General features: G+C 43.3%; 37 protein-coding genes, 2 rRNA genes and 1 other RNA gene (2 of these 40 only partly in view). 10 read left to right on the top strand and 30 right to left on the bottom strand.

Annotation, left to right across the window (positions count from 1 at the left end; all coding sequences use genetic code 11):
* The 4 genes from IGI84_RS03145 to IGI84_RS03130 all read right to left on the bottom strand — a co-directional run.
* Positions 1 to 1024, bottom strand: a 23S ribosomal RNA gene (locus tag IGI84_RS03145) (it extends 1891 nt beyond the left edge of the window).
* Positions 1025 to 1253: 229 nt separating this feature from the next.
* A 16S ribosomal RNA gene (locus tag IGI84_RS03140) occupies positions 1254 to 2813 on the bottom strand.
* The 16S and 23S rRNA genes sit together here, the layout of an rRNA operon.
* Before the next feature lie 565 nt (positions 2814 to 3378).
* Entirely contained in the window at positions 3379 to 3741 is a 363-nt protein-coding gene (locus tag IGI84_RS03135; protein WP_034871858.1) for a hypothetical protein, read from the bottom strand.
* A 67-nt stretch (positions 3742 to 3808) separates the two neighbouring features.
* On the bottom strand, positions 3809 to 4189 hold the full coding sequence (locus IGI84_RS03130; RefSeq protein ID WP_005231980.1) for a CvfD/Ygs/GSP13 family RNA-binding post-transcriptional regulator: 381 nt from the start codon (positions 4187 to 4189) through the stop codon (positions 3809 to 3811).
* 93 nt (positions 4190 to 4282) lie between these two features.
* On the opposite strand from IGI84_RS03130, the gene IGI84_RS03125 reads away from it, so the two are divergent.
* Positions 4283 to 5464 (top strand): MalY/PatB family protein, encoded by a 1182-nt coding sequence (locus IGI84_RS03125; protein ID WP_194194856.1) that lies wholly within the window; start codon positions 4283 to 4285, stop codon positions 5462 to 5464.
* A 90-nt stretch (positions 5465 to 5554) separates the two neighbouring features.
* Here the strand turns inward: IGI84_RS03125 and IGI84_RS03120 are convergent, their stop codons facing one another.
* Positions 5555 to 6142, bottom strand: coding sequence for a peptidylprolyl isomerase (locus IGI84_RS03120; protein ID WP_005227659.1), 588 nt, complete (start codon positions 6140 to 6142; stop codon positions 5555 to 5557).
* A gap of 140 nt (positions 6143 to 6282) precedes the next feature.
* Here IGI84_RS03120 and IGI84_RS03115 point away from each other — a divergent pair, with 140 nt between their 5' ends.
* The 3 genes from IGI84_RS03115 to IGI84_RS03105 all read left to right on the top strand — a co-directional run bounded on the left by IGI84_RS03115 (position 6283) and on the right by IGI84_RS03105 (position 8514).
* Complete coding sequence (locus IGI84_RS03115) at positions 6283 to 7260, top strand: NAD(P)/FAD-dependent oxidoreductase (protein ID WP_430600752.1); 978 nt, start codon at positions 6283 to 6285, stop codon at positions 7258 to 7260.
* A 5-nt stretch (positions 7261 to 7265) separates the two neighbouring features.
* Positions 7266 to 7880, top strand: a complete 615-nt coding sequence (yqeK, locus tag IGI84_RS03110; protein ID WP_430600751.1) for a bis(5'-nucleosyl)-tetraphosphatase (symmetrical) YqeK — start codon at positions 7266 to 7268, stop codon at positions 7878 to 7880.
* A gap of 124 nt (positions 7881 to 8004) precedes the next feature.
* Complete coding sequence (locus IGI84_RS03105) at positions 8005 to 8514, top strand: phosphatidylglycerophosphatase A family protein (protein WP_005227653.1); 510 nt, start codon at positions 8005 to 8007, stop codon at positions 8512 to 8514.
* A gap of 55 nt (positions 8515 to 8569) precedes the next feature.
* Here IGI84_RS03105 and IGI84_RS03100 read toward each other — a convergent pair whose 3' ends face one another.
* The 4 genes from IGI84_RS03100 to IGI84_RS03085 form a co-directional block, all read right to left on the bottom strand.
* Positions 8570 to 9208: a TIGR01906 family membrane protein gene (locus IGI84_RS03100; RefSeq protein ID WP_074536563.1), complete on the bottom strand. Its 639-nt coding sequence runs from the start codon at positions 9206 to 9208 to the stop codon at positions 8570 to 8572.
* Complete coding sequence (locus tag IGI84_RS03095) at positions 9205 to 9975, bottom strand: TIGR01457 family HAD-type hydrolase (RefSeq protein ID WP_077453612.1); 771 nt, start codon at positions 9973 to 9975, stop codon at positions 9205 to 9207. The genes IGI84_RS03100 and IGI84_RS03095 overlap by 4 nt, the downstream gene beginning before the upstream one ends.
* A 1-nt stretch (position 9976) precedes the next feature.
* Complete coding sequence (locus tag IGI84_RS03090) at positions 9977 to 10597, bottom strand: YutD family protein (protein ID WP_015509029.1); 621 nt, start codon at positions 10595 to 10597, stop codon at positions 9977 to 9979.
* Positions 10598 to 10687: 90 nt separating this feature from the next.
* Positions 10688 to 12070 (bottom strand): bifunctional metallophosphatase/5'-nucleotidase, encoded by a 1383-nt coding sequence (locus tag IGI84_RS03085; protein WP_430600747.1) that lies wholly within the window; start codon positions 12068 to 12070, stop codon positions 10688 to 10690.
* A gap of 326 nt (positions 12071 to 12396) precedes the next feature.
* Here IGI84_RS03085 and IGI84_RS03080 point away from each other — a divergent pair, with 326 nt between their 5' ends.
* Together IGI84_RS03080 and IGI84_RS03075 are read left to right on the top strand one after the other, a co-directional pair.
* On the top strand, positions 12397 to 12639 hold the full coding sequence (locus tag IGI84_RS03080) for an addiction module antitoxin (RefSeq protein ID WP_005227642.1): 243 nt from the start codon (positions 12397 to 12399) through the stop codon (positions 12637 to 12639).
* Complete coding sequence (locus tag IGI84_RS03075) at positions 12636 to 13043, top strand: type II toxin-antitoxin system death-on-curing family toxin (RefSeq protein ID WP_142425529.1); 408 nt, start codon at positions 12636 to 12638, stop codon at positions 13041 to 13043. Before IGI84_RS03080 ends, IGI84_RS03075 begins: the two co-directional genes overlap by 4 nt.
* A 213-nt stretch (positions 13044 to 13256) precedes the next feature.
* Here the strand turns inward: IGI84_RS03075 and ffs are convergent.
* The 6 genes from ffs to IGI84_RS03045 form a co-directional block, all read right to left on the bottom strand.
* Positions 13257 to 13343, bottom strand: an RNA gene (ffs, locus tag IGI84_RS03070) — signal recognition particle sRNA small type.
* Between the two features lie 29 nt (positions 13344 to 13372).
* Positions 13373 to 13879, bottom strand: a complete 507-nt coding sequence (gene tadA / locus IGI84_RS03065; RefSeq protein WP_194194859.1) for a tRNA adenosine(34) deaminase TadA — start codon at positions 13877 to 13879, stop codon at positions 13373 to 13375.
* Positions 13880 to 14010: 131 nt separating this feature from the next.
* Positions 14011 to 14346 (bottom strand): hypothetical protein, encoded by a 336-nt coding sequence (locus tag IGI84_RS03060; RefSeq protein WP_005227636.1) that lies wholly within the window; start codon positions 14344 to 14346, stop codon positions 14011 to 14013.
* A 68-nt stretch (positions 14347 to 14414) separates the two neighbouring features.
* Positions 14415 to 15782 carry an RsmB/NOP family class I SAM-dependent RNA methyltransferase gene (locus IGI84_RS03055; protein WP_430600744.1) on the bottom strand — a complete coding sequence of 456 codons (1368 nt, stop codon included), beginning with the start codon at positions 15780 to 15782 and terminating at the stop codon, positions 14415 to 14417.
* A 139-nt stretch (positions 15783 to 15921) separates the two neighbouring features.
* A complete protein-coding gene (locus IGI84_RS03050) occupies positions 15922 to 16557 on the bottom strand; it encodes a YczE/YyaS/YitT family protein (protein ID WP_010748831.1) in 636 nt (211 codons plus the stop codon).
* 205 nt (positions 16558 to 16762) lie between these two features.
* Positions 16763 to 17566, bottom strand: coding sequence for a MerR family transcriptional regulator (locus IGI84_RS03045; RefSeq protein WP_430600954.1), 804 nt, complete (start codon positions 17564 to 17566; stop codon positions 16763 to 16765).
* Positions 17567 to 17674: 108 nt separating this feature from the next.
* On the opposite strand from IGI84_RS03045, the gene IGI84_RS03040 reads away from it, so the two are divergent.
* Complete coding sequence (locus IGI84_RS03040; RefSeq protein ID WP_081119048.1) at positions 17675 to 19408, top strand: ABC transporter ATP-binding protein; 1734 nt, start codon at positions 17675 to 17677, stop codon at positions 19406 to 19408.
* The gene (locus IGI84_RS03035) at positions 19401 to 21185 is read left to right on the top strand and encodes an ABC transporter ATP-binding protein (RefSeq protein WP_081119047.1); all 1785 of its coding nucleotides are present in this window, start codon (positions 19401 to 19403) and stop codon (positions 21183 to 21185) included. The genes IGI84_RS03040 and IGI84_RS03035 overlap by 8 nt, the downstream gene beginning before the upstream one ends.
* 239 nt (positions 21186 to 21424) lie before the next feature.
* On the opposite strand, the gene IGI84_RS03030 is transcribed toward IGI84_RS03035, so the two are convergent.
* Positions 21425 to 23929: a VWA domain-containing protein gene (locus IGI84_RS03030; protein ID WP_430600953.1), complete on the bottom strand. Its 2505-nt coding sequence runs from the start codon at positions 23927 to 23929 to the stop codon at positions 21425 to 21427.
* A gap of 271 nt (positions 23930 to 24200) precedes the next feature.
* Here IGI84_RS03030 and IGI84_RS03025 point away from each other — a divergent pair, with 271 nt between their 5' ends.
* On the top strand, positions 24201 to 25709 hold the full coding sequence (locus IGI84_RS03025; RefSeq protein WP_430600741.1) for a helix-turn-helix domain-containing protein: 1509 nt from the start codon (positions 24201 to 24203) through the stop codon (positions 25707 to 25709).
* A gap of 137 nt (positions 25710 to 25846) precedes the next feature.
* Here IGI84_RS03025 and IGI84_RS03020 read toward each other — a convergent pair whose 3' ends face one another.
* Complete coding sequence (locus IGI84_RS03020; protein ID WP_430600739.1) at positions 25847 to 26230, bottom strand: DUF7006 family protein; 384 nt, start codon at positions 26228 to 26230, stop codon at positions 25847 to 25849.
* 398 nt (positions 26231 to 26628) lie between these two features.
* Here IGI84_RS03020 and IGI84_RS03015 point away from each other — a divergent pair, with 398 nt between their 5' ends.
* Positions 26629 to 28116 (top strand): helix-turn-helix domain-containing protein, encoded by a 1488-nt coding sequence (locus IGI84_RS03015; protein ID WP_430600738.1) that lies wholly within the window; start codon positions 26629 to 26631, stop codon positions 28114 to 28116.
* A gap of 156 nt (positions 28117 to 28272) precedes the next feature.
* Here IGI84_RS03015 and IGI84_RS03010 read toward each other — a convergent pair whose 3' ends face one another.
* The 13 genes from IGI84_RS03010 to IGI84_RS02950 form a co-directional block, all read right to left on the bottom strand.
* Entirely contained in the window at positions 28273 to 28635 is a 363-nt protein-coding gene (locus IGI84_RS03010) for a DUF7006 family protein (protein WP_077453629.1), read from the bottom strand.
* 53 nt (positions 28636 to 28688) lie between these two features.
* Complete coding sequence (locus IGI84_RS03005) at positions 28689 to 30149, bottom strand: helix-turn-helix domain-containing protein (protein ID WP_420698753.1); 1461 nt, start codon at positions 30147 to 30149, stop codon at positions 28689 to 28691.
* 14 nt (positions 30150 to 30163) lie between these two features.
* Positions 30164 to 31261 (bottom strand): non-hydrolyzing UDP-N-acetylglucosamine 2-epimerase, encoded by a 1098-nt coding sequence (wecB, locus tag IGI84_RS03000; RefSeq protein ID WP_430600735.1) that lies wholly within the window; start codon positions 31259 to 31261, stop codon positions 30164 to 30166.
* Between the two features lie 31 nt (positions 31262 to 31292).
* Positions 31293 to 32324, bottom strand: coding sequence for a glycosyltransferase family 4 protein (locus IGI84_RS02995; protein ID WP_430600733.1), 1032 nt, complete (start codon positions 32322 to 32324; stop codon positions 31293 to 31295).
* Complete coding sequence (locus tag IGI84_RS02990) at positions 32321 to 33736, bottom strand: lipopolysaccharide biosynthesis protein (protein ID WP_430600732.1); 1416 nt, start codon at positions 33734 to 33736, stop codon at positions 32321 to 32323. Before IGI84_RS02990 ends, IGI84_RS02995 begins: the two co-directional genes overlap by 4 nt.
* An 8-nt stretch (positions 33737 to 33744) precedes the next feature.
* Positions 33745 to 34998, bottom strand: coding sequence for an O-antigen ligase family protein (locus IGI84_RS02985; RefSeq protein WP_325811120.1), 1254 nt, complete (start codon positions 34996 to 34998; stop codon positions 33745 to 33747).
* Positions 34995 to 35741, bottom strand: a complete 747-nt coding sequence (locus IGI84_RS02980; protein ID WP_156237224.1) for a WecB/TagA/CpsF family glycosyltransferase — start codon at positions 35739 to 35741, stop codon at positions 34995 to 34997. Before IGI84_RS02980 ends, IGI84_RS02985 begins: the two co-directional genes overlap by 4 nt.
* A complete protein-coding gene (locus IGI84_RS02975) occupies positions 35741 to 36388 on the bottom strand; it encodes a sugar transferase (RefSeq protein ID WP_325811121.1) in 648 nt (215 codons plus the stop codon). Before IGI84_RS02975 ends, IGI84_RS02980 begins: the two co-directional genes overlap by 1 nt.
* Before the next feature lie 13 nt (positions 36389 to 36401).
* Positions 36402 to 37043 carry a CpsD/CapB family tyrosine-protein kinase gene (locus IGI84_RS02970; RefSeq protein WP_081119035.1) on the bottom strand — a complete coding sequence of 214 codons (642 nt, stop codon included), beginning with the start codon at positions 37041 to 37043 and terminating at the stop codon, positions 36402 to 36404.
* On the bottom strand, positions 37043 to 37777 hold the full coding sequence (locus IGI84_RS02965; RefSeq protein ID WP_077453638.1) for a YveK family protein: 735 nt from the start codon (positions 37775 to 37777) through the stop codon (positions 37043 to 37045). Before IGI84_RS02965 ends, IGI84_RS02970 begins: the two co-directional genes overlap by 1 nt.
* Positions 37778 to 37817: 40 nt before the next feature.
* Positions 37818 to 39071, bottom strand: a complete 1254-nt coding sequence (locus IGI84_RS02960; protein ID WP_325907411.1) for a nucleotide sugar dehydrogenase — start codon at positions 39069 to 39071, stop codon at positions 37818 to 37820.
* Entirely contained in the window at positions 39068 to 39562 is a 495-nt protein-coding gene (locus IGI84_RS02955) for a DUF4352 domain-containing protein (protein WP_074932533.1), read from the bottom strand. Before IGI84_RS02955 ends, IGI84_RS02960 begins: the two co-directional genes overlap by 4 nt.
* Before the next feature lie 76 nt (positions 39563 to 39638).
* Positions 39639 to 43113: the 3' portion of an immunoglobulin-like domain-containing protein gene (locus IGI84_RS02950; protein WP_430600729.1), read on the bottom strand. Its footprint extends 134 nt past the window's final position; the window shows 3475 of its 3609 coding nt (coding positions 135–3609); the start codon falls outside the window, past its right edge — the gene reads right to left on this strand; its stop codon occupies positions 39639 to 39641.

Below are 43113 nucleotides of genomic sequence, written 5' to 3'. Positions count from 1 at the left end.
GCTGTTTCCCTTTCGACTATGGATCTTATCACTCACAGTCTGACTCCCGGATATGAATGAATGGCATTCGGAGTTTATCTGAATTCGGTAACCCGAGATGGGCCCCTAGTCCAAACAGTGCTCTACCTCCATCATTCTCAATTCCGAGGCTAGCCCTAAAGCTATTTCGGAGAGAACCAGCTATCTCCAAGTTCGTTTGGAATTTCTCCGCTACCCACACCTCATCCCCGCACTTTTCAACGTACGTGGGTTCGGTCCTCCAGTGCGTTTTACCGCACCTTCAACCTGGACATGGGTAGATCACATGGTTTCGGGTCTACGACAACATACTCATTCGCCCTATTCAGACTCGCTTTCGCTGCGGCTCCGTCTCTTCAACTTAACCTCGCATGCTATCGTAACTCGCCGGTTCATTCTACAAAAGGCACGCTATCACCCATTAACGGGCTCTAACTTGTTGTAGGCACACGGTTTCAGGATCTATTTCACTCCCCTTCCGGGGTGCTTTTCACCTTTCCCTCACGGTACTGGTTCACTATCGGTCACTAGGGAGTATTTAGCCTTGGGAGATGGTCCTCCCGGATTCCGACGGAATTCCTCGTGTTCCGCCGTACTCAGGATCCTCCTAGGTGTTATCCAAATTTCGCCTACGGGGTTTTTACCCTCTTTGACATACTTTTCCAAGTATTTCGACTATCTGAATAGACTACCATATCGGAGTCCTACAACCCCAACAAGCAAGCTTGTTGGTTTGGGCTTTTCCCGTTTCGCTCGCCGCTACTCAGGGAATCGAATTTTCTTTCTCTTCCTGCAGGTACTTAGATGTTTCAGTTCTCTGCGTCTACCCCGACTGCGCTATGTATTCACGCAGACGTAACATCCTATAAAAGATGCTGGGTTCCCCCATTCGGAAATCTCTGGATCATAGCTTACTTACAGCTCCCCAAAGCATATCGGTGTTAGTCCCGTCCTTCATCGGCTCCTAGTGCCAAGGCATCCACCGTGCGCCCTTATTCACTTAACCTTTGACCTTACGGTCGGTTTTGAGTACTTCTTCTAGCGATAGAAGGTTGCTCAAGAAAATAAGCGTTGAACTTATTAAAAAACTCTTTTAACATTTCAACTCGGTGTGTGTTACTTGTTTTGATTTTTTCTTCGATATCCAGTTTTCAATGAACAAATTTTGTTTGAGAGTAAACCTCTCAAAACTGAACAAAGTCAAACGATGTGTAGTCTTCCGAAATATTCCTTAGAAAGGAGGTGATCCAGCCGCACCTTCCGATACGGCTACCTTGTTACGACTTCACCCCAATCATCTATCCCACCTTAGGCGGCTGGCTCCAAAAAGGTTACCTCACCGACTTCGGGTGTTACAAACTCTCGTGGTGTGACGGGCGGTGTGTACAAGGCCCGGGAACGTATTCACCGCGGCGTGCTGATCCGCGATTACTAGCGATTCCGGCTTCATGTAGGCGAGTTGCAGCCTACAATCCGAACTGAGAGAAGCTTTAAGAGATTAGCTTAGCCTCGCGACTTCGCAACTCGTTGTACTTCCCATTGTAGCACGTGTGTAGCCCAGGTCATAAGGGGCATGATGATTTGACGTCATCCCCACCTTCCTCCGGTTTGTCACCGGCAGTCTCGCTAGAGTGCCCAACTAAATGATGGCAACTAACAATAAGGGTTGCGCTCGTTGCGGGACTTAACCCAACATCTCACGACACGAGCTGACGACAACCATGCACCACCTGTCACTTTGCCCCCGAAGGGGAAGCTCTATCTCTAGAGTGGTCAAAGGATGTCAAGACCTGGTAAGGTTCTTCGCGTTGCTTCGAATTAAACCACATGCTCCACCGCTTGTGCGGGCCCCCGTCAATTCCTTTGAGTTTTAACCTTGCGGTCGTACTCCCCAGGCGGAGTGCTTAATGCGTTTGCTGCAGCACTGAAGGGCGGAAACCCTCCAACACTTAGCACTCATCGTTTACGGCGTGGACTACCAGGGTATCTAATCCTGTTCGCTCCCCACGCTTTCGAGCCTCAGCGTCAGTTACAGACCAGAGAGCCGCCTTCGCCACTGGTGTTCCTCCATATATCTACGCATTTCACCGCTACACATGGAATTCCACTCTCCTCTTCTGCACTCAAGTCTCCCAGTTTCCAATGACCCTCCCCGGTTGAGCCGGGGGCTTTCACATCAGACTTAAGAAACCGCCTGCGCTCGCTTTACGCCCAATAAATCCGGACAACGCTTGCCACCTACGTATTACCGCGGCTGCTGGCACGTAGTTAGCCGTGGCTTTCTGGTTAGATACCGTCAAGGGATGAACATTTTACTCTCATCCTTGTTCTTCTCTAACAACAGAGTTTTACGATCCGAAAACCTTCTTCACTCACGCGGCGTTGCTCGGTCAGACTTTCGTCCATTGCCGAAGATTCCCTACTGCTGCCTCCCGTAGGAGTCTGGGCCGTGTCTCAGTCCCAGTGTGGCCGATCACCCTCTCAGGTCGGCTATGCATCGTTGCCTTGGTGAGCCGTTACCTCACCAACTAGCTAATGCACCGCGGGTCCATCCATCAGTGACGCAAAAGCGCCTTTCAACTTTCTTCCATGCGGAAAATAGTGTTATACGGTATTAGCACCTGTTTCCAAGTGTTATCCCCTTCTGATGGGCAGGTTACCCACGTGTTACTCACCCGTTCGCCACTCTTTTTCTTTCGGTGGAGCAAGCTCCGGTGAAAGAAAAAGCGTTCGACTTGCATGTATTAGGCACGCCGCCAGCGTTCGTCCTGAGCCAGGATCAAACTCTCATAATGATTTGTTTGAATGACCATACGGTCATTAAGCTCATAAAAATTAACTTTGCTAGCTATTGCTTGCATGTATTTGTTTCAATAAATTGAAACGTCCTACACATTGGTTCGTTTGCTTGCTTTGTTCAGTTTTCAAAGGTCTACCGTGCTGTGTTAGCAACTTTTATATCGTATCAGAGCGACGTTTGATTGTCAACTCTTTTTTAAAAGTTTTTTTCGCTCGTTGTTTTTCAACTTCGTAGCGGCTGTCTCAGCGACTTTATTAGAATAACAAATGATTTGTTATTTGTCAACAACTTTTTTCAATTAATTTTGTTGATGTATCAACATTGATTAACTGTTTTAAAATTGCGACTTCGTTATAATATCATCTGTTTCATTTTTGGTCAAGTCTTTTTTTGAAGTTTTTTCAAAAGCATTTTTGACCCGCTGACTCATTTGCCAACGTTGACTAATTTACCATTCTTCTTGACTCAGGTCAAGGAAATATTTCATTTTATTTACAAAAATTTTTCAATAAAAAAAGACCGTCATAACGGTCTTCAGTCTTTCCACTAGTATACAGGTGCTAAAAGAACGGAACGCCTTCAATCTTATAGTCTTCGATGATCTTACGAAAGATATTGGGCTCTTCCCACGCATACCCTTCTGGCAGCTGTTGCGTTTGTCCTGCTTCTTGTGTTTCAAAAACAAATAAAGGAATGTTTTGCGTATCAATGTTGCCATTTGTGAGTTCAACGAGTTCGATCGCTGTCACATCAAGGTGGATACGGTCTTTAAACAATTGTAAGATCGTAGCCAAGCCGGTTTTATCTTCAGAAAAATCCGTTGACGCTAATTCCGCAGTGCCTTCGTGTATTTGCATCAAAAATCGTTTCGAACCATTTGCTAAGTGCATCATAACTGTACCCGCTACTTTTTTGGATCCCAAAATACCCACCTCAGTTATTCATCTGTTTGTAAACTAATTTTAGCACATTTTCAGAAAATATGCACGATTATCTGTTGCTGTTTTCTTTTTCTAACATTTCTTTGGCTTCTTTCACCCACACTGGTAAAGCTTCCCCAATCGTACGGAAACCAATCCGCTTATTCTTATTTGTAAAGTAGCGTTTACGCTTAAAGGGTGGCTGAACAAAACTTGATTCCAATGTACGGCGGGACAAACTGATCTTTTGGCTGTATTCGTCAATATCAATGATTTGTACACGGATCTTTTGCCCGATCTGTAAGACTTCATGGATATTTTTGGTAAACCCGGATTGGATCTCTGAAACATGGATCAATCCCTGTGTTTCCTTATCTAACGAAACAAATGCACCATAGGGTTGAATCCCAGTGACTGTTCCTTCTATAATGTTCCCGATTTGATAATTCATAGTCTTTCCTCTCTTTTCCACTTTCATTATACTTGAACTAGTGGTAGATTTGAAGCATCAGAAACAACGTTACACAATATAGGAGGGAAACGCATGATCAATTTTGACAAAGTTCATCCGCGCTTAAACACCAATAGCGTCAAATGGGATACCATTGCAAAAACCTATAAGGAAGAAAACTTATTGCCGCTTTGGGTAGCCGACATGGATTTTCTGGCACCAGAACCTGTGAAAAAAGCTTTAGAAAAAGCAGTTGCCCAAGGGATCTATGGGTATTCCACCATCCCTGATTCGCTGCTTGAATCCATCATCGATTGGCAGCAAAGACGTCATGGTTATACCATCAATAAAGAAGCGATTCTTTTTAATAGCGGTGTCGTCCCTAGTATTGCACTGGCGATCCAAAGTTACACCCAAGAAGGAGATGCCGTACTGATCCACGATCCGGTCTACCATCCCTTTGCCCAGGTTGTCAAAAACAATCAGCGGACCTTAATTCAAGAACCGTTACTGGAAAAAGATGGCCACTTCGTCATCGATTTTGAGGCGATGGAACAAACCATCATCGAAAAGAAAGTAAAATTGTTTCTTCTATGTAATCCTCATAATCCTGGAGGACGCGTGTGGTCAAAAGAAGAACTGCTGATGATCGGCCGGATTTGTCAAAAGCACCAGGTGATCGTTGTCAGTGATGAGATTCATCAAGACATCGTTTTTGCGCCAAATCACTTTGTCTCTTTCCAAACAGTCGAGCCAAGCTTTGCCGATTTTTCGATCATTTTGACTTCAGCAACCAAGACTTTTAATTTAGCTGGGATCAAAAATTCGATGGTATTTATCAAAGACCAAACCTTGCGCAGCCAATTTGCAAAAACACAGGAACGTAACGTTCAAGGGGAAATCAATACGTTTGGGTTGGTCGCTACTGAAGCAGCGTATCGTGAATCTGAAGCATGGTTAGAAGAACTATTGACCTACTTAGAAGCAAATCGCGCCTTTGTCTGCGACTTTTTGACTGAGCAACTCCCAGCAGTGACGTTTCAAAAGCCCGAAGGTACTTATTTGATCTGGCTGGATTTTTCTGCCTATGGCCTAACGGATAATCAGCTACAAAGAAAACTGATTAAAGAAGCCAATGTCGTATTGAATCAAGGAAATATCTTTGGTCCCCACGGCAGTCACCATATGCGGCTGAACTTTGCCTGTCCTAAAGAGCTATTAGAAAAAGCACTCAATCAAATCGCCGCTGCGTTTAAAGACCAACCGATCGGTTAACTCTTTCTTATGAAAAAAAAGAACCCTAAAGCTTCCATTTCAACGATCTCCTTGAGGATGGCCGTTGAAACTGCTTTGGGTTCTTTTGTTTTATTCGCTGATTTCGATCGTTTCGATCACTACATCATGCACTGGACGATCTTGTGGGCCCCGTTGCACGCCAGCGATTTCATCAACGACTGACATTCCTTCGATCACATGACCAAAGACTGTGTGACGGAAATCTAACCAAGGAGTACCACCTGCTTGATACGCTTCGATGATTTCAGCTGGATAACCAGCACCTTCTAATTGACCTAACATGTTGCTAGGAACATTTTGGTTGTTTACGATGAAAAACTGGCTGCCGTTAGTATTCGGACCAGCGTTTGCCATGGATAAAGCGCCACGAAGATTGAACAATTCTTTTGAAAATTCATCTTCAAAGCTGCCGCCATAGATGCTTTCGCCGCCCATTCCTGTACCAGTTGGATCGCCACCTTGAATCATAAAATCAGGAATGACACGGTGGAAGATGATCCCATCGTAATACCCTTTTTTCGCTAATTCAACGAAGTTTTTGACTGTTTTTGGTGCCAATTCTGGGAACAATTGTACAACTACATCCCCACGATTGGTTTTGATGACTGCTTTATGGCCAGTTTGTTTTTCTAATGCTAACTGTGGAAATTCAGACACATTAACTCCTCCTTCTCTCTCATAAATCAATGATAGCAGAAAATTGAAAAAATGCTAGTTTGGATAATTTTTGCTATAATGAAGCTATTCGTACAACACGAACATGCTTCACCCCAACGTGGTTAGAAAAGAGGAATAACATGGATATTTTTGATATAACGATTATCGGCGCCGGACCTAGCGGGATGTTTTCTGCTTTCTATGCCGGTATGCGTAACGCCAAAACCAAGATCATCGACAGCTTGCCGCAATTAGGCGGTCAGCTTGCTACTTTATACCCAGAAAAATACATCTACGATATCCCAGGTTATCCGAAAATCAAAGCGGGCGATCTTGTCCAAAACCTGGAAAAACAGTTGACGACCTTCAATCACCAATATTGTTTAGAAGAAACCGTCTTGTCGGTCGAAAAACAAGAAGACTATATCGAAGTCACCACCGACAAAGGAATCCATTACTCGAAAGCCGTGATTTTGGCTTTAGGAAACGGCTCCTTCCAGCCGCGCAAACTGACTTTGCCAGAAAGCGAGCGGTTTGAAGGATACGGCTTAGACTATTTTGTCACCGATTTGATGAAGTATGCCGGACGCAAAGTAGCGATCGCCGGTGGCGGCGATTCTGCTATCGATTGGGCATTGATGCTGGAGCCGATCGCTAGTGAAGTCTACTTGATCCATCGACGTTCTGAATTTCGTGCTCATGAACATAGCGTCAGCAAATTACAATCTTCTGCCGTCAACATTTTGACTCCTTATGTGATCCAAGAAATCCAAGGAGAGCAACGTTTGACTGGTGTCTCGTTGCAGCAAGTCAAGGGTGATGAAACGGTCAGCCTTTCATTGGATGCTTTGATCGTCAATTACGGTTTTTCTTCCACATTGAACATCAAGGATTGGGGCATGAAAAGCAGCCGCCAAGGAGTCTTCGTCTCTTCGGATATGAGCACGTCTGTTCCTGGGATCTATGGCTGTGGGGATGTCGTTTTATACGATGGAAAAGTCGACCTGATCGCTACTGGTTTTGGGGAAGCCCCAACCGCGGTGAACAATGCGCTCCACTACATTGATCCCAAAACGCGGACACAACCTGCCCATAGTACAAGTCTTTTTAAGGAGTAGCTGAGATGAAACAAGTTGGTCAACGTCAACTTGCCGCCTATACTCTCTCTTTACAGGGGGAGACCCTCACTGAGCAAATGGTTCAGTATCTGGAAGCCTTCGATCATGCCGAAACGGCAGTCCACAATCTAGCCGTTGCCCAAGAAGCCAAAGGATTGGCAGAACGGTTTCAAGTCAACGCGGATAAAGCTTACTTGGCAGGACTGCTGCACGATGTTAGCGTCGTCATCCCTAATGACCAGCGAATCGCCTTGCAGATAGCGGTAGGCGAACCGATCTTAGACGCGGAGCGGCAAGCACCTTTTTTGCTGCATCAGCAGCAATCCGCTTTGTTAGCAAAAACGGTTTTTCAGGTGTCTGATCCAGAGATTCTGTCCGCCATCAGCTGTCATACCACCTTAAAGGCCCAATATAGTCGTCTCGATCTGATCGTTTTTTTAGCCGACAAAATCAAATGGGATCGCAAAGATCAAGCACCTTTTTTAACCGGCTTATTAGAGCGCCTCTATGATTCCTTGGAAGCCGCCGCTGAGTTTTATATGGACTGGCTCTTTGCCGGTGACTTAGTGGTCCCCCATCCTTGGGCAGTGGCAGCCAAAGCAAAATTAGCAAACACCTAAATGTCAGAAGGGACTAAACCCAAACGGCATGGGCTGCAACTGGAATAGGGCACTACTTATGATTGCAATCCATCAGTCGCATGTTGACTTTTGAATAAACTTTTTTTACATGGAGGGGAACTATATGGTATTAGAAAGCAAAACACTTGAAGACAAAGCAAGAGAATTGTTGGCCGACCGCGGTGTCTCACTGCAAGACATCGGCGAATTGGTGATGTTTTTGCAAAAAGACTACATTGAAGGCATCACCTTGGAGATGTGTATCGAAAGCGTCAACGCTGTCTTAAGCAAGCGGGAAGTCCACAACACGATTTTAACGGGTGTCCAATTGGATATTTTGGCAGAAGAAAATCAACTGCTGCATCCACTGCAAGAAATCGTCAAAGAAGACGAAGGGCTTTATGGGATCGATGAGATCCTCGCACTATCCATCGTCAACGTGTACGGCTCCATCGGCTTTACTAACTACGGATACATTGATAAAGTCAAACCAGGCATTTTGAAAGAACTGAACAAGCACGACGGTCCCCGCGTTCACACCTTTTTAGATGATATCGTAGGTGCCATCGCCGCTTCTGCCGCAAGTCGCTTAGCCCATCAACACCCAAGTAAATCTCATTACATTACGCAATAAAAAAAGACCAACGATTCACCTCTCTCAAAGGAAGTGGATCGTTGATCTTTTTTCATTACGCTGTTTTTTTCAAGCCTCGTTTCCCCCACCAATAGAAGGCAAAAAAGAAGACTTCAATCAAGACGAAAAAGAGAATAAAGCAATGCATGAAAAACGTTTCTGGCAGCACGTTGATGATCGGATCGGTGGCTGGATTAAAGAGCCAATCGTCGTTACTGAAGAAAATCTCATGGAACGTAACGAAAAAGCGGTCAAAGCCGACAGCCATCAAAAACCCGAAAATCAGCGGCAAAATCATCCCCCATTGAAAGGGACGAATCAAGCGCCATTGCTGTTGTTTTTGCCGTAACCGATTGACGAACCAGATACTCGGCAGCACCGTGACGATCATCACAGCATAATTTAATAGAAACAACTGCTTCACATCGTAAAAATGCCCAGCGCCAGCTTCAGACATTGGAAAATCGGGCAAGGCGAGCGTACTTGCAAAGGGATTGTTTAGAAAATCTAACAATAAGCCATAGTTCTTCAACAACTCTTCTCTTGTTAGCGAGGTATAATCCAGCAGATTTAAGTGATCTACATCAAACCAATATAACGGTCGAAAATTGATCGTTAGGGTGATCGCTAGACTGACCAAAAACAAAAACAAGCAGACAAATCCTAAGCGTTCAAGCCACACTTGTTTTTTCATTGTTCAAAATCCCACTCATCTAAAGAATCAACCACATAGGTTGGTGCTACTGGTAATGTCGGAACTGCCGCTTTCGGGGTAAAGCCAGATAATACGAGCAAAGAATCGATCCCGTTTTGGATCCCCGAGCGAATATCCGTTTCATAATTGTCCCCCACCATCAAGACCTCTTCTTTTGATAAGCCGATGTGTGCCACCGCTTTTTCCATAATGATGGCTTCTGGTTTGCCAATAAAAATCGGTTGCGTTTGGGTGGCAGTCTCCACCATTGCAATCAGTGAACCCGCACCTGGCAACAAGCCTCTTTCCGTCGGGATATTTTTGTCGGGATTGGTCCCGATAAAGGTTGCTCCTTTTTGGATCGCTAACGTTGCTAAAACAAATTTTTCATAGGTCACGTGGTTGTCTAAACCAACCACGACATAATCCGGATTGGTTTCTTCCCACTCAAACCCAGCAGCTAAGATCAAATCGATCAACCCCGCTTCGCCGATCACAAACACTTTGCGGCCTTTGCCATGGTCTTTCATAAAATCGATCGTTGCCAAGCTTGCGGTATAAATCGTTTCTGGTGCCACATGGATCGAAAATTCATCCGCCAATCGCTGCGCCACGACTTCGGGACTGCGGGTCGTATTATTGGTCACAAATAAATAGGGCAGTCCTTTTTTTTGTAAGGACTCTACGAAGCGTTTCCCAGCAGGGATCGGCTCTTTTCCTAAGTAAATCGTACCGTCTAAATCAATCAAATAGCCTTTATATTTCATCTTATTCTTCCCTTTGTCGAATCGTAAACTCTTTTTTGCCTTTTTTCACCGTAGTTGTTTCGGTTTTTTTGACGTTCTTTTCTTTTGGTTTACGATTTTTGATCGTTGGTTTGCTTTTTTTCTGCGGTACTGTGTCACGCTTTTCTTCTATATGGGCGTTTTGTTGTGTATTTTGATTTTGATTGTTTTGGGTTGGCTTTTTCTTGCGTCGGCGGGAGGTACTTTTTTCTTTCTTGCCGCCAACTCGTTGGATCACAAAATAGGCACAACCGAAGTTGCAATACTCATACAAATAGTCTTCCAGCATGTCGATACGCTGATCGGGTAATGCTTTGCGGTTATCCTTTTCAAAAAAGCCTTTCAAACGCAGCTGCTCATAACCCCAATCCCCTACGATATAGTCATAACGTGCTAGCACTTCACTGTAACGCTCGCCAAGCTTTTCTGGATTGAAGCCTTCACGATAATCCATGACCAGTTTGTATTGTCGATTGCCAATCATTAATTCTTCATCATTTAACAAAGTCACCAACTCGCCTTTTTGCGGTTGTTTCGCTGGTTCTTCAATAATTTCTTCTAGTACAGATGTCATTTCATCTGTGATCGTTTGTTTTTCGGTCATTTTTTCACCACCTGCTGTTTATTATACCTTGTTTTATTCCCCAATGATAGTCGGGGTTTTCTCGCAAAAACCAGCTGGAGAAGTGACGAACTACTGAATGGGGTATTTCTGACTCAGGTAATCTCCGACCACTGTGCGAATAAAGTCTGGAAAAAGAAACTCAACGGTTCCAGCAATCTCGATCGTCGGGAAAAACGGAATAAACAAGTAGTGATCCACAAGGGTCAACGTGTAGCTTTGAGCAGGATCGACGGGCTCTTGTTTCCACAATACTTGGTGGTTTTTTTCATCAAAGCGGATGCCTTCATAAACCAGTTCACCAAAAATCTTCCCTCGAAAACCCATTCCCATAATTGGGAAATTGCGCAAAAAGTTGCGATTTTTTTCCATCTCTAAGATCAATCGAATGACATCCGCGCCTTGCAGCGTCACCCGAATCAAATGCATCGGATGGGGCAAAATCGTGTGCAGCTGATCTTGATCGACCCGTCCTTGCGGCAAATCATCTAAAAATAGCCCCGTATTTAAGATGGCGGCCGCCGTTTGTCCTTTGGCACATAATGCCAAAAGCGCCTCCCGAACCAAGGAATGTTGACTTTGCCAATCCCTCGTAAACGCTGCTGGAATTTCTGCCACCTGATTTGCCCGCAACAAGCGATGACCGATCGATAGATATTCGGCGATCTCTTCCTCATCTTGCGGAAAAGCCACCAACGAATCGGTCGGAATCACACGGGCGCGATGCTTGATTGGGCGGTGGTGATCATCTAAGACCACTTCGACTTCGCCAATGTTAAAACCAAACTTGCCAGCTGCACCAATTTGGACCCCATTGATGACTTCGCCCTTTTCAAACAAATGGTGCGTGTGGGAACCTAAAATAACATCTAACTCTGGAAAGTCCCTCGCAATTTGGCGGTCAGCATTGATGCCTAGATGGCTCATCAAGACCAGCAAATCGACCTCGGGGCGCAAATGCTGCACCAATGAAGGCAAAATCTCCAAGGGTTCGCGAATGTCCCAACCGTTGGGGGCATATGTTAGCGGAAAAGGTGCCGTAAAAGCGATCAAGCCGATTTTGGCGCCTTGATTGCTTTCCATGATTTTGTATTCTTGTGCCCATTTGGGTGGACGCAAATCCTGTTTATCAAATAAATTGCCTAAAATGACAGGAAATTCTGCTTGGTCATATAGATGCTGCAAGACCTCTTTGGGATTGCCGACTCCCTCATTGTTCCCAATCGTCACCGCATCGTAATGTCCTTGATTCATCAAATCGACATTCGCCTTGCCGTCAGTTGCTTCTGTCAAAGGATGCCAGCGATCGACAAAGTCGCCTAAGTCGACCGCGATCACTGTCTCTTCGGTCGTATCCGCTTCTCGTTTTCTTTGATCCAAATAACGCCGCATCTTCGGCCAATGTTCTAGGTGGGAATGCAGATCGTTGGTATGGATAATCGTAATTTTCTCCATTGTGCGCCTCTTTTCAAATACGTCGCCTGAAATCACTATCCGTTTCTCTTGGCATCAAGGATTGCCAGCAGAAAGACGACGGAATTCTCTACAAAATAAGCATAGCATAAAATCTCTGGGAAACCATTGGAATGCTTGGAAAAGATTGGAATAAATAGACAGTCATTTGTCAAAAAGTACCGCCATGTTTTGCTCAATTGTTGGAATGATTTTTTTCCAAGCAAATACGATCCAAAATATATAGCACTAACATACGATCATACAATTATTGAGTAATTCTCGTTTATCGTATATACTGTATATACGATATAAGGAGGAGATGTAAAGTGAGTATTCAAGAACGAAAAATTAGAAAGAGCGGAAATTCAGTTGTTTTAACATTATCGAAAGAATTATTAGAAAAAATAGGAATTCAAGAAAATGATTACGTATTTGTTGATGAAGACAAATTAGCTGCTGCAATCACGAAAAAGTCATTACCTTCTGAGCAGGAACTCGAAATCAATCGTTTAATCGATCAATCTTTTTCTCAATATGAAGAGATGTATAAGGAGCTCGCAAATCATTGACAATCTACTTATCAGAAAAACAAATCATAAAAATGAATGTCGTGCTTATCAAAAGTCAAACACCAAATGAAGAGATCGGCTTGCGTGATCCATCTGGATTAGCCATGGCTGTAAAACAACCGCAACAAATCGTTTTTTCAAAAGAATTATATCCCTCAATGGAGGAAAAAGCTGCAATCCTTCTAATCAACTTAATCAAAAAACATCCCTTTCATAATGCCAATAAACGAACGGCTTTCATGGCAACGGATGTTTTTTTCAAGCTTAACCACTATGAAACTTTTTTCGAACAAAATCAAACGATTGCATTTCTGGTGCACATTGCGAAATATGACGAAAATAAATTTGATACTTTAAGACGATCAACCTCTGACTACCTTCGAAAATACACAAGAAAGTCGTAAAAAAGTAACTAGCTAATCAGCAATTCTTCACCTACAATCAAACAATCGTGATTCACTTTTTACTAGATTGGCTAAAAATTGATCATGAAAATTTATCAAAGAGAAGACTCAACTAAAGACTTTCAGACAATAAAAAAACCTAAGACAGTCTGTCTCAGGTTTGAATGGTCATCGATTCAATTAGTACTACTGCTTTCTTCAAAAGCAGGCAGTTTTTCAATCAGACACATGGAGAATCCTGCTTAGTGCTGCTTCCTTCCGGATCTGACACGCTTCACAAGACCTCCATTGTCCTAGCCTTTCGGCAAAACTTAGTATAACGTATTTCGTTAGAGATTGCCAGCCTTTTTTTGTTTTTTCTTTTCTCGTAATGCTCGGAAAAAATCTGTTAGCAGCTGTCCACATGCTTCTTCTAAAATGCCGCCTTCCACATAGGACCAATGGTTGAAGCGCTCATCTTCCAATAGATTCATCAATGTACCGGCAGTGCCGCCTTTGGGATCGTAGGCACCAAAATACACTTCTTCCACCCGTGCCAATAACATCGCTCCACTGCACATCGGGCATGGTTCCAAGGTCACAAACAGCTGCGCTTGTTCTAAGCGCCAACTTCCGACCGTGCGACAGGCATCTTCGATCGCAAACATCTCCGCATGCGCTGCGGCTTGTTGCTGCGTTTCTCGTAGATTGTGCCCACGACCAATGACTTTGCCATCCAAGACGACAACAGCACCGATCGGTACTTCTGCCAAACCTTCTGCTTTTCGGGCTTCTTTGATTGCTTCTTCCATAAAAAAGGCTTTTTCCTCGGCAGTCAAGGTACTTGTTTTTTCCACGACTTCTCTTTCACTCCTCTACCTCGCACCATTTCGTGCATTTCCTTGTTAGTATAACGAAAAACGCTCAGAAAGACGAGAAAAACTCGCAAAGACCGATGTCCCTGCGAGTTTCAAATGGAATGATTGGCTTAAAAGACGGAATCAACAAAGCTCGTCAACTTGTCTTTGACATGTTCTGTCGAATCTTTGATATTGTCTCCGTAAACAGAGATTTTGTTGCGGCCCTCATTGACTTTTTTCATCACACCTAACAACGAATCCAATTCATTGTCAGACAAGCCGTCTACGACATCCAGCAATTTTTCATTGCCGTTGAATTTGTCATCGACAAATTTCTTTACTTTGTGTCGGTTGCAAGCGAAGCGTACTTTATTGAATACTTTGTCTGATACAACGACGGCAGTAGTGATCCCAGCGATCGCTGCAATGCTTAATCCAATCGTTACTTTTGATGATGTTTTCATATCGATCAGCTCCCTTATTTTGCTACTTCCATCATAGCACGAGGACTGAAATAAAAACACTATTTCGTTTAAATCGCTTTGAATCTTAATCCTTTAGGAAAGAAGTTTTTCACGGTTCCTTGGACTTGTTTTCCAAAACCGACGGGGATCTCATCGACTGTCAAAATCACCCACCCAGCATTTCCTGACACGCTCAAGGTTTCACCTGCCACATACTGTTGCCATTGCGACAAAGTGATCGGCACTATCGGTGCCCCTTCTTCTGCATGGATCGCCAATGCCAACGCATAACTTGGTTCGATCCGATTCTTCTTAACGACGCCGACATGCAAACCTGGGCGCATAAACTTGATCCCTTTTAAAGAAGGCATTTCTTCAGGAACGAGCCAGAGGTTTTCACCTAGCAGCTGTGGCGTCGCATTCAGTGCCTGTAAAAAAGGAAAACCCTTGCGAAAGGCTTGCCACAACTTTTGAGTCGCTGCATCTAATGGGCTCTTAGCTGTCGCTCCTTTGCCTTTTTTCTTCTTTTTCACTGGCGCTGCTTCTGCTTGGGAGGTCAATTTCGCAGCGAAATGACCTTCTCCTTGGTTTAAATGCGGCCATAAGCGGATGGTTTTCTCAATCCCTGGTGCCTCTCCCCACTCGCTGCGCCCATGAGATACATTGTCCAAGTCGATCGCTTCGATCGCGAAGGGATACTCCTCCATTAACCAAGCCATCATCGCTTCGTTTTCTTCTGGGGCAAAGGTACAGGTGGAATAGATCAGCTGGCCCCCCGGTTTTAGCATCGCAACGGCTTGTGCCAAAATGTCTTTTTGCCTGATCGCACACTGCTCAGGTGTATCTGCTTGCCATTCTTCTAAGGCGACGGGATCTTTACGAAACATCCCTTCACCAGAACATGGGGCGTCCACCACGATCTTGTCAAAAAACTGAGGAAAATGGCGGCTCAATTCTTGCGGCGCCTGATTGGTGACGACTACATTTGGAAAGCCCCAACGCTCCACATTTTCTGATAAGATTTTGGCACGCTTGGGGAAAATCTCATTTGCTACAAGCAGCCCTTTTCCTTGTAATTGGCTTGCCAGCTGCGTTGTTTTGCCCCCTGGTGCCGCACATAAATCTAAGACCCGCTCCCCTGGTTGAGCGGCTGCGATCGTTGCTACGATCATCGCACTAGGTTCTTGGCTGTAGACATAGCCAGCTTGATGGAGCAGTGAACGGCCTTTGACTTCGCCAATATAAGCAGCTTCTGCATAGGGGGCGGGTACAGCGGCTGGTCCATATTTTGCCAGCATCGCTTGTGCGTGCGGCTTGGCAACATTCAAGCGAAAGCCTTTGACTGGCTGATTATCGGTCAAAGCGGTAAAAAAAGCTGGTGCTTCTTCTCCTAACAACCGTTGGTATTTTTCAATAAATGGTGTTGGTAATTGCATACTTACCCCTCCTCGGCTTTTTTATTCTAGCGACTGAGAAGCAATTATGCAAGAATTCCTTGATCAAATGGCAAAAAAACTGCAGCTGAGTGAAGTGGGCGACTAAATCGCTTCGACTTCTCTTTGCTGCAGACCTTTTTTATTTAAAAATCGCTTTTTTGACACTGCTTTCGATGAATGGCTGAGAGACACGGTTGTCCCAGAATTTGATCAGTGGGCCTACTAAAAAGGCACTGATGAAGGTTCCGATCCCGATTGGTCCGCCTGTAAAGAGTCCAATCAAGGCAAAGGCAACGTCTTGAATCACCCGCACCACTCGATAATTAGCTTTCGTCTGATCGACGATGGTTGGGGCGATCGCGTCATAGGGGGCGCTGCCCAAATTCGCTGACATATAAAATGAAGCTCCGAAGGTAAAGAAGATGATCCCGATCAACAAGAACAAACCTTGCTGCCACCAATTATTCGGACCGACGGATAACCAATCAAAAACATTGGTATAAAAGTCGATGAAGAATCCTGTGAGCACCATATTGATGACCGTGCCGATACCGATATGGCGACGGCCAAAGATAAAAATCAATACTAGGACAGCGATATTGATCATCAATTGATAGACCCCAAGGGATAACCCTAGCAACTCACCGACACCGATATTGGCTGCCGTGTATGGGTCTAGCCCCACTCCGCCGACCCGCAGCAATGCCGCCCCAAATCCTAAAATGGCGACACCAATCAACGCATACAACGAGCGTAATCCTGTTTCTTTTTTCATTAAAATTTCTCCTTTTTTCTCATCTGTTCTTTCAAGTATAACGAGAAAAAAGGAAAATGGGAATTTCAACGCTTCACAGGGCCCTTTGTAGGGAAGGGATCTGCCTTAGTCATCTCCTTTGCTTCTATTGAAAAGCCAGTGGCAACAACCATTGTTATTAAGTAGTTTGATTTTCGTTTCCTTCATACTAAGGTTGCACGTTCCACTACTCTGGCTTCACTGGAACCATCACTTCAAATATCTGCAATTCTTTTTGGGTGGTAAAGACTTCATCTTGCCATAACAATTCCCAAACATCGCCATCGATCTTCAACTGCTTCTCTTTTAGAAAGGCTCGGATGCGGTGGGTAAAAGCGGCAATTTGTTCCTCTCCTTCACTGACAAACCCAGAAACATATGTACCAGCGGGACGGGTGATGATCAGCTTTTCCGGATAGAGATGTAGCCGATCTTGGGGAATCAAGATCAATGCCCGATAAGGAGATGCGTGAAAAGTCTGATCCTCCAACGTCGTTCCGGCACTTAAAAAGCCAATGGGGTAGCCACTGAAGGCATCTTTATAATCCACTAATGGATAAAAACGAGCGTACACTTGATAAGCAGATTCTGGATCATCGCCGGCGATCTCTTCAGAAACGATAAACGCCTCTGCTTTATGATGCGCTATGGTAAAGGTCACAAAATCAGCTTCCTGTACTTTTTCATAGCGTTGAATATAGCGATCAAAAGTTCGTTCCAATTCTTGTAGCGCTGCGATTTTGTCACGGACTTCTCCTCGCCGTTCCACAAGTTCCTTTTGGGTGTATTCCGGGTTGCGGTTTTTCAAAAATTGGCGAATGTCTTGCAAGGGCATATCCAAAGAACGCAACATCAAAATCACGTCTAACTCAAGGCATTGTTCAAAGCCGTAATAGCGATAGCCATTGTCACCTATTGAATGAGGTTTGAACAGATCGATCTGATCATAATAAATCAATGTACGCCGACTCACACCGGCATAAGCGGACATCTCACTGATGGTCAATTGTTTTTTCAAAAAAAAATTTCACTCCTTGCTTGACTGTAACGTTACGTTACAGTTTATTCTACCATAGAACAACATTTTTGGAGGGAAATCATGAAACAATTACAGTTATTTTATAAAGAAGAACGACGCTTCTTTTTCAGTTTATTTCTTTTGATGCTGGTCCAATCCTTCGGCACACTCCTGTTGCCGTATTTTTTGGCAAAAATCATTGATGAAGGGATCTTGAAAGTCGACACGACAGCCATTTGGCACAATGGCTGGTGGATGTTTGCCATTGCCATCGGCACCGTGATCGTCTCGGTAGGCGGTAGTTATTTATCTGCCCACCTTTCAGGAAAATTCGGGCATTTTTTGCGGATGCGCCTTTTCAAAAAAACACAGGAACTCTCTGTATCCGCTGTTGATGGCTATGGTACGCCCACTTTGCTGGCACGTACCACCAGCGACATCAACAACATCCAACAAATTTTGATGATGGCGCTGCAAATGATTTTGCCAGCCCCAATGATCGTCGCAGCTTCAATTTTTCTAACCGGCACCGTCTCTTTGCGGATGATTTGGGTCCCAATCGTAGCGATCCTATGTTTTTCAATGATCGCTTATGGAGTGATCCGCAAAGCGATCCCATTATCACAAATCACGCAAAAGCTAGTCGATAAAATGATGCGGATCTTACGAGAAACCTTTACCGGCGCTCGGGTGATTCGAGCATTCGACAAAGCAGCTTACGAAAAAGAACGGACAGATCAAACCTTGACGGAATATGCGAAAACCATGATCCAAGTCAATCGCCTCTTTGCTGTCTTGAATCCGACCGTCAATTTAGTAATGGGACTCTCGATTTCGACCATCCTTGTCTACGGCGGCTATCAAAGTCTGCAGGGCCATCTTGCTATTGGTAGTATTACTGCCATCATCGAATACACGATCCTGAGTCTTTGGTTTTTGACTATGGCAGCGATGGTGATCGTGATGGTACCTAAAGGCTTGACTTCCTTGCAACGGATCGAAGAAGTGTTAGAAGAACCAATTGATTTGATCGACGGTGACCAAACCTTGGACAAGGCCGCCGTGTCTGAAGCGATCGCCGCTTTCAATCAGGTGCAATTTACGTATGAAGGCGCCGAAGAACCTGTCTTAGAAGATATCAGCTTCGAGATCCACCGAGGCAAAACGACAGCGATCGTTGGCGGAACTGGCTCTGGCAAAAGCACCATCGCCAAAGCGCTGTTGCGTTTCAAAGATGTGACTGCTGGTTCGATCACACTTTTTGACCATAACATCAAAGAGATCTCACAAGCCGAATTACGGGACCAAATTAGTTATGTCCCGCAAAAAGCGCTCTTGCTTAGCGGCACGATTCAAGAAACCCTGCGTTTCGGCAATCGTCCAGCAACCCATGAGGCGATGGCAAAAGCTGCTGAAGTTGCTCAAGCCAAGTCATTTATCGAAGGCTTGCCTGAAGGTTATGAAAGTCCAGTTGCTCAAAAAGGCAGCAATTTCTCTGGCGGTCAAAAGCAACGATTGAGTATTGCCCGAGCGTTGACAAAGCCCGCAGAAATCTACTTCTTTGACGACAGCTTTTCTGCTTTGGATTATCAAACAGACGCCAACTTGCGGCGTGCATTGAAAGAATACACGAAAGATGCCGCCGTCATTATCGTGGCTCAACGGGTATCGACCGTCAAAAATGCCGATCAAATCATTGTTTTAGATAACGGCAAAATGGTCGGTAAAGGAACCCACGAAGAATTATTACGCAATTGCCAAACTTATCAAGAGTTTGCCTCATCTCAAGGAATGGGAGGAATGAAGGATGAGTAAACAAACAATGGATACACCAAAAAACATGAAACATACAAGCCGACGTTTGCTGCGTTTGCTGATGGAACAAAAAGCCCGCTTTCTACTGATTATCGCTTCCGCCTTGTTCTTTTCCTTACTGATGTCCATCGCCCCTTTGATTTTGGGGCGTGGACTGGATAATCTGATTGCCTTGTTTCAACAAGAAGGCTGGCAGATCAATGATTTTTGGCAAAGTATTTTAGGTCCAGTCGTCCTATTAGCGGGAACGTGGCTTTTGATCAGTCTCTTTTCCTTGCTGCAAGAGTATACGATGGCCAGTGTCAGTGAAACCCTGACCTTGACTTTACGCAAACAAATCAGTGACAAATTCAATCGCCTGCCTATCAGTTTTTACGACAAACATCATACTGGCGATATTTTAAGCCGAGTGATTCTCGATTTAGATAAAGTATCCGAAGTCTTGCAAGTCGGTTTGATGCAGTTGATCACGGCAACTATCAGCATTACCTTCGGCTTGATCGCCATGCTTTATCTCAGCCCATTACTGACGATCGGCGTGGTCCTGATTTTGCTTTTGAGTGCTTTTGTGACTACCGTTCTCGCACGAAAAAACTTGAGCTACTTTACCAAAAACCAAGAAACATTAGGTGCTGTCAGCAGTCGTGCGGAAGAGTTTTATACCGCAAATCCTCTGATCAAATCCTACAACCAGCAAGTTGCCGTTGAAGCGGAAATGGCGGAATTGAGCGAAGCCCAATTTAAAGCCTTTCGAAAAGCACAGTTCGTCAGTGCAGCGATCAATCCTTTCGTGCGCTTTATCAATCAAATCGGCTTTATCTTAAGCGCCGTCGTTGGTGGTCTGATGGTGTTGCAAGGGCAATTATCCATTGGTCTCGTACAAGCCTATCTGCAATACATCAACCAAGTGTCTGAACCGATCACGCAAGCTTCTTATATTATGAATACCTTGCAAAGTGCCTTAGCATCTCTCGAACGAATTTTTGAAATCCTTGATTATCCTGAAGAAGAAACAGCGACCCAGCAACTGCCAGTTCCACAAACCATCAAAGGAAAAATCGATTTTCAACACGTCTCCTTTGGCTACAACAAGGAAAAACTCCTGATGGAAAACGTCGAATTTTCCGTCAAACCAAAACAAACGGTCGCGATCGTCGGACCAACAGGTGCTGGAAAAACCACCATGATCAATCTTTTGATGCGCTTTTATCCATTGAATGGTGGGAAGATTTTGCTGGACGATCAAGACATGATGTCCTTTTCGGCACCGGCAGTACGGAAAAAATTCGGTATGGTGCTGCAAGATACGTGGCTGTTCCAAGGAACCATCGCTGAAAATATCGCTTATGGCAATCCCGATGCCACTCGAGAAGACATCTTGGCTGCCGCCAAAGCCGCCCAATGCGACCACTTCGTGCGAACCCTGCCCAACGGTTACGATACCGTTATTGGTTCCGAAAGCGAACTGTCACAAGGACAACAACAATTATTGACGATCGCCCGGGCGATTTTAGCAGACCCAACGATCCTGATCCTTGATGAAGCCACCTCCAGTGTCGACACGCGGACGGAACAAATGATCCAAACGGCGATGGATCGTTTGACCCAAGGACGAACCAGCTTTATCATCGCCCATCGTCTTTCTACCATCAAAAATGCCGACTTGATCTTAGTAATGAAAGACGGCTCTGTCGTCGAAAAAGGTTCCCATACAGAATTGCTGGCACAAGAGTCACTTTACGCCCAACTATATAACAGCCAGTTTGCAACAGCTTGATGAAAAAAATGACCAAACGACTCATAAAAAACGTTTGGTCATTTTATTTTTAGTATATCCCCACCTTTCCCTACTATTCTTCTTTAAAACAGTATTTAACTCTTTCCTAACTTCCATTAACTTACAAAAAATATTTATTTTCTGAAAGTCGATTATTGTTGTTACTAATTAATCGGTAAACTAAAAACCAGCTAGACGCATGTCTAGCTGGACTTAAAAAAGATAGTCAAGAGAATATGCTATTTCTTTTTAAAAACTGTCGCCAGTACGCCACTTACAATGATCGTTCCTAAAACAACTAACCAGGCAGCACGTTTTTCATTCGTTTGCGGAAGCACACCCCCATTATTTTGACTAGAAGTGGTGGTAGTCACTGAACCACCGACCTGATCACTGGATTGACTCGTTTGGCTCGTTGATGAATGATCATTATTTGAATCGGTGGTACTTGGTTCCGTTGTACTTGGTTCCGTTGTACTTGGCTCCGTTGTGCTTGGTTCCGTTGTGCTTGGTTCTGTTGTGCTTGGCTCTGTCGTACTTGGTTCCGTCGTACTTGGTTCCGTTGTGCTTGGTTCCGTTGTACTTGGCTCCGTTGTACTTGGCTCCGTTGTGCTTGGTTCCGTTGTACTTGGTTCCGTCGTACTTGGTTCTGTTGTGCTTGGTTCCGTTGTGCTTGGTTCCGTTGTGCTTGGTTCTGTTGTACTTGGTTCTGTTGTACTTGGTTCTGTTGTACTTGGTTCTGTTGTACTTGGTTCCGTTGTGCTTGGTTCTGTTGTACTTGGTTCTGTTGTACTTGGTTCTGTTGTACTTGGCTCCGTTGTGCTTGGTTCTGTTGTGCTTGGTTCTGTTGTGCTTGGTTCCGTTGTACTTGGCTCCGTCGTGCTCGGCTCCGTCGTGCTCGGTTCCGTTGTACTTGGTTCCGTCGTACTTGGTTCCGTTGTACTTGGTTCCGTCGTACTTGGTTCCGTTGTACTTGGTTCTGTTGTGCTTGGTTCTGTTGTACTTGGCTCTGTTGTGCTTGGTTCCGTTGTGCTTGGTTCCGTTGTGCTTGGTTCCGTTGTGCTTGGTTCGGTCTCTTTCTTGGTATTTGTTAGAATAATCGTTTCACCATCGTTAGTAACCGTGCTTTCAAAGTCTTCAGGAACATTGATTTCCGTCACTGTATAACTGAAGTCTTCTCCCTGATTATTGTATTTGGGTAACACGAGTTGCTGACCATTAACAGGAACCTCACTGAGGGTGACTTGGAAATCGTCTTCCTTGCTCAAGGTCAGTGGATCGGAAATTTGCCAACCTTGTTCCGAGGTGGTGGTCATTCGTTGCACTTGGTATTCGATCTGCTCTGGAATCTCGGCGGCAGAAACATTGACCCACTTCTTAAGGACATTTATCGAAACCACTGGCGCTTTAATCGATGGAATTGGAAAATCTACTGCTTCTCCGTCTACTTCCGGCACTAATGTGGTACGACCGTTACATAGAACCCACGTTTCTCCTTGGAATGAAGAGTCTTCAGTATCAAGGCGGATTTGATAGGTCAATGTAACTCGCTCGTTCTCACCCAAAGCAAGATTGCTGACAGTGATGGTTTGATTGGCTTCTGCTACTTGCACATTTGCCACTAGGTCAGGTGCTTCGACCCAAGTTCCTTGTTCATCTTTTCGCCATCCAACCAGTTGATAGTTATCGGAATCAAAACTACCTGCACCTTGTAGCAAGATTCCTGTACCCATTGGATCAGTGATCGTACCATTGGAGATTGTCTTATCGATTTTATTTGCGATTTCCGTCAACGCTGAACCTAAGCCAACCAGATTTTCATCTATCGTTAAATAATTCCCTGATGATGTAGCTAAGTTTCGACCAATGTATTCCCCGCGAGAAGACGGAGCAGTAGCCACCGAATACATTGGAAAGCCCGCTTCCTTGATCGCGACGATCGTGCCTAAAGTCGCGTCTGTCACTACCGAAGTACTGACAGGGATTGCAAGAGAATCCGAAGAAGATGAACTTGTCGTATGATACGCAGAATTATCAGTTTGAAAATCTTTGACATAGCTTTGGGTGTGATAACCGTTATAGTCTGTGATCTCCCCCGTGTTAGGATAGGTAGTCGCTCCCTCTACAGGAAGATAACTACGATTGGCACTATTATCACCAATATGGATAAAAAGTTTTTCAGCTTCTGGACGACTTTCCTCCAGCAAGAGCCGCTCACCTTCTAATAACCCTTTTTGCATGAATGTTCCGGAATGGGACTCTGCGGTTTGACGTAGAAACTGTTCTAAGTAATCGATATCTGTTGAAAAACCATTCGTGGAGTAAACATAGCGATTATAGGCCACGATCCCGATTCGAATAGAGCCATTTGCTAATGAGTCTGCCAATTCCGTGCCAAATTGTTGCAAGCCTAACAACGCATTATTCAATTTTTCTCCAGTCATAGAAGAAGAAAAATCGACTACTAAAACTAAATCAACCGCATTGTTCGTTTGGTTTCCTTTAACATCAAGGGTGACGTCAAACAATCCTTGATTTCCTGCAACTTCTTGCACACTTTTCTTTAAATACGCCTGATCATCATAATTGACATAATTCTCACTATCAAACTCGACTCCAGGTGCATTTCCATAATCATAATTGTAGGTATCTCCAGCAGCCGTACCGTGGGTAAGGTATTGCCCCGCTTGGTTCTCCTGATAGTCAAAATCATAGGTCGCCGCTTTCGCGCTGACACTGATCATACTCAATATAAAAGTACATAGGATCAGTAATAAGCGACTGTTTTTTTGGAACCAACCTTTTTTTTCTTCCATTTCTATCACTCCTCTTATTTCCAATCATTTCTTCCTGTTTGCTAGCGCAAAAGCTTATTCTTTTACCAGACCACAGTATAGAGCATCCCAGCCCTGAAAAGAGACAAAAAAATGTCAATTTCCTATACAAAAAAATATCCTTTTTTATGCTATGATGAAGATGAATCATCAATAGTTTAAGGAGATAGGAGGTCCTTTGATGGAACGATTCTACACTTTTTTTGGGAGTAGTCTGAAAAAAGACCTCGATTTATTGCGTTTCTTGTATTTACAAAAACGTTTTGTCCCAATTGAAGAAATCAGTGCCACCCTTGCTCTTGATCGACGCTCAATCCAAAAAAGTTTCATAGCGTTAACAAAACAGCTTGAGCAAAATGCCGAGGAAAAACACCCCATCTTACTGGCCAAACACGGAGCTGGATATAAATTTAACGGAAACAAAACAGACTATAAACATCTGTTACGACAACTACTAGCAAAGAATCCTTTTTTTCAATTATTAGAAACATTGCTCCTGCATAATGAGATTAATGTGGTTCAATTTGCTAACGATTATTTTTTCTCGGAGTCTACTGTTCGCAAAAGAGTCTATGAGCTGGAGAATCTCTTGGCACCTTTAGGCTTTACATTAAAAAAATCCAAAGGAAATGTACAGCTGAATGGTGATGAAGCGCGCATCCGTTATTTTATGGTCGCCTTCTTTTGGCGTACTTTTTCAGGTGTTGATTGGCCTTTCAATCATCTCTCTCAAAGCAAATGTGAAGAGATCGCTCGAGCTTTCTATCGCAACAATCACATTCCTTTTAACACGATTGAATTGAAACAGACGACCTATATACTAGCCGTAATCTGTTTGCGTTACCGCCAGGGTCAAACGATTGCCGAAGAAAAGTTACAGCTCCAACCACCATTAAAGGGCTTAGACTTGACCTTATTTCAACAATCAATGAATCCAAAAACACCGATTTTCACCCAACTGTCACAGGAGTTAATGACTCACTTTTTTCTGAATGAAAAAGAATGTCAGTTTTGCTTTTTGTGGTTGATGTCCAATCTAGAGCGAACGTTTCCAGAGGAGCAACTGAATTGTTATTTTCCTTCGAAAAAAACGAGTGACCAGCAACTTACTACGATTCAAAAAGCACTGGCTTCAATGACTTCGCCAGCTGAAAAGATGGCCATTTCACAACCCCGTAAACAAGTCATTTTGAATACGATCCTGAATGGGATATTATCCGTCGAACTGTTTGGCGAAACTGTTCATACGCTAGCGGGCTATAACACAGCTCAGTTCCTTACCGAACATTTTCCGAATTTGCAACTTCATTCCGAACAATTGCTAGCTTATCTAAAAGTCTATCACGAGGATTTGGAAAAACGCAAAGGACTGGCTTTGTATGTAGCAACAGCCTGGACGCTGATTTTACCTCCAGCTCGCTTTCAGCAAGTCATTCGAATCAAGTTAGAAACGGACCTGCCTTTCGCACTTTCTTTAGCAATTAAGGAGTTGATCCAAACCCCTTTTCAAGGTTTCTATAACCTTGATCTGCGGGATCACTTTGAAGACGATGATTATGATCTTTGTATCAGTACATCACCATTGACCGCAACATCGGCAGAAATACCGGTAATATTGATCAATGCACAGATCACCTTGCCAGACCTATTAGCGATCCACCAAGCCATCGAGGGCGTATTGCGAAAATAGCCCAGGATTGGATACTTCCTAAAATCAGCCCAAAAACGGCTAAGTAGCTTCCTCAAAAGCTACTTAGCCGTTAGTTGTTTCTCGCAATTTATTTCGTGAATACAAAAAAATGAAGTTCTTGACGAACAGAAAGACGCTTATTCTTCACTCATATAAATCAAACCGACTTTGGGTTTTTGAGTGACTTTCAGTCCTGTGATTTCACGATAGAAAAAGCGATGCTCTTTCCGAATCATGGCAATGATCTCTTCTTCAGTTAGGCCTAGATCAGTGACTAAGTCATCTTTCCCATGATTGCAAAGCTCCAATAAAATTTGAAGTTGCGCATCGATCGCTAATAGTTTGGACCACTGAACAAAAAGATTCTCGTACTTTTTATTAAACACAGCTAGAAACGTTTCCGAAAGTTCTTGGAAATATCCATATATTTTAGGAAAGTGTTGAAACACCTCTCTTTGATTGAGTTCTTTTTGGAAATATGCCAAATAGTCTGTTGCATTGTCTATTTTTCTCGCCTGCATACCTTCTTCTCCTTTGTTCCTGCTTTCATAGAAAACATTTTTACTAAGTTTCCTCTATTTTCAACCATTGCATTCCATTTTACGTATTTACCTTTAGAGCGAATATTTTATGACTAACTTCTAAAGCAAAAAACTTGGTTAACATGCGCTGGCTCTTAGTTTCGATAAAAATCCTGCCTTTTTTACTAGCGATTGGCTCAAGAAACGATTTATATGATTACTATAGCGTCAAATGTCCGTGAAAAAAAATAATAAATTTCACCAGCCGGTGAAATTTTTCACTAGAATGATGTTCCTTCATCTTTTATTCAGTCAGAGAAAGAGACGAAATTTCATATGTAAAGCAACAAAAAAAAGCCCTTTTTCACCTACCACCTATTTTTAGAGGAGAGGTTTTCATGAAAAAATTTCAATTAAAGTTTTTCAGAAATCGATCATTGATTCGAAAAATACAGTTACTGAGTGAATTTGAAAAAAATGATACTTATAGCTTAAAAAGCTTAGCAACGATCACCCAAAGCAGCAAGCGAACCCTAATCACTGATATTCAAACACTCCGCGAGTTCTTCAAAGATTCTCTTGCGATTCACTCAACAAAATTTGGGTACTCCATTGAAGAGATTGATCCCGACGGTTATTTAAAGCAAAAGCAGCTTCTTGTCAAAGACGAACCCATTTTTCAACTGTTAGAAAGCTTTTTTTTCAACGAAAAGTATTCTTTACTTGATTGGAGTCTCGCATTAAACTTATCCGAGCAAGCACTGTTGAATTACTTTAAAAAAATCAATACTTACTTAGCACCTTTTCACTTGCAAATCGCCACAAGTCCCGTCGTATTGATTGGCTCGGAAATCAACGTTCGCCAGTTCTTTTTTGTTTTTTATTATGAATCAGCGATTAACGTAAACACACTGTTTCCCTCAATTGACGTGCAAAATACTGTGATAGAAATAACTCGATGCTGGCAGGATAAAACCCAACTGTCGTCTGCTTTTTCCTATTTCTCTTATATTCTCTATATCGCTATTGAACGCAACAAAAATGGCTTACAGGTCCATCTTTCTGCAGAGCTGAAAAACTTTTACGACCAAAGCAAGCCATTTTTTCAATTAGAATCTTTACATGCCATTATTGAACGTTTCTTTGATTGTACGTTTCCTGAAGAAGAAATCATCTTTTTATTTATCTGTCTGATTTGTCGGCAAAAAATCAACCAACCTGCCCTACTAACAAGTGAGCTTGTTTGCGAACAATGGCCTGAAATCAAACAACTAGCCCATGACTTTTATAAAGAAAATCGTGGCTCATCATTTGATGAAAGTAAGGACTTAGTATGGTTAGAGAGCTTTTTCATCCGACTGAAATTAAGAGAGCTACTCTCTCCAACAATGAATGTCGCCATCGATGATTTAACGCAATTCGTCAAGGAAAAATTCACTGATGAATACCAAAAAAACCAATTTTTTTTAAGCCATCACGAACTTGTCAAACGATTCTACGATCCGACTTACCTAGATGATATTTGCGTCAGTCTGACGCTGCATATGGAAGCGATCAAAGAAGAAAATTGGGGGCGGCAACGAACGATCGCGATCATTTTCGAAGGAAATGAGTATGCTTGTGAATATGCGGAAAGTATCATCCGAAAATACTTGGCACCTTTTCATACGCTTTATTATCCTGACGCCGGCGAATTATCGCCAGAATATCTCCAAGAAAAGAAGATCGATCTACTGGTCACCAACTATTCCGAATACACCACAGAGTTTTTGCTTGAAGTGGAATGCGTGTTGTTGAAGTCATTTCCTGACGCTACCGATTGGAATCGACTACTTAAGCAAATCAATCCACGAATCTTGCGTTTGGTTGTATTAGACAATGTGTAAGTCAGATCGCTAGATTTTTCTTCCTATATACGTATACAACATAACGCTCTTCAGATAATCAGTTATACCAAACGATGCTTTTTTCCAAATCAATCAAACACGATGATATATATTATTTAAACTCTGACCGTCTTGATCGATCAGAGTCTATCTTTACTATTTTTCGCTGAGATAAATCAAGCCATGTGGCGCTTTTTGATTCGTCCCAATCCCTGCCATTTGTCTGTAATAAACATTTTTGTCTTTTTTGATCATTTCGACGATCTCTTCTTCTGCTAATTCGATTTCCTTAAAAAAATCATGTCGAAAAAAATCTAAAAACATTTGTAACTGAGCGTCGATCTCTAGCAAATCAGCGATTTGTTGGAGAACATTCTCGTATTTTGTATAACAAATTTCTTTGAACCGTGTCTGCAACTCGGTGCACACCTGTTTGATCAAAGGATATTCCTGTAAGTAACAAAGTTCACTATAATTTTTCAAATAGGCTTCTGGTGTCACATGTCCTTTTTTCATCATGATTGCATCATTCCTATCTTTCATCTGAATATATTTTTGCACATAGACAAGAGCTAAAGTTTAAAATCGATCAGTGACATGAGTCTGCGCCAATCAGTTGAGTTCGGGATTTTATTGAATAATAAATAGACTCCTGAACAAGAAAAATTCGACATATGCTCGTTATAATTGGTAACGATAATATCAAATTGGTTCGCTTCAAAATAGCCGGGATTAATATCTAACACATTAGGAAAATAGAGTTTTTGGTAGCTGCCAAGATACTTACGTGCTGTGACTTGAATCCGTTGAGAAATAAATTGATTTCCTTCCAATAGAAATGCGATTTTTTTGGGCTTTCCCCAATACAATTCTTTGACACAGTCCATGTGAATCGTTAAGACTGCGCTGATATCCACGATCATTTCTAAAGATAGGCCTTTTAGATGCTTAAATTGCTTTTGTAAAAACGTGGTGTTTTGTGCCATCTCTTCGGGAAATTGTTTTTTAACAAATGAAATCAAATCTGGAATCACTTTATTCAAGACTGGGGAAAGTCTGTTCTTTAGTAAGACTGTAGCAAAAAAGGAATGAATCAAAACCGTGCTGTATTCAAACGCATAGGGCGGTACCACTACTTCCTTTAGATAGCGTTGGGTTAATTGCAGGATCTGAGAATCTCTGCCTAGCTTGTTGCAAAAATTTCTTTCCATCTCAATATCAAACACCGTCCGCTTCCCCATAGATAAAGCATAAAAGTAGATGATTTCTTTTTCGGCGATCGTTGTTTGTAAATGATGCGACAGCATCGTCTTTAAATTTTTCAGCTCGAGATAATACTCTTTGCGAAACTGTTTTACGATGGCTGGATCGATCGTGACGTAATGCCCATGAGAGGTTCTTTCTAAAATGATATATAGCATGTAACTGATTTCCTCAAAGGCGAGATTAGAGAAATTGCTGTCGAATTCTTCTTTTTTTAAATTTAGACCGATCTCGTGAATAATCAACGGTGGAAATACGGTATGAGGAGTACTGTCGGATTCATAAAAAAAATTCAGAAAAAAGTGCCGGATGTTGACTTCTGCTCCCACCAGATCGACCGTGGTTTTGTTCAACGTCAATTGATATTGCGCTAAAATGGGATCAATCTTTCTGAAATAACGCATCAGTGTGGCAGGAGAAATAAACAAAATGTCTGACCATTCATTGATTGTCAATATTTCACCTAAGAAAATGCTCTCAAAGATGCGAAACAACGGTTCATTACTGATTAAATTCCGCTTTTTTTCTAAGTAGCTCTCTGCATCAATAATTTGTAACTGATACCCACTATTTGTCGTTTCCATTTCAATCGAGGCTTCGAAGTAATCTTTTATATTTTGTAGATCTTCAATAATGGTTCGACTAGAGCTTTTGATCACTTTTGACAACCCACGAATTGGTACGTGAGAGGCATGCTCCATGTGTTCTAGCAGATGTAGCCACCTTAGCGTCGTTTTACTAATGACAAAAGATGATTGGAATTGTCTCATAGATTCGCCTTCCTCTACTCGAAATAACTTTTTAATTCAGCCACGATCCGCTCGCTCGCTTGCCCGTCTCCATAGGGATTCTTGGCTTGTGCCATTTGTTTGTACGCTGCCTCATCTGACAATAAATGAACGATTTCTGAATACACATGCTCCTCATGGGTACCAATCAGTTTCAAAGTCCCTGCTACCACCCCTTCTGGGCGTTCCGTCGTTTCACGTACGATCAAGACGGGGATACCCAAGGAGGGTGCTTCTTCTTGAATCCCTCCTGAATCGGTCAAAACAAGGTAGCTGCCTGCCAGTAACTGATAGAATGCAGGGGCATCCAATGGTTCAATCAGTTGAATGTTTTGCTGCCCTTCTAAATAGTGCTGGGCAAGTGTACGGACGCGGGGATTTTTATGCATGGGAAAGACGATCGTCAGATCTGGATAAGCAACAGCGATGCGTTTTAGTGCACGAAAGACTTGTTCCATGGGTTGCCCAATGTTTTCTCGTCGATGCATCGTAACTAAAAGGATTTTTTTCTCACTAATTAGTTTTCGCTCTTTTTTTTGTGCCAAGGTGTGGTACAAAGCGTCGATGGACGTATTGCCCGTGACCACAATACGGTCTTGTGGGTGGCTTTCTTTTAAGAGATTAGCACGGCTTTGATCCGTCGGTGCAAAGAGAAAATCCGCTAGTTGATCAATCAACCGGCGATTCATTTCTTCCGGAAACGGATCATTCTTGTTACCTGTTCGTAGCCCCGCCTCCACATGTCCAATCAAGATTTGTTGATAGAAAGCTGCCAGCCCAGCTGCGAGTGCCGTCGTCGTATCGCCATGAACCAACACCACATCTGGTTCTTCTGATTGAAAAATACCTTCGAGACCTTCTAGAATACGACTGGTGATACTTGACAAGGTTTGATTTTCTCGCATGATAGCCAAGTCGTAATCAGGAGTCAGTTGAAACGCTCCTAATGTTTGTTCAAGCATTTCTCGATGTTGCCCTGTCACGACGATCTTCGATAGAAAGCGTGGATCGTTTGCTAGTTTCTTTATGACCGGTGCCATTTTGATTGCTTCGGGTCGTGTACCAAAAATAGATAATACCTTTATTTTTTGCATCTTACTTCTCCTTTTTTCAGCAATTTGTGCATTAATCAAGTTGCTTTTTGTAAATCTTCTGCCAGCGCTTCATATACGCCGTTAAGGCATAGTGTTGCTCAATCGTTGCTCTGGCTTGTTGACTGATCTTGATTCGTTCTTCCTTGTTAGCTAACAGTTCACTCAATGTCTCGATCATTGCTTGAGTATCACCGGCAGCTACTAGGTAGCCATTTTCACCTGAGTGGATCAACTCCGGGATTCCCCCGACATTGGTCGCTACATTGGGGATGCCTGCTGCCATGGCTTCTAAAATCGCCATCGGCAAGCCTTCGTGATAAGAAGGGAGAAAATGGACGGCAGCCTTGCGAAAAACAGCTGGTAACGCATCGGTTGCTACCCACTCATTTAAGAACACATTGGTCAGGGCTTCTTCTTGGAGCTGCTGGGCAACTTGTTGATTTTCTTGATCCCCAAACAACATAAAGCGAACCTCAGGGAAGGAAATAGCCATTGCTTTGGCAACTGCCAACAGATCAAAACTGCCTTTTCTTTGCCCGATCCTGCCAAGAGTAATGACCCATTTTGCGGTAGGATCATAAACGGATTCCTCCGGCACCTCTACGGCATTTGGCAAGACCTCGATCGCGGTATCCGTAATTGTTTGGTAGAATGCTGCCCAGCTGCTACTTAGTACTACAAGCTGATCCACCCGTGATAACGTAAAACGGATCCACCACTTTGCCCATGAAGGACTGTTTTGATAAAACTGATCAAATTGCGAAGCATGCATATGAAAAATCGTCTTGCAATGTTTTGGTGCTAGCAACAACAGCAAACTCTTGCGATAGAAACTGCCCTTTTGCGCAACGTGGAAATGAAGGATCTGGCACCTTTCTTTTTTGATATGCCGACGAAAGGTAAGAAACGCTTTGAACTGCGTCCAATATTTTCCTTTTTCCGACCAGGTCGTATGAACGACGAAACGCACGTCCTCTGGCGCTTGTGCTTTTTGGAAATTATGAATGACCGTTGCGATCCCCCCTTTTGCTGCTGGATCTGGACCGATAAGTAAGATATTCATGCTTTGTTGATTTTCCTTTCTTGTACAAATCTAGTTACCTGCTTTAGTTCCTTGCGATAAAGAACAACGACGAAGAGCAGCAGCAGCAAAACGAGGCTCTTTTCCAGCCAAAGAATGCGATTGAATGCCGTAAACAGCGCAAAGCAATACAGCACGATCGAAAGACTGACTTGCCGTTTAACTGAGAATCCCTGCCAATAAGTCATTGAAAAATATGTACGTGCAAAAAAGAAGACCAAGTACCCTAATCCCGTGGCACAAGCCGCTCCTGTGGCGCCAATTGTCGGTACGAGCAGAAGATGACAAAGGGAGGCGGCTAAGACCGCCAGCAAGGAGGCAGCAATATTCAAGTGACTTTTCTTATAAAAAACGATCCCGAGATTGGTCGTTTCACTGATCGTCATCATCAAGGGATAAAAACATAACAAGGGAAACAAGTACTGGGCTTCTAAGTAGTCTTGCGACAATAAGATGACGATCGTTTCTTTGAAAAAGACCATCGTCAAAAAGAAAATCGCCAAGACGAACATGATAAAGTGACTGACTCGCTCGTAATAAATCAATGGTTTGCCTTTTTTGAACCATTCATAGGAGGTGGGAATCCAAAAATTGGCAAAACTAACTTGTAGAATCATCAAGGCACTTGCCACTTTAAATGCCGCCGTATAGATCCCCAATGCTGCAAAATCAGCAAAATAGCGTAACATCATTTTGTCGATAATCATTAATAGGCTATAGAGAAACGTACCGACCACGGTTGGCAAGCCAAAACGACTTAGCTTCTTGATCAGGTTGCGATCAATGTGGCGAATGAGCGGCCTAAAAAGCGCCAGGTTTGCCAGAACCAACAGACAATCACCGATGATTTGTCCTAGAAGCATGCCATAGACCACCGTAATGAACGTCGGCGGACCAAAAAAGAGAAACAGCAATGTGATGAGCAAGACTATGAACTTCACCAAAATACTGTACACGGAGAACTGGATCGCTTTGTTTTGCATTCGAATCGTTAATAAAAGAAACCGTTCAAAAATCAGTAGTCCCGACGAGAGAGCAAATAAATAAATCGCACGGGTGTACTGTGGAGATTCAAACAAAAGCTGCGAAAACGGTGCGGCAAAAACCACTAGGATCAGCTGGAAGATCAGCGACCCGAGCAACGGGACGAGCATCGCTTGTTGCAGCAACTCGCGTTTGTTTTCGTGGTCATGGTATTCCCTCGTGAAGGCTTGGTCGAAGCCGAGATAGATCACGTATATCAAAAAGGTCTGTGCCAGGAAAAACATACTGGTCTTCCCATATTCTTCGGGTGTCAAAAAGCTGGTCGTTACGGGCAAAAGCACCAGGTTTAAAACCGCCGAACCTAACGAACCGAGGGAGAAGAAGCCCAGCCTCAAAAGTAATTTTTTCAATCAGTTGTTCACTCTTTCTCTGTTAAAATAATGCCTCCACAAATCAATCCTAAAAAGGTGGAAGACAATGCCGAATACAAAACATGCCCAGCAAAAAAACTATAAAAAAGCACCACGATCAAGGCAAAGCTATAAACCGATCGCTTTTTCGGCTGAAAGGCTAAGTAAACAAAATAGGCGAGCATCAGCAGCAATAATGCTATTCCTAGTAGGCCTTGCCCGAAAAGGGTGTCGAAGAAGTCCATTTCAATTAAGCCAAGACGACCAAAGTGGGCCAACCGGTATTCAAAGCCTTGGCCAAAGATCATGGTAAAGTGACGAGCCTCATCATTTAAGAAGGCGTTCATCCCACCAATCAAAAAATCACTTCTTGAACTAGAAAATAAGCGGATCAAGTCTCCATCGAAAAGATGATAAAAATACACCATGCGTAGATAGGTTCCTTCGACGGCTTGGATCAGCAATGGTAGTCCTTGAATAAGCAGCCAAGCAATCGTCATAAAACTCATAAACCAGATAAACAGTTGTTGCAGGAATGCTTTACGATCAATCCCTAGCACCAATCGGATTAAAAGATAGAACAAGACACCGACACCATAAAACACGCCGGTTTTCGTACCGACTAAGACCAGACAGACGAAATTTCCAGTGAATAAACTAGCCAAAAACAACGAAAACTTATGGGTCTGTTCTTTGATCGAAACAATTAGTGCCTGGACTGTAAAGGTGATGGAAACAATAAAGGCAAAGCTCGTATCATTATTGGCAAAGAAATAGCCTTTATACCCAGCATCAGAATTGTCATAAGTTTGGTAGCCTAACCCTAAAAAATAAGGAATCAGTAGCCCCAAGGTGAAGCAGACACTAATAACAATAAACAAGCTGTCGTAGTGCAGTTTGGAGAAGTCGTTTTTTCGTTGATAGACATAATAAGGAATCAGTACCCATAAGAGGTATTTGATATACACCGATAGATCCTCAATCACCCATTGCCAGCTGTACTCCAAAAAAAGCGCTTGTAACAGAAAAAGCGTAAGCGTCACAGCGATAAACCCATACGTTAAATACGTATAGTAGCTAAGGGGAATCTTTTCTGTCACGATCATAATCACTAAGAACAAAAAGAACAGCAGACGGTAGAACACGCCAACGGGAAAAGGAATGCCCAGACTTAGAAATAAACCGTTTAAGACGTCGATTATCGGAAAAATGGCCACAATCCCCAGAAAGAAGCGGTGATGGCTTTGCTGTTTTGATTTCATGCGTTTCTTCTTTTTTCTCCCCACACATACTGTAAAAAGCGTAAATTTCCTATAATATAGCGATCAAACATCCTGACTGGCTCTTGAGCAAAGCGATAAAACCATTCCAATCCTGCCCGCTGCATCCACAAGGGTGCCCGTTTGGTTTTGCCTGCGACGATATCAAAGCTGCCGCCAACCCCCATCGCAAAGGGCACTTGCAATACTTCGCTGAATGTATCGAGCCAAATCTCTTTTTGCGGACTAGAAAAAGCGACAAACAGCAAGTCTGGTTTCGTCCGTGCAATCTCTTTTGCCACGTACAATGATTCGTCTTCGGAAAAATAACCATGGTGAAAACCCGCTATGTTGAGGTCGGGATAAAGCTGTTGGTCATGTTTGACGACGGCTTCTACGACTTCCGCAGTTGCTCCTAAGTAATAAGGCCGCCAGCCTTTTTCTGCTGCTAGCTTGACGAGTTCGCGAAAAAGATCGATGCCCGTTACCCTTTCTGGTACAGGACAACCTAAATATTTCGCTGCCCAGACAATCGACTGGCCATCAGCCGTGATCAAAGCTGCCCGATTGACGATCGATCGCAACGAGGGATCATTGCGCATCAAGTTTATTTTTCCCGCGTTAATTGAAACATGTTGTGCGGGGCCCCCTTGTTCGATCATTGCCTCGATTTTAGAAATGGTTTCTTGAAAACTTAGAGAATCTAGATTGCTTCCTAAAAGTGACACACGTGTTTGTTGCTCCATTAGAATGCTCCTTTGGGTAAGAAAACAACGCCAATCGTTTTCATAATAATTTTCAAGTCCAATAACCAGCTCAGGTTATTGATGTAATAAAGATCCAACGCGACCATCTCCTGAAAGCTTAATTCGTTTCGTCCACTGACTTGCCACAACCCTGTGCAACCGGGTGTGACAGACAATCGTTGCTTGTCTTTCTCTGAATAGCTGACGACTTCTCTTTCTAAAGGAGGACGGGGACCAACCAGTGCCATCTCCCCTTTCAAGACATTGATCAGTTGGGGCAATTCATCAAGACTCGTTTTTCTCAACAAACGGCCTAGCCGCGTCACTCGTGGATCTTTTTTTAGTTTAAACATGGCCCCTTCAATTTCGTTTTTATCAAGATACTGTCCTAATAATTGATCGGCATCAGGTACCATCGTTCGAAATTTGTACATCACAAACGTGGACTCATTTTTCCCAACACGGACTTGCTTAAAAATGATCGGTGCGTGCCAGTTAGAACATTTGATTCCTATACAAATCAGCAGTAACAGCGGGCTAAGGATGACTAATAAGCCCAAGCTAAAGATGGTTTCTATCGATCGTTTCCAACGTACATAGCCAGTAACCCGAACTGTTGGCTGTTTGTCTAAAGCGGGTCTTTCCACAAAGTTCCCCTCCTTAATAATAGTAATTTTCGGCTGTATCCGTGCCATTCACGACGACACCTAAGATGTTGGCGTTGACAAGGCGCAGTTTTTTGACGGCATTTTTTGCGGATTGCTTGTTCGTTTTATCCGCATGAACAACTAAAAGTACACCATCAACTTTCTTGGCTAAGATCAAGGCATCAGAAACGACATTGACTGGCGGTGTATCAATAATGACCACATCGTATAGTTGTTTGACCTCTTGCAAAGCTGCGGTCATTTTCGAAGAAGCGAGCAGATCATTGGGATTTGACATGATAGCTCCACTAGTAATGATTGAAAATTCGCAATCTTCTAAAATCACTTGTTGGACACAGCTTTCGATGGAGACAGCCCGTCGAATATAATTGGACAAACCCACATGCATTTCTTGTGAAAACAAATGATGTTGAGTGGGCTTACGCAGATCCGCATCAATCAATAAGGTTCGGTTGCCTTTTTGGGCATAGGCAACCGCCAAATTTGCTGAGACCGTGGATTTTCCCGTACCGCTTTCTCCTGAAGTAATCAAAATCGTTTGGGCATCTTGTTGTTGGCATAAATAGTCGACATTTTCGCGAATCAATTTTACTTGTTCGCTGATGATGGAGTAATTTTCCTTCATGCTACGCATCACACACGCTTCCTTCCTCTAAGGCTTCTCGACTGGATGGTTTTAAACGAAGCAACTCGTTTTTCTTTGCTTATCTCACCGATGACTTTTACCCCTAAGACCTCTTCGATTTCAGTATTTGAAGCAAAACTGCGCTCAAAAACCAACAGGAGGAACACATACGTAAAAGCGAAAAGAAGACTTAAAAAAGCGGTCAAACTGTACAACAAAAATTTGTTTGGACGAGCTGGCGTTTCTTGCGGCAAAACGGCTCCTTCTGCCAAAATCGTGACATTATCAATGTTCATGATCTTAGGGATCTCTTCACTAAAAACATTTGCGGTCGTATTGGCGATCTTCGCTGCGATCTTCGGACTTTGATGGTAGGCATTGATTTCAATGATCTGCGAGTTAGTGGCATTCGATACACTCAAAATCTCTGACAGTTCAGCCACATCATAGCTTCCCTCTAGCGCCTCACTGACTTCATTTAAGATGCGAGGACTCATGATGATGGTGCTATAGGTACTGACGAGTTGAAGGTCTGCCTGAATCGTCTGGTTTTCCAGACGATTGCCAGCTGTCGTTTCTGACTGACTAATCAGCAACTGTGCACTTTTTTGATAAATGGGTTCAGCAAACAGGGTTAGATAAAGCAACATCGCTAGTAAGGGAACACTAATGATCATGAGGATCCAGCCTATTCTTTGCTGAAAAACTTGCTTCAATTTTTTTGTGTTTATTTCTTTATTCATTGGTTTTCCCTTTCAATAACATAAATAGCAATCAAACCATTTACTGGGCGCTTGGTAATGCCCCAAGAGAATAGGCAGCATCGAACCTCGTTTTATCTGTCACAATATTTTTCGTGTCAAAAACGATTTTTTGTTTCATCGCTTGAATGGCGGCTGGCGCTATATCTTTAAAAGCATCATGGTCACAGAGGATCAATGCCAGATCACTGTCTGTTAGTGCTACTTCGAGATGTGCAACATCAGAAGTGGCGACATAGGGGTCATAAGTGGTGACTTGCAGTGCTTTCTTTTGTTTCAGTCTTTTGGCGATCTCAATTGCCGGACTTTCTCTGGCATCGTCAATATTGCCTTTATAAGCCAACCCTAAGACCGCGATCTTGTTTCCGCCATGAATCGCTAAAATCTCTTCGACTTTTTTAATAATGAATTCAGGCATCTCTGTATTGATCATCCGCCCCAACTGAATCAACTTTGCGTCTTCAGGTGCTGCCGCAACCACAAAATATGGATCAACCGCTAAGCAATGGCCTCCGACACCAGGTCCTGGCTGATGGATATTGACCCGTGGATGCTGATTGGCTAATGCAATCACTTGGAGTGCATCAATGTTTAGGCGATCCCCAATTTGGACCAATTCATTGGCTAGTGCAATGTTCAGGTCCCGATAGGTGTTTTCCATCAATTTCGATAGCTCAGCGATACTTGCAGAAGTCTCCAACACGTTTCCTTTGACGAAGGCCTGATAAATGCGTTTGCCTTGTTGGGTACAAGCGCTGGTCATGCCACCAATGATTCGGTTATTCATCACTAGCTCTTCAAAAATTTTCCCTGGTAAAACTCGCTCTGGGCAATGCAACAAATAGAGTTCTTCTCCAATGGTATAGCCTGCTGCTTCAAAAAACGGTCCAACGATGTCCTCCATCGTACGAGGTTGAATAGTCGATTCAACAATGACAGTGTTGCCTTGTTCAAGATAGGGTAGGATAGCAGCCATCGCCGCTTTGACGTAGGACAAGTCGCAACTACCAAATTGATCAGCGAGGTTTGGCGTTGGTACGGCAATGATAAAAGCATCCGCTTTTTCTGGTACCAATTGTGCCTTGAATGTCTTTTTCGCTAAAGCTTGTGCTAGATAGCGATCAATGTTGGGTTCTTCGATTGGTGCCAGACCTGCTTGAAGTGATTGAACGACTGTTTCTGACACATCAACCCCAACGACTTCAATCCCATGATTTGCAAAAGTAAGTGCTGTGGGTAGCCCGATATACCCCAATCCGATAACGTTTACCTTCATTCGCTCTTAACATCCCATTCTGCCAATTGTTCTTCTCCAGGCTTATAAATCAATTTTTTCGCCACTTGCCCTTCTTCTAAAGCAAAGGAAACTTGTCCAGTGATGGTTTCACCTACAGCGATCTCATTGCCAAACATCGCCATAGTATGATCAAGTTCAAGAAGTTCCCCATCCTCGGTTTCTAGCAGGAAATCAATTGAACCTAACCCTGCGGCAACTGACCCCATATTTTCTGCTGTGATGGTAAATGTATGTAAAACTTGTTCCCCATCTTCTGTTTTCTTTTGATTGATTTCTTGTTTGTCGATGATGATCTTTAATCCACCAATGATCGATTGCGGCTCGGCATTGCTTTGGTCCGTGATTTGTTCGATCGGTTCGCTGCCTTGGGTAGTATCCGTCTTTGCTTGGTCATCCGTCGAGCAAGCCGCTAAAAAACTCCCCATAAGGGCAAGGCTAAAGAAGGTAACGATTTTTTTCTTCATGTTCATTTGCTTTCTCTCTTTCTATCAATGAAGAGACCCTTGCAACAGGCAAGGTACAAGGGTCTCTCGTAGTTTTTGTTTCTTATTCTGTGATCGAAACGGTTGCTTGTGCGATTTCTCGTGTGCTTAAGTCAGCAAAGCGATGCAATGCATGGATCGTCATCTTGCTGTCTTTCGTCACGCTGTTGGCTTGTTCTTGGTTCAAATAAGCGGTAAACGTGCCATCCGCAAAACCACTTACCCACAGAATCATGCCATCAATTTCAAGTCGTCCAAAGTTGATGTCATCTCCTGTATAGGTTCCCGTAATGGTTCTGTCACCCAGCTTGTATGGGTCTGGTGTAATCGTACCAATAAATTCTTTATCGATAGTGACTACACTGCGATCCAATTCGGTGTCCACTGGACGACCATTAACAACCTCCCGATGGTAAGCAACCAATTCAACTGTTTCTGCATCGCGAATTAAATTACGTGTATCTTGATTGACAAAGTAAGTAAAGGTTTGGTCTGTTGTGTTAAAGGTACCACCCCATGAAACTGAACGCCCATCAACGATCAAGTTGGCGAAATTCACATTACCAGTAAAGGTTCCGGTAATTTCACTCTCTGTCACTTTGAAGGCTGCTGGTTGAATCGAACCTGTTGCTTTGACGATTTCTACCGGCTGCAACACCAGCTTATGATCAATCGTTTGTCCATCGACTGTTTCACGATGGTAAGTTTGCAATTCAACTTTCGCTGCTGTTCTGATCTGGTCTCTAAATTGTGCGTGAACAAAGAATTCAAAGCGACCCGTCTCTTTGTTGAAGGTACCACCCCAGTTACCTACCGATTGTCCATCAATCACCAAGTTGGCAAAATTGATATCCCCCGTAAAGGTTCCCGTAATCGTGGTATCAGTGTAATTGTATTTATCTGGTGTGATCGTCCCTTGAAGTTGATCAATCACTGTTACTTCTTTGGTTTCTAGCACTTCGATGGCTTCCGTGTTGCCATTGATTTGACGATTCAACGCTTGGATCTCAACTTTGTCCCCCGCTTTGATCCCAAGGTTCGCTACATAAAACGAGAAGGTGCCATCGGCATTGAAAGTACCACCCCATGCATTAGAAGGCGTGCCATTGATCACTAAACGGGCAAAGTTGACATCACCCGTAAAGGTCCCTGTAATCATCGTTTCGCCAACACGGTATTGATCCGGTGTGATCGTACCAGCCAAATCTCTAGTCAATTCAACAGTTGTCCGATCAAGTACTTTGCCATATTGATCCAAGGCTTCGATTTCTACGACATCATCTACGGATTGGATGCGATTACCGATATAGAATTTAAACGATCCATCAGCAAAATTCCCACCACGTTCAGATTTACCATTCACATACACACGAGCAGAAACAACATCGCCGGTATACGTCCCTCTCAGGAATTGATCGCCAGAAGAAACATTGTAGGTATCTGGTGTGATCGTGCCTTCGGTGTTTGCTGGATCAGTGACAACGATCGTTGAAGCAATATTTGATTGCAATCCGTCAATGCTTGCTTGAGCAGTAATAATTGTTCCCGCTGCTTGTTGATCAATCTCTACTTCAAAATTGCCCTCACTGTCAACAGTGGCATTTTTCGTTTCAGAATCGCCTATAGTAATTTCCACATGTGCATCTGGTTCGGCTGTTCCACTAACAGTCGTGTCTGTGGTTGTCACTTGATTCAACGTTGTTTCGGCGATCGTTGCGCGCTCAACCATGGTTTCCGCAATATTTGATGAAATGCCATTTAAGGTTGCTTGGGCGGTGACTACCGTACCAGCTTGTTGTTTCTCAATCGTCAATGCATAGATACCATCACTACCCACTCGTCCATTCGCAATGATCGTGTCACCGGCTTTGATCGTAATCTCAGCATTCGGCTCAGCCGTTCCCGTCACACTTGTGGAGTCAGTATTTAGATCGGAAATCGTTGTTTCGGCAATCGTTTCTTTTTCACTATCTTCTACAACTGTTTCTGCAACCGATTGGATACCATTGGCCGTTGCGGTAACAGTCACTTTTGTTCCAACTGCTAACGGTGCGTTCGGAATCGCAAATTGATAAGTTCCATCACTTGCAACGCGTCCCGTCAAACTTCCTTGTCCTTCAATAGTGACTGCTAAATCGGCATTTGGCTCAGCTCGTCCCGTAATGTGCGTTGAGCTTGTGGTTAAGTCGTCAATGGTCGTTTGTTGAATCGTTGCGGTATCCACAAAGTCACCAAAAGCGATTTTTCCGATTTGAGAACTATTGAATGTTGCGTTGAAGATTGAGTCATTGGATTCAATTCGCGAAGTAACTTGTTTGTTCGTATAAGTATTTAGTGAGAAAGAACCTTGTCTAAACTCTGGATAATTAAAGCTGGGCTCTCCTGAAAAATCAGCTGATCTTCTCCAAGTTTGCATTCCTGTCGATGAGTGAATCGTGTAGTTCGTTGTTCCTGGATAGGACCCAATTGCGGTTCCATTGGTATGATTGTTTTGGATTCGAACATTTGATCCTTCATGGAAAGTGCTTGATTGTCCAACGTTTACCGTTGAATACGTGCTTCTTCCCACGACATCCAGTGTTCCCCCAGATAATACGGTCAAAGCACCTCGTAATCCCAAGGCTTCTTGTGTTTTTTGCGTATTTGGTGCACTTGTGATCTTAAACGTTGCATTCGAATTAACTACTACGCTTGAGGCACTTCCTTCGATCAAGACTGCTTTTGCTGTATTTGAAGGATTGTTTTGAGTAACATCTAATAAGCTGCCTTCACCTAAATCAATTCGACCACCACTTGCAAGATAAATCGCACGAGCTGTTCCGTTGTTATTTGCAACTACAGAAGCACCACTGCCGATATTCATCCGGACATTCGAAGTAGCCCAAATCAAGGAACCTGCATTTAATCGGTTTTCGCCAAAGAAATTAGCTGAAGAATTGCTAGCGGCTAAATAGAGTAAACGCCCTGTTGCATGACTATTTTCATGAGTAACGTTTGTAAAGGAAACACTGGACGTTCTATTTTGATAGATCGTATTCGTTGCATGGGCTACGATTCTCACATTTCTGATACTTAATCCTTGATTCACCGTATTTCCATACAGCCGAACATTATTCCCGAAGGTTAACGTATGACCATTCCCTTCAATCGTTTTGGTCGTCCCTGTCCATGTCACACTACTAGTCATCGTGATGTTATTGGCTAAGCTGATTTGTGTAACGGTCGCATTGGCTAATGCTGTCCGTAATTCAGCATCAGACGTTACTTGGACACTTGCCCTTGTTGAACGGGTTTCGGTAGCGTTTTCCGCTGAGTCATCAGAACTATTTTCGGAATTTTCTCCATTTGATGTGTCTGTTTGTTCCTCATTTTCTGCAGCTTCATTATTTTCTGAAGAGTTCTCAGTAGATGCTTCTGTTTGAGCTTCTTCACTTTCAATAGAAGAACTATCGGTTTCCTGATTTTCTTGATCATCGGTCGCGGTAATCTCATTGCCTAAGTCTTGCGTCGTTTCACCATCCGATAATAGATTGGGTGCT

Origin of the sequence: Enterococcus sp. DIV0008, assembly GCF_050542615.1 — a bacterium.
GTDB classification, from domain to species: Bacteria; Bacillota; Bacilli; order Lactobacillales; family Enterococcaceae; genus Enterococcus_D; species Enterococcus_D innesii.
This window is presented reverse-complemented; position numbering and strand designations above follow the sequence as displayed.

Excerpts from the sequence above, each read along its gene's own strand:
- IGI84_RS03115 (WP_430600752.1), top strand. The coding sequence starts at position 6,283 with ATGGATATTTTTGATATAACGATTATCGGCGCCGGACCTAGCGGGATG.
- IGI84_RS02970 (WP_081119035.1), bottom strand. The coding sequence starts at position 37,043 with ATGCGTAGCATGAAGGAAAATTACTCCATCATCAGCGAACAAGTAAAA.
- IGI84_RS03125 (WP_194194856.1), top strand. The coding sequence starts at position 4,283 with ATGATCAATTTTGACAAAGTTCATCCGCGCTTAAACACCAATAGCGTC.
- IGI84_RS03015 (WP_430600738.1), top strand. The coding sequence starts at position 26,629 with ATGAAAAAATTTCAATTAAAGTTTTTCAGAAATCGATCATTGATTCGA.
- IGI84_RS02980 (WP_156237224.1), bottom strand. The coding sequence starts at position 35,741 with ATGGAGCAACAAACACGTGTGTCACTTTTAGGAAGCAATCTAGATTCT.
- IGI84_RS02995 (WP_430600733.1), bottom strand. The coding sequence starts at position 32,324 with ATGAATATCTTACTTATCGGTCCAGATCCAGCAGCAAAAGGGGGGATC.
- IGI84_RS03040 (WP_081119048.1), top strand. The coding sequence starts at position 17,675 with ATGAAACAATTACAGTTATTTTATAAAGAAGAACGACGCTTCTTTTTC.
- IGI84_RS03100 (WP_074536563.1), bottom strand. The coding sequence starts at position 9,208 with ATGAAAAAACAAGTGTGGCTTGAACGCTTAGGATTTGTCTGCTTGTTT.
- IGI84_RS03010 (WP_077453629.1), bottom strand. The coding sequence starts at position 28,635 with ATGATGAAAAAAGGACATGTGACACCAGAAGCCTATTTGAAAAATTAT.
- IGI84_RS03105 (WP_005227653.1), top strand. The coding sequence starts at position 8,005 with ATGGTATTAGAAAGCAAAACACTTGAAGACAAAGCAAGAGAATTGTTG.
- IGI84_RS02985 (WP_325811120.1), bottom strand. The coding sequence starts at position 34,998 with ATGAAATCAAAACAGCAAAGCCATCACCGCTTCTTTCTGGGGATTGTG.
- wecB (WP_430600735.1), bottom strand. The coding sequence starts at position 31,261 with ATGCAAAAAATAAAGGTATTATCTATTTTTGGTACACGACCCGAAGCA.
- IGI84_RS03005 (WP_420698753.1), bottom strand. The coding sequence starts at position 30,149 with ATGAGACAATTCCAATCATCTTTTGTCATTAGTAAAACGACGCTAAGG.
- IGI84_RS03035 (WP_081119047.1), top strand. The coding sequence starts at position 19,401 with ATGAGTAAACAAACAATGGATACACCAAAAAACATGAAACATACAAGC.
- IGI84_RS03055 (WP_430600744.1), bottom strand. The coding sequence starts at position 15,782 with ATGCAATTACCAACACCATTTATTGAAAAATACCAACGGTTGTTAGGA.
- IGI84_RS02965 (WP_077453638.1), bottom strand. The coding sequence starts at position 37,777 with ATGAATAAAGAAATAAACACAAAAAAATTGAAGCAAGTTTTTCAGCAA.
- IGI84_RS02955 (WP_074932533.1), bottom strand. The coding sequence starts at position 39,562 with ATGAACATGAAGAAAAAAATCGTTACCTTCTTTAGCCTTGCCCTTATG.
- yqeK (WP_430600751.1), top strand. The coding sequence starts at position 7,266 with ATGAAACAAGTTGGTCAACGTCAACTTGCCGCCTATACTCTCTCTTTA.
- IGI84_RS03020 (WP_430600739.1), bottom strand. The coding sequence starts at position 26,230 with ATGCAGGCGAGAAAAATAGACAATGCAACAGACTATTTGGCATATTTC.
- IGI84_RS03095 (WP_077453612.1), bottom strand. The coding sequence starts at position 9,975 with ATGAAATATAAAGGCTATTTGATTGATTTAGACGGTACGATTTACTTA.
- IGI84_RS03060 (WP_005227636.1), bottom strand. The coding sequence starts at position 14,346 with ATGAAAACATCATCAAAAGTAACGATTGGATTAAGCATTGCAGCGATC.
- IGI84_RS03090 (WP_015509029.1), bottom strand. The coding sequence starts at position 10,597 with ATGACCGAAAAACAAACGATCACAGATGAAATGACATCTGTACTAGAA.
- IGI84_RS03030 (WP_430600953.1), bottom strand. The coding sequence starts at position 23,929 with ATGATCAGTGTCAGCGCGAAAGCGGCGACCTATGATTTTGACTATCAG.
- IGI84_RS03025 (WP_430600741.1), top strand. The coding sequence starts at position 24,201 with ATGGAACGATTCTACACTTTTTTTGGGAGTAGTCTGAAAAAAGACCTC.
- IGI84_RS02960 (WP_325907411.1), bottom strand. The coding sequence starts at position 39,071 with ATGAAGGTAAACGTTATCGGATTGGGGTATATCGGGCTACCCACAGCA.
- IGI84_RS03045 (WP_430600954.1), bottom strand. The coding sequence starts at position 17,566 with ATGTCCGCTTATGCCGGTGTGAGTCGGCGTACATTGATTTATTATGAT.
- IGI84_RS03050 (WP_010748831.1), bottom strand. The coding sequence starts at position 16,557 with ATGAAAAAAGAAACAGGATTACGCTCGTTGTATGCGTTGATTGGTGTC.
- IGI84_RS03130 (WP_005231980.1), bottom strand. The coding sequence starts at position 4,189 with ATGAATTATCAAATCGGGAACATTATAGAAGGAACAGTCACTGGGATT.
- IGI84_RS03085 (WP_430600747.1), bottom strand. The coding sequence starts at position 12,070 with ATGGAGAAAATTACGATTATCCATACCAACGATCTGCATTCCCACCTA.